Source organism: Actinokineospora inagensis DSM 44258 (assembly GCF_000482865.1).
GTDB classification, from domain to species: Bacteria; Actinomycetota; Actinomycetes; order Mycobacteriales; family Pseudonocardiaceae; genus Actinokineospora; species Actinokineospora inagensis.
In genome coordinates, this window is record NZ_AXWW01000030.1 from 57,049 (window position 1) to 103,721 (window position 46,673).

Consider the following 46,673-nt stretch of genomic DNA (forward strand, 5'->3'; position numbering starts at 1 on the left):
CGGCGCGCGGGAGCTGCTGGACCGGTTCACCGACGGCGCCCTGCTCGACCTGGAGTACCTGACCGACGCCACTGGCCGCAGGCTCGCCGCGTTCGGCTATTGGGCCGGTTACATTGGCGCCGCCTTGGCCGTCCTGCACCTGCGCGGCGCCCTCCAGACCCCGCTGGAACCCATGGGCCGCAACGACTTGGACGCCAGGCTGGCCGATCACGACGACACCCGCGCCCTGGTCATCGGCGCGCTCGGTCGATGCGGTCGCGGCGCGACGGACGCGCTCGAGGTCGCTGGGATCAAGCCGACCGGCTGGGACCTGGCCGAGACGCGCGACCTGGACAAGGCCGCCCTGCTCGACCACGACGTCCTGGTCAACGCCGTCCTGACCACGACGCCGGTGCCGCCGTTCGTCACCGACCACGACCTGGACGCCCCGAACCGGCGGCTGTCCGTCATCGCGGACGTGACCTGCGACGTCACCTCCGACTGCAACGTCCTCCCGGTGTACGACCAGGTCACCGACTGGGACCGGCCCGCCCGCAGGCTCCGCGCGGACCCGCCGGTCGACGTCATCGCCATCGACAACCTGCCCTCGCTGCTCCCGCTGGAGGCGAGCGTGGCGTTCTCGCACGACCTGCTGCCGCTGCTGCACACCCTCGACCGGGGTGACGAGTGGCAGCGGGCGCTGGCGCACTTCCACACCGCGAAGGAGGCCGTCGATGGCTGAGACCGTGCACTGGGTCGGCACCGGCCTGTCGACCGGCGGCGGTGTCCGCGTGCTCGCCGAGTCCCACCCCGTTGTCCTCTATGGACGGACGACGGACAAGGCCGCCGCGTGTGTTGAACGCCTTGGCCTCACCGGCAAGGTCACTCCGCGCGCGCTCGACTCCCTGCAGCCCGATCGAGGTGACGTCGTCGTCTCGATGTTGCCCGCGACCGAGCACGCCCGGCTGCTGAAACTGGCCCTGGCCAACGGTTCCCACTTCGCCAACACGAGTTACGTGTCCACTGAGGTCACCGAGATCGCGCGGGACGCGGGCGTCGTGGTGCTGACCGAGTCCGGCCTCGACCCGGGCATCGACCACCTGCTCGCGCACGACCTGATCGCCCGCTCGACCGTCCGGGGACCAGCGACCGCGTCGTTCACTTCCTACTGCGGCGGAGTTCCCGCCGTGCCCAACGAGTTCCGCTACCGGTTCAGTTGGGCGCCCCGCGGCGTGCTGACGGCACTGCTCTCCCCGGCCCGCTACATCGAGGGCGGCGCCGAGCAGGTCGCCGAACGTCCGTGGGAGGCCACGACCGGGCACATCCTGCGCGGTGAGCGGTTCGAGGCCTACCCGAACCGGGACAGCCTGCCGTTCGTCGAGCAGTACCAGGTGCCCGCCGACTGGCGGCTGACCGAGTTCGTGCGCGGCACCCTGCGGCTCGACGGTTGGCTGGACGCCTGGGCGCCGGTGTTCGCCGAGCTGCGCGACCCCGACCCGGACCGGATCACCGCCCTCGCCGCGGACCTGGCGGCGAAGTACCCGACCACCGAGCGAGACCGGGACCGGGTGGTGCTCGCCGTGGCGTTGACCGTGCGTGGCGACGACGGCACCGAGTGGTCCGGCGAATACCTGCTCGACGAGACCGGCGACGACTCCGACAGCGCGATGGCCCGGCTCGTGTCCACCCCGCTCGCGGCCGGGATCACCGACATCCTCTCTGGCGCGCTCGAACCGGGGCTGCACCGGGCGGCGGAAGGCGCCGAGGCGTCCCGGCGGTGGCTGGAGTTCCTCGACCGGAACGGGATCAGGGCCGGGTTCCGTTAAATCTCCACAGTGGATCGTGTTGGTCCGGTAGCGCGCCGCGGCAGCGGACCCCGGCGCCTACCGGACGCACGACCGCCCCACCCGGTTGCGTCGGCGAAACCGCCCTATTTCGACCGAAAACCCCCTACCCTGCCCGGGAACCGGAGAAGGTGCGCCGCGCGTCTATCCCGGCAACCGACCCAGCGAGGGGGCAGACATGGCGGACATCGAATACCGCTTCGGCACCGGCGACAGCGCGCCCAACGTGTACCACGGCGAGGCCAACGTCGACGTGGACGGCGACGGCCACAACGACGCGATCGCGGTCGACTTCGACGGCGACGGCCGCTACGACGACCGCATGTGGGACTCCGACGGCGACGGCGTCGCCGACACGGCCTTACTCGACCGCGACAACGACGGCGTCGCCGAGTCCGCCTACAACGACCCCACCAACCTCGGCACCTGGAACGCCAAGGGCATCGGCGGCAGCCACGAGGACACCGGCGCCGACCTGCCCCCGGCCCACCCCACCACCGACGACGGCCCCGACCACGACCTGATCGACGCCTTCAACGACAGCCTCGACCACGACGTCCACAGCCACCAGAGCGACCACGACACCCACGACACTGACGACCACACCGTCGACGACCACGACTCGACCACCGACCACGGCACCGACAGTGACGACTCGTGTTCCCCCGACACCGCCGACCATGCTTCGAGCTGGTAGCCGCACCGCCCGAAGCCGCGTAGTGGCCCAGGACACGGACTAACCTGGCCCAGTGGCTCCAACCGTTGCGACACCCCCGAAGGCGGACTCGCCCCCAGCGCTGGCGATCGGCCGGTACCGGGTCGACCCGGCGGTGGTGCTCGCCCCGATGGCCGGCATCACCAACGTCGCGTTCCGCACGCTGTGCCGGGAGTTCGGCAGCCCCACCTCGCTGTACGTCTGCGAGATGATCACCGCGCGGGCCGTGGTCGAACGGGACCCGAAAACCATGGAGATGATCACCTTCGGGCCGGACGAGCACCCCCGGTCGCTCCAGCTCTACAGCGTGGACCCGGTGAACATGCGGGCTGCGGTGGAGCTGATCGCGGGCGAGGGCCTGGCCGACCACATCGACATGAACTTCGGCTGCCCGAAGTCAACACACTGACAACACCTGCATCACCTGAGGCTGGAACTATATTTGATCTTTCCAATTGCGGATCGCCTGGTTCAGGTTTCCCCGGAGCCGTTCAGCCGCTGGACTCCCTGGAAGCAACTCGGGGTAGGCGTCACAGGTCTTACGGGCAATTAGTCCTGCGAGATTAGCTGAACTCCGTGCGGGAAACACGAGAAACCGATCTTTCGCGCCGAGTTCTTGCGTCAACCCCAAGAATGAACGACCGATGCCCAGGGAGGGCGACGCGCTGTAGTGTTTTGCTTCGACTGCGGCAATCAAACCACGCTTCCGTGGATGCACCCCCGCCAAGCGGCTCCGCTGAGCCTCCTGTTGGTCGAGAACTGCGACATCACACTCGTGGGCCACTCGGGAACTGCTTGCCGCCACATACACACCGAGGTGAATCTCGAGGTGTTTGGCCAGGCCATCGAAGGAGATCACGGCGTAGGTAAACGTGCCAAGCCATAGATTCCCGGGGCTTCGCCGGAAGCGAAACCCCGACGTGGGTGTTCGCCCATCGGTCGTGAGAAGTACCCGACCCCCTGCAGCGCGCGCCGCATCGACACACAATACGAACAACGATGCCTCGTAGAGATCCGATTCGTCGGCGTCACCTCGATAAGCAGACTGAAGCGCACCGATAGCCGACTCAATCGCAACGACCAGGTCCGCCCGACTCATTTGTCCCCCCGATCGTCGAAGTCTTCATCGAGGAGTGTGCGCACCTGGCGCACGACTTGAGATGTACGTCGCAACTCAACATCCAGACTCAATTCCTCACCGACAGACTCTTCGTCGCTGAAGATCACCACCGGTGTGATACCGAACTCACTGGCCAGCCGTGCGAGCTCACGCCGAGAGCCGTCCATCGACATTGCCAGGGTGATCAATGCGTCTCGAACCAACTCGAGTCGCTCCTCCACGCTATACGGGACCACAGCGACATCAGTCTTACCGAGCGGTGGCAGCTTTGTCTCGTACAACCGCTCGGCGCGATCGGCGCGATCGTCACGACGCAACTTGTCCTCAGTCACGACGCGCCCACCACGCGATTCCCGACCGACTTGGTCGGCGACGTCGGGCAGATCGTGCTCAAGTCGATGCATCACGCGGGAGTACTGCTCGTCTGCGAGAGCCACGACCACTGTCTATCATGACGCACCGTGGCAAGGCATGGCGGTTGAGTAATCAGATCGACGCTGCGGCCCAGGTCCTCAGCCGGTCAGCGTCTGAAGGTCACCAGCGTCGCGTTCCCTGCGACCGCCACCGGCGTATGCGGGTTGCAGGAACGGCGCGGATCTGGGTCGGCACAGTCCAGTCGACGCGAACCGCAGCCGCCCAGATCAGGTTCGTCGCGTTCGATGACGAGGCCTACGCCGAACTGCGGGCCGCATTCACCAGCTAACCTATTCGGGTGTCGACCTCGACCCCGCCCGTGAAAATCGGCCCGTACGACGTGAGCCCGCCCGTCGTACTCGCGCCGATGGCGGGGATCACCAACGTCGCGTTTCGCACGCTGTGCCGGGAGTTCGGCAGCCCGACCTCGCTCTATGTCTGCGAGATGATCACCGCTCGCGCGATCGTGGAGCGCGACCCCAAGACCATGGAGATGATCACGTTCGGGGCCGACGAGCACCCGCGGTCCCTCCAGCTCTACAGCGTTGACCCGAAGAACATGGCCGAGGCTGTCAAGATCATCGCGGGCGAAGGGCTTGCCGATCACATTGACTCCAACTTCGGCTGCCCCGTGCCGAAGGTGACCCGTAAGGGCGGCGGGGCGGCGCTGCCGTACAAGCGGCGGCTGTTCGGTCGGATCGTGCGGGCCGCGGTGGAAGCGGCGGCGCCCGCGGGAATCCCGGTGACGGTGAAATTCCGGGTCGGGATCGACGATGAGCACCTCACTTATCTGGACGCCGGGCGCATCGCCGAAGGCGAGGGCGCCGTGGCGGTCGCGCTGCACGCGCGGACGGCGGCCCAGCGGTACTCGGGGCAGGCGGACTGGTCGCGGATCGCGGAGCTCAAAGACACTGTCACGTCCATCCCGGTCCTGGGCAACGGCGACATCTTCAGCGCCGAGGACGCGCAGCGGATGATGCGCGAGACCGGCTGCGACGGCGTGGTGGTCGGCCGGGGTTGCCTGGGCAGGCCGTGGCTGTTCCGGGAGTTGCACGCCGCGTTGACCGGTCAGCCGATCCCGGCGGGTCCGTCCCTCGGTGAGGTCGGGACGATCCTGCGTCGGCACGGCGCCCTGCTCGCCGACCACCTCGGCGCGGACAAGGGCCTGCGTGACCTGCGCAAACACATGGCCTGGTACCTGCGCGGCTTCCCGATCGGCTCCGACCTGCGCCGGGCGTTCGCCCTGGTGTCCACCCTGGCCGAGCTCGACGACCTCATCGGCGAGCTCGACCACGACGCCCCCTACCCCGCCGACGCGGAGGGGCCGCGGGGCAGGCAGGGTTCCCCGGGGCGGGTTGTGCTGCCCGAGGGATGGCTGGAAGATCCCGAGGACGCCGCCGTGCCGGTCGGTGCCGAGCTGATGCACTCGGGGGGATGATGCGCCGGGTTTGGGGTACCGCGCTGGTCCTGCTGGCCACGACCACGGCGGCGGGCTGCGCGACCGCGGTAGCGGGGAAGCCGGTGGCGGCCGTGAGCGCGACCGGGCAGGACCGGTCGCTCATCACCAAGTACTTCGCCGACCTCGACGACGCCGGGACCCAGGGGGCGGGCGCGCAGCGCGACTTCCTGCGCCGCACCCAGCACCCGGACTTCGCCTCGGCGACCTGCGACCTCGGCGGCCTGACGCTGCGGATCGAGCCGACCATGTCGACGCTGCGCACGGACCCCAAGTGGAAGCCGGAGCGGGCGGGCAAGCCGCCGCGCGGGACGGTGTACGTGGTGGCCGTGTCGGTGTGGATCCGCCGGGACACCGCGACGCTGGCCGAGCAGATCGGGTCGCAGCGGGTCGTGGTGCTGGACGGGAAAGCGTACGGCTTCACGCCCTGCCCGACCAGGTGACGCCGAACGGGTGACCCTCGTCGAACACGTTTCGCCACCGATCCCCCACTCCGTCACCGGTATGGAGCAGTGTGCCGTCCACCAGTAGGGGGAATTCCGGCGTCCAAGCGTCCCGGTCGCTCAAGCGCGGCTTCATTCCGGACGACACACACGTACGTAGGGAGGTGACCGCGGTGGCCGTTCTGGGACGAGGTGTCGCCAAGCCCGAGCCCGACCAGCGGGACAGCCCGTGGCCGGACCACCGGGTCAGCGAGCCGACAGTACCGCTGCGCCACCCCGCGATCACCGAGCGCGCCGAGAACCCGGACGACCCGCCCGCGGACACGGCGAACCTGGTCAGCCTGCACGAGTCCATCGCGGCCCTGCTCGCCTCCCGTGGCCAGTACCGGCAGGCATACCAGCACCTCCGCTCCGCACTGGACCTGGTGTCCGAGCTGGGCGCGCCGCCGCAGATACCCGAGCAGTTCCGCCGCGAGGTCGACCGGCTGCGCCGCGAGCACGCCGAGGCGCACGAGCAGAGCATCCGGGACAGCCTCACCGCCAGCTACAACCGCCGCTACCTCGACCAGCGGCTGGTCGACCTGGTCGCCGAGCAGGGCAACGCGGCCGGGCTGGCCGTCGCGCTGGTCGACCTGGACTGGTTCAAGCAGGTCAACGACACCTTCGGGCACCTGGTCGGCGACCGGGTGCTGCAGCGGGTGGTCGAGCTGCTGCAGGACGGCCTGCCCGACGACGGCTTCTGCGCCCGCTACGGCGGCGAGGAGTTCGTGCTGGTGCTGCCCGGCGTCGACCAGAGCACCGCGGTCGACATCGCCGAGGCCGCCCGGGGCCGGGTCGAGCGGTACCCGTGGTCGAGCCTGGTGCTCGGGCTGAGGGTCACGGTGAGCGTCGGCCTGGCGCACGAACCCGCCATCCGAGTGGCGGACAACACACCGGCGGCCCCGGAGCGTCAGCTCCGCGAGGCCGACGCGTTGCTCTACACGGCGAAGCAGTCCGGCCGGAACGCCGTCGCTTACCTGCTCGACGGCACCGCCCACCTGGCTGGAGCCGCCGCGGGGCGGCGAGCGGTGGCCGCGCCGCGAGCCTCCGCCCGGTAAGTACCCAACCCGACCGGGGCTACCCTGATTGGGCTAGACCAGTGCGCGGATCTCCGCACCGTTAGTGAACGAATCTCGGTCTGCCATCGTCACGGGGGGCAGCCATCCGTACTATCGCACCTGCAGCGTGACACGATCGGGTAAGCAACCGAACGCGGCACAGCAACGTGTTGATAACCAACCGACAACGGTTCACGCGGCACCAGCAGTCAACGCACGCACGAGTACCGCGGAAGGAGCACGGGTGTCCGACGACCACGACCGCGCCCCGGGCTCCTCGTCCGGCGGGAAGCGCCGCGCCCCGGAACCGGCCGAGCAGCCCCGACGCAGGCGCCGGTCGATGGAGGGCTCGGGCGGGGTCAGCGTGTCCGACCTGGTCGAGCGGCACAACCCGAACGCCACCGGCTCTCGGTCGAACCTGATGCCCGTCCCCGAAGCGGACGAACCGGACGAGATACCGAGACACCACAGCCAGCCGCCCGCGAGCGGCCGACGCGCCGCCCCGGAGCCGCCCTCCCGGCACGCCGCCCCGGAGGACGTGCACCGCAACGTCATCAGCCGCGGTGGCAGGCGCAGCGCCCCCGAGGTGCCCGCGCCGGAACCGCCGCCGCCCCCGGAACCACCGCGGCGCACCGAACAACCCAGGGCCGAACAACCCAGGACTGAACAGCCCCGGCCCGAGCCGCGCCGCAACCGCACCGCGACGCACGCCGTGCCCGCCGACATCCTCGCCCAGTCGACCGGCCAACCCGTCGACCGCGCGCCCCGGCCCGCCGTCCCCGATGAGGAGGACCGGCCCCGCTCGGTGGTCGAACTGCTCGGCACGAGCACCGGTAGGCGCGCGAAGAAGGAGACCTTCGCCGAATCGGCCAGCCGAGGCCGCGCCGACGCCAAGCGCGCGCTGCCCGGCACCCCGCCGCCGCCCCAGACACGGCATGATGCCGAGGAGGCCTCCGGCCGCCGGGCGCTCCCCGAGCCCACCGGCCGCCGCGCCCGCCCGGACACCGAACCGGAACCGGTGCGCTACCCCCAGCAATACACTGAACCGGAGCCGACCGGCCGCCGCGCACTCTCCGACGCACGACGCCGCGCCCTGACCGAGCCCACCCGCTCGGAACCGGTCCGCCGCCGCGCCCTCGACGACGACTTCGCCGAGCCCACCCGGTCCGAACCGGTGCGGCCCGCGCTCGCCGACCCGACCCGCTCGGAACCACTGCGCCGCGGCCCGGCCCACCCGCCGGGCACCCCCGAGTTCCCACTGGACGGCCGCCGGGCACCGGAGCCGCCGTACGCGGAGAACCGCCCGCCGTCCCCGGTGCGCCGCGGCCCGCAGGACGGACCGGTCCGGCGCCAGCCAACCGGCCAGTACCCGACGCCGGAGACCACCGGGTCCCGGCCCGCCCCCGGCCGCAGGCCAGAACCGCCGTTCGCGACCGGCGCGCACCCGGTACCCCCGGTCGAGCCGCCGCGCACCGGCCAACACCCGTTGCCTGGGCGCCCCGGCAACCAGTCCGGACCGATGCCGGTCGCCGGACGCGGACCGAACGGGCAGCCACCGAACGGCCAGTTCCCCAACGGCCGCCCCGTCGAACCGCCGCGCGCGACCGGCCAGTACCCGGTCCCCGGCGGACAACCGGGCAACACCGGGCAGTACCCGACGCCGAACGGGCGGGAGCCCGGAAACACGGGGCAGTACCCGAATCCGCAGAACTCCGGTCAGTACCCCGTGCAGAACGGGCGCGGACCGGGCAACGGCACCGGCTCGTTCCCCGTCCCCAACGGCCGCGAACCGTCGAACACCGGGCAGTACCCGACGCCCAACGGGCGGGCCGAGCAATTCCCCGCCCCCGGTGGGCAACCGGGCAACACGGGCCAGTACCCGACCGGCCGTTCGCTCGACGGGCAGCAGGGCAGCGGGCAGCACCCCGTACCCGGTCGCACCGGCCAGCACCCGATACCGGGTGGGCCGCGACCGACCACCGGCCAACACCCGATCCCGGGCAACCGCGACGACGGACCGCAGGACCCCCCGGCCGCCGAGATCCAGGTCGACCCGCTCACCGGCAGGCCGAAGATCCCCAACCAGCAGCCGCCCGGCCAGTCGTCCATGCCGCCCAAGCCGGACGGCAAGCTCACCCCGCCGCCGGACGTCTCGCCGCAGGAACTCGTCGGCCTCACCACCGAGATGGAACCGATCGGCGAGGCCGTGCAGAAGCGGCGCCGGGTCGACCAGACCCTCGCCCGGTTCTCCAAGGTGCACGACGAGATGCGCGCCGAGGAGAAGGCCCGCCGGAACAAGCGGCTCAAACTCAACCCGTGGGGCGCCGACGCCGCCGAGTTGGAGGACAAGCTCGACGAACTCGCCGCGGCACCGGCCGAACCGACCGTCGTCGTCTCGGCGGTCAACCAGGACAGAGACCAGGACGGTGACAACGAGGGTGACGGCGCCGAGGAGAGCGCGGACGAGGAGAACAAGCCCAAGCGCGGCCGGTGGTCGCTGATCGCCAAGGTGTTCTCCGGCTCCGCCGCGCTGCTCGTGTTCGCCGCCACCGGCGTCGGCTGGGGCTTCAAGGAGTGGGCCGACAACAGCATCGGCCAGGTGCGCGCGCTCGACCCCGGGTCGTCGTCCATCCAGAACGCCGACGGGCAGCGCGGCGACGAGAACTTCCTGATGGTCGGCTCGGACACCCGCGCGGGCGCCGAGGCCGAGGACGGGGTCGGCGACGCGCAGCACGTCACCGGCGCCCGCTCGGACACCGTGATGGTCGCGCACATCCCGGCCGACCGCAGCCGCGTGGTGATCGTGTCCTTCCCGCGCGACCTGGAGATCAACCGGCCGAGCTGCGAGCGCTTCGACAGCACCGCGGCCAAGTACACCGGCCAGCAGGTCGGCGGCGAGAAGTACGCCAAGATGAACACGGCGTACGAGGTCGGCGGGCCGCTGTGCGTCACCAAGGTCATCCAGCAGTTGACCGGCCTGCAGATCACCCGGTTCATCAGCATCGACTTCAACGGCTTCAAGGGCATGGTCGACGCGGTCGACGGCGTGAACGTGTGCGTCGAGAAGCCCATGTTCGACACGACGCTGAACAAGTGGGTCGTCCAGCAGGCGGGCACCGACGTGCTGCTCAAGGGCGACCAGGCGCTGGACTTCGTGCGCGCCCGGCACGTGCGCGGCGACCCCACCTCCGACTACGGCCGCATCAAGCGGCAGCAGCGGTTCCTGTCCTCGCTGCTGCGCAAGGCCATGTCCGGGCAGGTGCTGCTCGACCCGAGCAAGCTCTCCGCGTTCGCCACCGAGTTCGCCAAGTCCACCTTCGGCGACAACATCAACGTCGACTCGCTGATGCAGCTCGGCCAGTCACTGCAGAACCTGGAAGCCGGGCGGGTGACCTTCATCACCGTGCCCACCGTCGGTCTGCCCAACGCGCGCGACAACGAGGTGCTGCGCAAGGGCGACTCGGACGCGCTGTTCAAGGCGATCATCGACAAGACGCCGCTGCCCGGCGAGGCCCCGGTGCCCGCGGGCACCGGCCAGCAGCAGGCAGCGCCGATACGCGACCAGCAGCCGGTCGACCCGAAGACGCTGAAGATCCAGGTCCTCAACGGCGGCAACACCACCGGCGGCGTCGCCCGGCGCACCGCGGACAAGCTCGCGGGCTTCGGTTTCACCGTCGTGCAGGTCAACCCCACCGCCACGGTGCCCAAGACCGTTGTGCACTACGGGAAGGGACACGAGGCCGCCGCGCAGACCCTGGCGTCCACCATCCCCGGCGGCGCGGTCCTGCAGGAAGACCCGTCGATGTCCGCCGCGCTGGTCCTGATCATCGGCCCCGAGTTCAACGGCCAGGTCGTCGCACCGAACGCGGGCGGCACCCCGGCGACGTCCACCCCGGCACCCGCGCCGCTGCCGAAGAACCTCTCCACCATCAACGCCGACGACGTGCACTGCGCCTGAGCGCGACGGGTCGTTCATCTTGGGTTCACCTGGCGATGGCGCATCTCCGCGACCTGGGCTTTAGGCTGTGCGCATGCGTGAGGCCTACCATTCCGAACTCGGTCAGCTCGCCGAGAAACTCGCGGGCATGTGTGCCATGGTCGCCGATGCGATGGAGCTAGCCACGCGCGCGCTCCTCGAGGCGAACCTCGGCCTCGCCGAGCAGGTGATCAGCGGCGACGAGGCGATCGACGACGCCCGGTCCGCCTGCGAGGAGCAGGCGTACGCCCTGCTCGCCCTGCAGGCCCCGGTCGCCACCGACCTGCGCACCGTGCTCGCCGCCATCCACGCCGCGGAAAGCCTGGAGCGGATGGGTGACCTCGCCCTGCACGTGGCCAAGGCCGCCCGCCGCCGCCACCCCGCGCCGGTGCTGCCCGAGCCGGTCAACGCCTACTTCGCCGAGATGGGCCGGGTCGCCGTCGCGCTCGCCCGCCGCGCCGAAGAGGTCATCCGCAGCCGCGACGTCGCCGCCGCCCGCGCCATCGAGGACGCGGACGACGAGATGGACGACCTGCACCGGCACCTGTTCACCCTGATCATGAACCGGGAGTGGGAGCACGGCGTCGCCGCCGCGGTCGACGTCACCCTGCTCGGCCGGTTCTACGAGCGCTACGCCGACCACGCCGTGTCGGTCGCCAAGCGCGTCGTGTTCGTGGTCACCGGCCGGATGCCCGGCACCGTCAGCGACGACGACCTGTGACAACCCGGCCTGTCCCCGGTTCCCGGGGGCAGGCCGCTCTCAGTTCCGCCGCGGGGTGGCGGCGGTGATCAGCTCCGCCAGTTGCCGGGTCAGCCGCGCGGTGTCCGCCGGTGAGTACGTGGCGCGCAGCGCGCCGTCCGGCTGCGGCCTGCTCACCGACAGGTAGCGGCCCACCTCGGTGTCGATCCAGCCGACCGTGCCGCCGTCAACCTCGCGACCGTGCCTGCCGCGGCCGCTCACCGCGTAGAACCCGTAACCGGTGCGCGGGCGCTCCAACATGGTCGCCGCCAACCGCAACTGTGTGTCCGAAGTGGACCGGGGCGCGCGCACCTGCCGCACGTAACCGGTCTGCCGCACGGGTGGCTGCTCGGTCACCATCACCGACTGGCCGGGACCCGCCGCCGAGGTCGGCAGCAACTCCACCAACGCCCGCGCGACCGAGGCGGGTGCGACGACGTCGAACCGGATCGTCTGTCCTTCTTGGACTGCCACAACCCCGTTTCCACCAACGATTCCCGCGCGCGCCCTGATCGGACGGTCCTTCAGGACAGTGCCCATCACGCCGACGCCGACATCGTGCTCACTGATCACCCGCAACGCCAGCTCCACGTCCGGGTCGACCTCCCGGTCGACCAAGCCGCGGCCGTGCAGATCCGCCAACACCGCCTTCGCGATGCGCTCCCGGTCCGCGGTGTACTCCCCGAAACTGGGCACCTCGAAGGGGAACAACCGCGGGTTGACCCCCAACACCTGCCCGAGCGTGTCCACCGCGGCCAGGGACAACGTGAACGACCTTGGCATCGAGCGCTAGCCGCCGATCACCGGTGGCGCGGTCATCTCGTCGGTGCCGAACACGTCGTCCGGATCCGCCTCCACCAGGTACGACGGCCGCTGGTGCTCCTCGTCCTCACCGCCCTGCCCGCGAGAACCACCACCACCCATACCGCCCATCCCCGAACTGCCCCGACCGCCCGCGCCCGCGGCACCGCCACGACCGAACGCCGCCTGCTCGGCCGCCAGCGCACCCGCGCCCGCACCCATCCCCGCGCCCAGACCACGACCGCTCAGGGCGCCGGTACCGCCACCCGTGCCACCACCGCCGCCAGTGCTGTTGCCACCGCCGAAACCACCGCCGGTACCGCTGCCGAAACCACCACGGCCACCGCCACCGCCACCACTGCCGCCGCGCAGGACGTCCTCGCCGCCGGTGATCGGTCCACCACCGGGCATCGGGGCCAGCCCGCCGGGCAGGTTCTGGTTCTGACCACCCGAGTTCGAACCACCGGGGCTCGGGAAACCGGAGCCAGGGCCCGGATAACCCGGGTCGCCCGGCAGGTAATTACCCGGATCAGTACCGCTGTCGCCACCCGGAATCGTCGGACCGGTCGGGGTGGTCGAACCCGGGTTCCCGTTGTTGCTCCCCGAACCCGGGTGGGAAGTCGAATTGCCGGTCGGTGCCGTTGTGCCCGTATGGCTGTTCGAGCTGTTCGGGCCGCCGAAACCGCTACTGGTATTGCTGTGGCTGCCGCCGGTGACGTTGACGCTCTTACCGCCGGGTTTGTCGACACCCTTGCTGTTGTCGCCAGGGTCTCCGGTCTCCTTCGCCGCATCACCCATCGCGGGCGGCGCCGCGAACGCGGGCATGGTCGACGCGCCACTCAAATGACCGTCATACCCCGACACCACCCGGGCCGCCTCGGCGTGCGCCGCCTGGCTCTCCCGGTAGTCATTCATGTACATCGCCGACTTCCGGACCAGGTCAACCGGATCCGTCGTCGACATCAAGTCCTTCGTCGCCGCCTTCGCGTCGAACGGCACCTCATCCGGCATCGAGTTCTTCGCGTCCGCCAACGCCGCCGACTGGATCCCCGCCTGGGTCCCGGCCAACTGGGCGCTCTGCCCCGCCGTCCCCACCCAGTTCCCCACATCCGCCATGAACCGCCGCGCCGAATCCCCCGCCGCGCCCCGCCACTCCGCCTGGCTGTCGTTGATCGCCGTCGCGACCTCCGACTGGAACTGCGTCATCGCGTTCCCCGCGTCCAGGTACTGCTGCCCGATCTGCCCCACCTGGTCCGGGTCGACATCCTCGGTCACCATCGGCTTCAACTTGCTGTGCGCGAAACTCTGGTAATTCGTACTCGCCAACCCCGGCGGCTGCCGCGTGTCCAACCCCGCCGCCAACTGCCGGGCCTGCGCCGACATCTCCTTGGCGTACCGGTCCTGCACATCACTGTTCCGCGTGAACCGCTTCCACACCCCCGGCCACCACGGCGCGTCCCGGATGTCCTGATCAACCTGCTGCTCCGCCTGGTCGTGCAGATCAGCACTGGAATCCGAAGTCCCCTTACGATCAATGTAAAGCCCCGAACTCCGGTCATACGTCGCGTCGTAATCCGCCGACCCCGGGTCATACCCCGGACTCGCCGGATCCGACACCGCCACCACCCGCCGATCCCCCTGATGCGGCGTATACACCGTCCTCGCCTGGCCAGGCATGTTCAACCTCCCGCGTTAGGGCAGTTCGGGTTCGACAACGTTCGCCGCGTCCAAGGCGGGCTTGCAGAGCTTCGTCGGATCCCCACCTACGGCCGCGACATCGATCCGCGACTTCGACGTGAGCTCCAACGAGATGACACAGGCGACACCATGCACACCGCCGATAGACTGGGCCGCGTTCCTTGAACCGACCTTGACGCGCTGGACCGGAACACTGGACACGATGTCGTCAAGACCCACCCCATCAAGAACCCCGATCCCTAACGTGTAGCTGTCAGCGATGCTGTCCTTGTCGACCCGCCACTCGCAGTACGGACTGTCGCCTGCCTTCTTCTGCTGAGGTCCGCTGGTGATTCCCAACGTCGAGGCAGCGGAAGAGCTGATCAGCTCACAAGGCTTAATCGCAGTCTCGGGTGCCGAACTAGACGTGGTTCTGGGCGGTCGCGTGGTGGACTTCGTGGTGGTGGTCTGCCCACCATCACCCGAGGCGATCGGACTGCCACCTTCGGTATTCGTGCAGGCGGTAGCGGTCAACGACAAAACCACGACCGGTCCCAGCCAGAACGATCGCCTCACTAGTCTCCCATGTTTCCTCGACACCATGGCTCAGGCGAACCCGACCGCGTTCGACTGGTCAGTCGCCTGGTAGTTGGCCATGGCCTGCTTGATGGCGGCCTCAGCTTTCACCAGCGACTCGCGGAGTTGGCGCAATTGGGTGAAGAACCCCTGATCGCCGGCAGCGACCTCAAGCATGAACGGCTTGACGACCTCAGCGTTGTTCGAACTGCCCAGCTTCGGCTTTTGCGCGATGGTCTGTTCGACCGACTGCTGGCTGTCGACCCACGCCGCCATGTTGCGGATGGCGGCGAGGAGGGCGTCGCCGCCGTGGGCGTTGATGGCGAAGTGGCCGGAGGCGGCGCTGAGGGCGAAGTCGTCCATGGCTTGGCCGATGGCGCTGAGTGGGGCGTTGGCACCCTCGTCGATGTACATGGCTGACCCCCGATCCGGTGCGGACTGGCGTTGGCACCGTACCAACTACCCGCAGGTCGCGTCCCCGGTGTGACGCATCTGGGGCGGCGGTTGGTTCCGGTCAGGGGACGGCGGGTTCGACCTGCTTGGCGGCTTCCAGGGCGGGGGCGCACAGGTCGTCGGGGTGGTCACCGGTGGCTTGGACGTCGACGCGGCTGGTGGGGGTGACGTCGATGGCGATGGCGCAGGCGCTGGTGCGGGTGAGGTAGCGGGCGCCGTCGTGGGTGCCGATCGGGAGGTACTCGATCTCGCGGTCGGTCTTGACGTCGTTGATGCCCGCGGTGTCGTAGATGACGACGGCGATGGTGTAGCCGGCTGCCTTCCACTCGCATTGGCGGGTTTTGGAGGTGGCGGAGGGGGTGGGTTGGCCGGTGACGCCGAGTGTCTTGATGGCGGCGGTGGGTAGCAAGGTGCAGGGTTGGACGGTGCGGAGGGCGTTGGGGTCGGCTTGGTGGCTGGTGGCGGTGGTGGGTGGGGCGCTTGTGGCGGGGATGGGGGTGCCGCCGGTTTGCGCTGAGCAGGCGGCGGTGAGGGCGACGAGCAGGAGGGTCTGGACATGCCGAGGACGGCTCACTGATCTCCCCAACGCTTGCGGACTGGTGAGCGGACCCCGGGGGGACGGTATCAATGTGGTGGGGGGCGTGGGGGTGGTGTGGGGAAGTTGGGTCACTGGGCCTCGGCTGCGCCTCGGGTTTCGGCCTGGTCGCCTGGCGGCGACGCCGGCCTCGGGCGCCAGATTAAAACGGGGGTGCCCGTTGTGGTGAAGTTGTTTTGTTTGGGGACCCCTGACAGCAGCCTCTGGTAAGGCTAAAAGGCGGGGCCACTGGAAAGCGTGGCCTTACCCGCCGTTCAGCTTAAGGCTACTGTCCCCCCCAAACAAAACAACTTCACCACAACGGGCGGTTGGTATCGGCGGGTCCCGAGGCGCGCGGTGCAAGAGTGGGACTTCGTCGATGGGGTGGGTTTTTGGCGCGCGGTGCGAGTGTGGCGCTTCGTCGATATGAGCGGGTGGCTGAAGAAATAAAAGAGCCGGGCGAACAGTGTCGCCCGGCTCTGGAAAACGGTGGTACTGGTCAGCCGAAGCGGCCGGAGATGTAGTCTTCGGTGGCTTTTTGGGTGGGGTTGGAGAAGATCTTCTCGGTGTCGTCGAGTTCGATGAGGCGGCCGGGTTGGCCGACGCCTGCGAGGTTGAAGAAGGCGGTTTGGTCGCTGACGCGGGCGGCCTGCTGCATGTTGTGGGTGACGATGACGATGGTGAAGTCCTTCTTCAACTCCTGGATGAGGTCCTCGATCGCCAGGGTGGAGATGGGGTCGAGGGCGGAGCAGGGCTCGTCCATCAGCAGGACGTCCGGCTGGACGGCGATGGCGCGGGCGATGCAGAGGCGCTGTTGCTGGCCGCCGGAGAGGCCGCCGCCGGGGCGGTTGAGGCGGTCCTTGACCTCGGCCCAGAGGTTGGCGCCGCGGAGGGCGCGTTCGGCGACCTCGTCGAGCTTTTTGCGGTCGCGCAGGCCTGCGAGTTTGAGGCCCGCCACGACGTTGTCGCGGATGGACATGGTGGGGAAGGGGTTGGGGCGCTGGAACACCATGCCGATGGTGCGGCGCACGGAGACCGGGTCGACGGTGGAGGCGTAGATGTCCTCGCCGTCGAGGAGGACCTTGCCCTCGGCGCGGGCGCCGGGGATGACCTCGTGCATGCGGTTGAGCGAGCGCAGCACGGTGGACTTGCCGCAACCGGACGGGCCGATGAAGGCGGTCACGTTGCGCGGCGGCACCGCCAGCGACACCTGGTCCACGGCGTGGAACTTGCCGTAGAAGAGGTTGAGGTCCTTGACATCGATGCGCTTGGCCATTGTGTCGCCTACTTCGTCTTCAGGGAGGTCAGCCGCGAGATCAGCGATCCCAGCAGGTTGAAAACGGTGATGATGAGGATCAGCGTGACCGCGGCGCCCCAGACCCTGGCCTCGCCGACGGCGTTGGTGGTGAGCCGCTCCGCGGTCATCAGCAGCGGCAGCGACGCCATGTTGCCGTCGAACGGGTCGTAGTTGATGTACGCGGTGTAGCCGACCAGGACGAGGACCGGCGCGGTCTCGCCCATGACGCGGGCCACGGCCAGCGAGATGCCGGTGATGATGCCGGACATCGCGGTCGGGATGACGATCTTGACGATGGTCTTCCACTTGGGCACGCCCAGGGCGTAGGCGGCCTCGCGCAGCTCATCGGGGACGATCTTGAGGAGTTCCTCGGTGGTGCGCACCACGACCGGGATCATCAGCAGCACCAGCGCCAACGACACGGCGAACGCGCTGCGCGGCAGGCCGAGGGTGGTGACCCAGAGCGCGTAGATGAACAGGGCGGCCACGATCGAGGGGACACCGGAGAGGATGTCCACGGTGAAGGTGACCGCGCGCGCCAGCCGGGACCGCTTGCCGTACTCGACGAGGTAGACCGCGACCAGAATGGCGATCGGGACGGCGATGACCGCGCAGATCAGGCCCTGCAGCAGGGTGCCGATGATGGCGTGGTAGACGCCGCCGCCGAACTGGCGGGAGGTGAGGCCCGCCAGCGACTTCTGCCACCAGTCGGCGTTGAAGACGTACCTGAGGCCCTTGGCGAGCACGGTGATGAGCAGCCAGACCAGCGGCGCGAGGGCGAACACGAACGCCCCGGCGACGAGGACGGTGGCCAGCCGGTTCTTGAACCGGCGACTGGCGTTGATCTCCTGGAAGGCGGGCGGCGTCGCGGGCCGGTCCAGGTCGGTCGCGGTGCTCATTCGTACTCCTTGTGCCCGGAGATGATGGAGCGGGCGAACGCGTTGACCACGAAGGTCAACACGAACAGCACCAGACCGGCGGCGATGTAGGCACCGGCGCCGCGCGGGTCGTTGAACTCCTGGGCGGCGCGGGCGATCTTCGAGGCGATCGTGTCGCCGCCGTCGAAGAGGCTGAAGCTGAAGTGCTTGGTGGTGGAGCTGAGGATGATCAGCACGGCGATGGTCTCACCGAGGGCGCGGCCGAGACCGAGCATCGACGCGCTGATGTACCCGGCGCGGCCGAACGGCAGGACGGTCGTGCGGATGACCTCCCACTTGGTGGCGCCGAGCGCGAGCGCGCCCTCCACCTGCATCGGCGGGGTCCGGTCGAACACCTCGCGGGTGATCGCGGTGATGATCGGCAGCAGCATGACCGCGAGCACGATGCCCGCGGTGAAGATGGTCTGGCCGATCACCAGGTTGGAGCTGCCGGACGCGAACAGCGGGATGAAGCCGAGGTACTCGTTGAGCCACTTGCTGATCGGCGAGAGCGCCGGGGCGAGCACGTAGGCGCCCCAGAGGCCGTAGATGATCGAGGGGACCGCGGCGAGCAGGTCGACCAGGTAGGCGAACGGCCGGGCCAGCCTGCGCGGGGCGTACTGGGTGAGGAACAGCGCGATGCCCAGCGAGACGGGCATGGCGATGATCAGCGCGAACACCGAGCTGAAGATGGTGACCAGCAGCAGGTCGAGCACGCCGAAGGCCAGGTTGGCCGGGTCGGCGTTCCAGTCCCGGCTGAACAGGAAGTTGGCGTTGTTGTCCGCCAGCGACGGGATCGCCTGGATGAGCAGGAAGATCCCGATCAGCGCGATCATGACGACGACGAAGACGCCGGAACCGACGGTCAACGTCTTGAAGATCTTGTCACCCGGGCGGGTGATGACCTTGGTGGGCTTGGCGGGGTCCCCGTCGGAGCCCTGCGGAGTGGGGGTAATCGGTGCCTCCGGTGCGGTGTCGGGCGCCGCGCCGCCCCGCGGGCCCCCGGCTAAGCCGGGGGCCCCGGGGCGTCCGACAGTGTCGGAATCGCTCATGTCGTCGTCTCGGCTCTGTGCCAGGTGGACAGTCTGCCAGGCCGACTAGGAGATGGCCTGGATCGCGTCGAGCAGCTTCTTCTGGAACTCGCTGGGCAGCGGCACGTAGCCCGCGTCCGGCAGGGCCGACTGGGCCTGGGTGGCGGCCACGGTCAGGAACGCCTTGACGGCCTTGGTCGTGTCGGCGTCGTAGCCCTTCGAGCAGACGATCTCGTAGGTGGCGAGCACCAGCGGGTACGCGTTGGCGGTGTTGCTGGCGTACAGCGCGTCCAGGTCGAGCACCAGGTCGTTGCCCTCGCCCTTGACCTTGACGTTCTTGATCGCGGTTGCCGCGCTGTCCGCGGTCAGGGCGACGGCGCCGGAGCCGCTGTCGATCTTGGCCGAGGTCAGGTTCTTGTCCTGGATGTAGGACCACTCGATGTAGCCGATGGTGCCGTCACCCGCGCCAAGCGCGTCCGCGACACCGGCCGAACCCTGGGCGCCCTGGCCGACGCCACCGTTGAACTTCTTGCCCGCGTCCTTGGTCCACGCGCCCTTGCCCGCGGCCTTCAGGTACTTCTGGAAGTTGTCGGTGGTGCCCGACTCGTCACCGCGGTAGATGACGGTGATGGCCTTGTCCGGCAGCGTGGCGCCGGAGTTGAGCTTGGCGATGGCCGCGTCGTTCCACTTGGTGATGGCGCCGCTGAAGATCTTGGCCGCCACCTCGCCGGTCAGCGTCAGGTCCTGCACGCCGTCGAGCTTGTAGGCGATGCCGACCGGGCCGAACACCAGCGGGAGGTCCCAGGCCGGGTTGGTCTTGCAGCGCTTGTTGGCCGCGTCGACCTCACCCTTGTCCTTGTTCAGGGCCGAGTCGGAGCCACCGATGTCGACGATGCCGCCGTTGAACTGCTTCACACCAGCGCCGGAACCGGACGGGGTGTAGGCGAGCTGCTGGCCGGAGCAGGCCTTGCCGTAGGCGGCGATGAAAGCGTCCATCGCGCCCTTCTGGGCGCTGGAGCCCTCGGCGGTCAGGCTCTTCTTGCCGCCGCAGTCGACGGGCGCGGAGCTGCTGGGCGCGGTAGCCACCGTGTTGGAGCTACCACCGGCCGGGGTGTTGCTGTCGCTGCCGCACGCGGTGAGGGCGAGGGCCCCCGCCGCGATGATGCCGAGCACTGACGCCGGCCGCTTGCTGATCACGTTGATTCCTCCAGGCAGGAGTCTTCTCAGGTCGCGACGTGACCCAACGTCCGTCGCCTCGCGGGCGACGCTAGGCAGCAGTGATGGACGGCTGCTCTTGTAGAGGTGAACGAAGCGTGAACAAGCCCGTTTTCGTGACCGTTGCGATATGCCCGTCGCCTGGTCGTGGCCTTGTCGTGACCTGTACGTATGCGCTGCGTCACCGGTCAGCCGCCTTTCGCGTCTGCACGTGCATACTGACTGTCGGCGACTGAACGGGTGAAACCCATTCGGCTGTACAGAGCAACAGCGGGTGCGTTGTCCGACTCGACGTACAGCATCACCTCGGGCAATCCGAGTGCCCGCAGATGGCGCAACCCGATCAGGGTCAGCGCCTTGCCGAGACCACTACCCTGCGCCGCCGGATCGACCCCGACGACGTACACCTCGCCGATCCGTCCCGGGTGGACCTTCGTCCAGTGGAAGCCGAGCACCCGGTCCGATGTGTCCACAGCCAGGAAGAACCCGGCGGGGTCGAACCAGCTCTCGCGTTCGGTGGCCTCGACGTCGGCGACGGTGAGCGCCCCCTGCTCGGGGTGCCAGGCGAAGGCGGCCCGGTTGACCGCGACGACGGCGGCCTCGTCCCGGCCGGGTTCGAACGCCCGCACCCGGACCCCGTCCGGCCACACGGGAGCGCCGGGACCGCCCGCATCCGCGGTGGACAGGTCCAGCCGCATGGTCAGTAGCTCGCGAACCCTTGACAGGCCGCGGAGTTCGGCGATCCGAACGGCGCCGGGGTGGTCACCGTGCGCCCAGAACCGAACACCGTCGTCGGCCCGCGCGAGTACGGCGTCGACGAGCGCCGAGCCGATACCGCGGCGGCGCGCGTCCGGCCGGACGACGACCTCGGCGACCTGGTGGCCGAACGAGTCGCCCTCGGTGTCCAGGTGCGCGTAGCCGACGAGTTCGGCACCACCGGCGGAGCCGGTGAGTTCGATACCGTCGGTGGCGAGCAGGTGCTCCCCGCCGCGGAACTCGCGGGCCAGCCCGGACTCGGGGACCTCGGGTCTGCCGTCCACGGCGGCGACGGCGAGCAGCAGGGGCCGGATCTCGGCGGCGACCCCGGGGGTGTCCGGGCGCCAGGTCAGGTCGGTCACCGGACCGAACCTACCTAGCGAACGTCGATCTGGTCGGCGAAGTCCATGTCGTGGTCCAGTCCGGCGCGGCCGCCGCCAGGCTTGGGCGGCTGGACGAACTTGTAGCCGACGTTGCGCACGGTGCCGATGAGCTGCTCGTGCTCGGCGCCGAGCTTGGCCCGCAGCCGCCGGACGTGCACGTCGACGGTGCGGGTGCCGCCGAAGAAGTCGTAGCCCCAGACCTCCTGCAGCAACTGCGCCCGGGTGAACACCCGACCGGCGTGCTGGGCGAGGTACTTGAGCAGCTCGAACTCCTTGTAGGTGAGGTCGAGCGGGCGGCCGCGCAGCCGGGCCATGTAGGTGGCCTCGTCGATCACCAGCTCGCCCAGGCGCAGCGCGCCGTCGGCGGCGGCACCGGCCGGGCCGCGGGAGGTGAGCAGCCGCAGCCGGGCGTCGACCTCGGCGGGACCGGCGGTGGGCAGCAGGATCTCGTCGACGCGCCAGTCGGCGGTGATGGCGACCAGGCCGCCCTCGGTGACCACGGCGAGCACCGGGCAGGTGTCGCCGCCGCTGGTCAGCAGCCTGCACAGGCTCTTGGCGCCCGCGAGGTCGATGCGCGCGTCCACGATGACCGCGTCCCGGGCACCCGCCTCAAGCAGGGCGGTGACCTCGGGCGCGTGCGCGCGCACGGTGTGCGGCAGCAAGCCCAGCGAGGGCACCACGGCCGCGGGCTCGGGGTCGGCGGTCAGCAGCAGCAGGTCGAGGCTCATGTCGAGGCCGCCTCTCTCGTGCGTGATTTCCGCGCCGCGGCGTTGGGGTGCGGCCCCGGGTCGGGGTGGCGATTTCGGCTGGCAGGAACAATAGCCCGGCCCGCTCGCGAATGTCGTCCGCATGACGTCCGGGTCACACGGGTGGCCGCCACCCGGCGCAGGTCAGGCCGTGGTGTCACGGGCGGGTTAACCGGCCGTCCAGCACCGACAATGCCGGCTTGTCCCGGTCTTCGAAATGCATTTGTGAATGGCGTGTTGCCGGGTGCGCCGTCTCACCATCCGGGCGGCGCGGGCAACGCCGGGACCGGCCGGAACGTCTTCCGGGGCGGTGTCCGGACCGGGGCCCGGGGCACTGCGGGATCATTGACCCGCGTGCCGGGCCGCTCCCGGGGGTAGTTGACGGGTAGTCGCGAGCGGCCGCGGCCGACGCGGACAGCGTGCGACACCGGAACAGATGACCGGAACAGACGGGTGACGGGATGACGACGATGACGGACTCTGGCACGAACCCGGGGCGGCCCGCCGCGGCCCCCCGACGCCGGTCGAAGGCGGTGCGCAGGCTCGTCATCACGGTGCTGGTGCTGGTCGCGCTGCTGGTGGCGGCCGACTTCGGCGCGGCGGCGGTGTTCGAGAACGAGGTGTCCAAGCGGGCGCAGGCCCAGTTCGGGCTGGCCGACGCCCCCGCGGTGAAGGTGGGCGGGTTCTCCTTCCTCGTGCAGGCCGTGTCCGGCGAGTACGACCTGGTGACCATCGACGCGCACGGCGTGCCGGTGCAGGACACCCTGCGCGACCTGGACGTGCACGCCGACCTGCGCGGGGTGCAGGCGCCGCTGTCCGACCTGGTGAACGGCTCGCTCAAGCAGGTGCCGATCCGCGAGGTCGAGGGCCAGGTGCGGGTGAAGGCGGCGGACGTGAACCGCGCGGTGCAGGCGAACTCGAACGAGGTCGTGTCCTCGATCACCAACCTGACCATCGACCCGGTCAGCGAGAAGGCGGTGAACACCGCGCCCGCCGACGGCGAGGAGACCCAGGAGGACGGCGCCGAGGTCGCCGACCAGGAGGGCACGACCGCGGGCGTGAAGCTGTGCGGGACGGTGGGCATCGCCGGTCAGGACACCGAGCTGTGCGTGTTCTCCATCGTGTCGCTGGTCGACGGCGGCATCGACATCGCGCCGAAGCGGCTGGAGCTGCGCAACGGCGGGTCGGACGTGAAGCTGCCGCAGGTGATCCAGTCGCGGGTGCTGAAGCTGTTCACCCGACGCCTGGACACCGGCGCGCTGCCGTTCAAGGTGACGCCGACCGCGGTGACCGTGCAGCCGGGTGTGCTGTCGGTGAAGGGCAAGGCCGAGAACGTGGTGTTGGGGCGATGACCGGGTTGTTCGTGGCCATCGGCACCGTGGTGGTCGCCGTGGCGTTGGGGTCCGTGGTCCGCGTGTTGAGCGGCCGGGTGCGCGGGTCGGCCGGGCAGGTGCCCGCCGCGGTGCGTGAGGTGCTGGACCCGGCCGCGGCGGTGACACTGGTGCAGTTGTCGACGGAGTACTGCGCCGGGTGCAAACAGGCGCGGGTGGTGCTGACCGGTCTGGCGCGGGACACGGCCGGTCTCGCGCACGCCGACCTCGACCTGACGCACCGGCCCGAGCTGGCGGGCGAGTTGAGGGTGTCGCGCACCCCGACGACCATCGCGGTGACCGCCTCCGGGACGGAGCTGCTGCGCGTCGGTGGAGTGCCCAAACGTGAGGAACTGCTCACCTCCCTGCGCCCGCACTTGGCCGGTTGAGGGCCGTTCACCTGCGCGTACGCCGCGCGCAAGGGGGCGGAGCGGTTTCCCATCCTCTGGACGGGCCTTCTCACGGCGGTTGCCACGGCGGGTACGCTCGCGCCCGTGTCCAGCTCCCTGACCAGGCGGCGCGCGGTGGATTTCTGCCGCGTGCGCTCCAGCCTGTGTCGGCGCGCCTGATCTGGCGGTCCGCTCGCGGCGCGTAGCGCCCCTGACCGCCCACCCCTTGTGCAAGGTCAGGAGGAGCCGTGCCCAACAGCGCGACGCGCGTGCAGCCCCAAGTCGACCCCCGAGGCCCACGCTTCGCCGCCTGGGTGACCAGTGTCGTGCTGGTCGTGGTCTTGGCCACCGGTTGGTGGCCGCTGCTGGCGGCGCAGGCGGTGGTGTTCGCCATCGGCGGTTTCATCGGGCTCCGCCCCGCCCCCTACGCCGCGCTGTTCCGCCTGCTGGTCGCGCCGAGGCTGGCGCCGACCACCGAGCGCGAGGACGCCGCCCCGGTGCGGTTCGCGCAGTCGGTCGGGTTCGGGTTCGCGCTGGTCGGCGTGCTCGGCTACGCCCTGGCGGTGCCCGCACTCGGCATGGTCGCCACGGCGTTCGCGCTGGCCGCCGCCTTCCTGAACGCCGCGTTCGGGTTCTGCCTCGGCTGCGAGGCCTATCTGCTGATCAACCGTCTGTCCAACACACTGAGGAAAGTGGGAACCGCCCGATGAGCCGCGAAGACGTGCTGGTTTCGGCCGCCTGGGCCGAGGAGAACCTGAACGCCGAGGGGGTGGTGTTCGTCGAGGTCGACGAGGACGCCAGCGCCTACGACACCGGGCACATCCCGGGCGCGGTCAAGGTCGACTGGAAGCAGGACCTGCAGGACCCGGTGCGCCGCGACTTCGTGGACCGCGCCGGCTTCGAGAAGCTGCTCTCGGCCCGCGGCATCGGCAACGACGACACCGTGATCCTCTACGGCGGCAACAACAACTGGTTCGCCGCGTACGCGTACTGGTACTTCAAGCTCTACGGCCACCAGTCGGTGAAGCTGCTCGACGGCGGCCGCAAGAAGTGGGAACTCGACGGCCGCCCGCTCGACGCCGACGCGGTGACCAGGGACGAGACGACGTACTCGGCCAAGGAGCAGGACCTGTCGCTGCGCGCGTTCCGCGACGAGGCCGTCGCCGCGATCAACACCAAGAACCTGGTCGACGTGCGCTCGCCGGACGAGTTCTCCGGCAAGCTGTCCGCCCCCGCGCACCTGCCGCAGGAGCAGGCGCAGGTCAAGGGGCACATCCCGACCGCGATCAACGTGCCGTGGAGCAAGGCGGCCAACGAGGACGGCACCTTCAAGTCCAACGACGAGCTGCGCGAGCTCTACCGGGAGGCCGGGCTCGACGAGGGCAAGGCCACGGTCGCGTATTGCCGCATCGGTGAGCGGTCCTCGCACACCTGGTTCGCCCTGCGCGAGCTGCTCGGCTACACCGACGTGAAGAACTACGACGGGTCGTGGACCGAGTACGGCTCCCTGGTCGGCGTGCCGGTCGAGGTCGGCGCGTAACTCCCCCCACCCCAGGCCCACGAGGCCGGGACGGAAAGGACATCCCATGAGCAGCTCTTGTGGAGCACCGGAGCAGGGCAGCGCCCTCCCCGCGAACGTGGACGCGGGCAAGGAGGTCGTCCTCAACGGCAAGGTGACCAACGGCGGCACCCCGGTCGGCGGCGCGTTCGTGCGCCTGCTGGACTCGACCGGCGAGTTCACCGCCGAGGTCGTGTCCTCGTCGGAGGGTGACTTCCGGTTCTTCGCCGCCCCGGGTGACTGGACGGTGCGCGCGCTGCATCGCGACGGCAACGGCGAGGCGACGGTGTCCGCCAGTGGTCCCGGTCTGCACGAGGTCACCGTCTCGGTCGGCTGACATCGGGTTCGGCGGAAGGGCCCGGGGGGTCCCCGGGCCCTTCCGCGCGTCCGGGGTGGGACCAGCACCACGCGTACGGCGGCGGCGCGGGCGGTATCCTGCTGCCGTGGAAATCTTCTTCACCTCGCTGCTGGTCGTGATCGGTCTGCTGACCACGTGGTTCGCGGGGTACGTCGTGTACCGCCTCTACGCCGACCAGCGCTGATGTCGGAGCCTGTGCCGAACCCGGGCCCCGGCGGGCCCGTTCCCGGCAGCGGCGACGCGGCGATCCAGGCGGCGGAGAAGCGGGCGGAGGCGACCCGGCACCGGAACCTGCCGCAGTTCACCGACCTGCCGATCCCGGCGGACACGGCCAACCTGCGCGAGGGCCCGGAGCTCAACGACGCCTGCCTGGCGCTGCTGCCGCTGGTCGGGGTGTGGCGCGGTGAGGGCGAGGTGGTCTACCCGACCATCGACGGGCCGTTCAAGTACGGCCAGCAGATCACCTTCGCGCACGACGGCCGCCCGTTCCTCTACTACGAGGCGCGCGCGTGGCTGCTCGACGACGAGGGCGCGGTGATCCGCCCGGCGGCCAGGGAGACCGGGTTCTGGCGGCCGCAGCCGGACGACACGATCGAGGTGCTGCTGGTGCACGCCACCGGCATCTCAGAGATCTACTACGGCACGCCGCGCACCCAGACGTCGTGGGAGTTGGACACCGATGTGGTCCTGCGCACCTCCACCGCCAAGGAGGTCAACGCGGCCAAGCGGCTCTACGGGCTGGTCAACAACGGTGACCTGGCCTACGTGGAGGAGCGGGCGATGATGGGGCAGGAGCTGCAGCCGCACACCTCGGCGTACCTGCGCCGGGTCGTCGGCTGACACCGAGCCCGGCGGATGAGACTGCGGCGGTGCGGTCCGGACGCGGTCCTGGTCGAGGTCGGGTCGTTGGCGGAGGTCGCGGCGGTGCGGGCGGTGTTGGCGGGGTTGCCGGGGCTGGTTGATCTGGTGCCCGCCGCGCGCACGGTCTTGGCGTCGTTCGAGCCCGGTTCTCCAGGTCTGCGGCAGGTGCGGGACGTCTTGGCGCGCGCCGATCTCTCCGCGCCACCCGCCGTGGTGGCCGCTGAGGTGACCTTGCCGGTGGTCTACGAGGGCCCCGACCTGGACTTGGTCGCCCAGACCGCGGGGTTGACCGTCGACGAGGTCGTCGCGTTGCACTCGGGTGCGGTCTACACGGTCGCCTTCTGCGGGTTCGCCCCCGGTTTCGCCTACCTGACCGGGTTGCCCGAGCCGCTTCAACAGTCCCGTTTGGACACTCCGCGGACCAGGGTGCCGACCGGGTCCGTCGGGGTGGCCGGGGAGTTCACCGGGATCTACCCGCGGTCGTCACCGGGGGGTTGGCGGTTGGTCGCCCGACTCGCCGACCACGCGGACGCGTTGTTCGACCCGGCCCGCGAGCCCGCCGCCCTGTTGTCGCCGGGAGACCGGGTGCGGTTCGAGGCGGCGACGTGACCCGCGCGTTGACCGTCCTGGCCACCGGTCCGCTCGCCCTCGTCGAAGACCTCGGCAGGCCCGGCCACGCGCACCTGGGTGTCCCGCCGTCGGGTGCCCTGGACGTGCCCTCGCTGCGGCTGGCGAACCGGTTGGTGGGCAACCCGGAGTACGCCGCGGGGATCGAGTGCGTGCTCGGCGGCCTCGTCCTGCGGGCGGGGGCCTCCTGCACGGTCGCGGTGACCGGTCCGAGCGTGGTCGTCCGGGTCGACGGGCACGGCGTCGACTCCCACACCCCCGTGCACCTGGCGGCGGACGCCGTGCTCGAACTGGGGGTGCCGTTGACCGGTCTGCGCAGCTACCTGGCGGTGTCCGGTGGCATCGCGGTCCCGCCACAGTTGGGTTCGCGGTCGACAGACGTCCTGTCCGGGATCGGCCCGGCGCCGTTGGCAGCGGGGGACGCGCTGCCCGTCGGCGATCCGGTCGGGCCGCCGGTCGGGGCGGACGCGGTGCCGCCGCCGAGCCCCGGTGACTTCCTGACCGTCCCGGTGGTCCTGGGTCCGCGCGACGACTGGTTCGCCGACGCGGGCGCCCGGCTGGCGGGCACGGTGTGGTCGGTGTCTCCGGAGAGCAACCGGGTGGGGCTGCGGCTGCTCGGCGACCCGCTGCGCCGCGCGGCCGGGTTCGACGGCCGGGAGCTGACCAGCGAGGGCGTGCTCACCGGGGCCGTCCAGGTGCCCGCGAGCGGCCGTCCGGTGATCTTCCTGGCCGACCACCCGACCACCGGCGGGTATCCCGTCGTCGGCGTGGTGCCGGGGCGGCACCTCGCCGAGCTCGGTCAGGCGCGGCCCGGCACGAGGGTCCGGTTGCGGGCTCAGTACTCGGACTCGTAGAGCCCGGTCAGCTCGGCGGCCAGGTCGGTCGAATCCGGCAGGTCGACGCCGTCTAGGACGCGCACCCGGGTGATCCGGCGCACGCTGGAGACGACGAACAGCCCGTCAGCCCTGGCGAGTTCCGACCGGTCGACCGGCTCGACCTTGGTGTTCCAGCCCGCGCTTTCGGCGGCCCGGAACAGCGCGCCCTGGGTGGTGCCCGCCAGCACGCCGCTCGACGGCGGCGGGGTGCGCAGGCTGCGCCCGGTGGCCAGCACCACGTTCGCGGTCGGTCCTTCGAGGACGGTGCCGTCGGTGCCGGTGAAGATCACCTCGTCGACGCCGATGGTCTTCGCGTGCCGCATGGCGGCCATGTTCACCGCGTACGACAGCGTCTTGGCCCCGAGCAACAGCCACGGCGCGCGGTCGACGACGGCCGGGTCGTAGCCCCGCTCCAGGACGGCGGCGGTCACCCCGGCGGCCCGCTTCCGCGCGGCTGCCCCGGGGATGGATAAGCCCAAGGCGTAGGCGGTCGTGCCGCCGTCACCGAACTCCGGCCCACGGGTGTACACGAGCTTGATCACCAGCTCACCCGGCTCCGGCCAGGCGTCGATGACGGCGCGGGTCACCCGTTCCCAGGCCGCCAAGTCCGGTCGGGGCAGCTCCAGCATCGCCGCGGAGCGGGCCAGCCGCTCCAGGTGCGCGGCCAGCTCGCGCGGCTGCCCGTCGACCACGAGCACCGACTCGAACACGCCGTCGCCCCGGCTCAGACCGAGGTCGTCGGCCCGCACCAGCGGGGTGTCGGGGTCGGCGATCGTTCCGTCGAGCAGGGCCAGCACGCGCATGCGCGGAACCCTACGCGCAGGCCCTACCATCGACGGGGTGGACACCGCCCACTCGCTGGAGGACCGACGCGCGCAGTTGCGGATCACCCTGCACGAGCGCGGCATGCGGATGACACCGCAACGGCAGTTGGTGCTCGACGCGCTGCTGGTGCTGGAGCACGCGACCCCCGAGCAGGTGTGCCAGCAGGTGCAACTGACCACCCCCACCGTCAACATCACCACCGTCTACCGCACGCTGGAGCTGCTGGAGGGCCTCGGCCTGGTCCGGCACACCCACCTCGGGCACGGCGCCCCGAGCTACTCGGTGTTCGAGCACCAGCACGTGCACCTGGTGTGCCACCGGTGCGGCCGGGTCGTGGAGACGCCGCGGGCGGTGATGGACGAGCTGTGCGGAACACTGCGGGCCGTCCACGGGTTCGAACTGGATGCGAGCCACCTCGCGCTGTCCGGTACGTGTCACCGCTGCGCCCAGGAGAGACCCCGTGACTGACCGCTCCCCGATCCTCGACCAGCCCGGCGCCGTGCCCGCCCCCGACTCCTCGACCGTGCCGTGGCACTTCGGTGACCCGTTCGCCGAGCAGCGGTCGGCCGCGCGCAAGGTGGCCGTGGTCGACCGGTCCGACCGCGAGGTCGTCGCGGTGCCCGGCGACGAGCGGTTGTCCTGGCTGCACCTGGTGATCTCCCAGCACGTGACCGGGCTGGCCGACGGCGCGGGCACCGAGGCGCTGGTGCTCGACAGCCAGGGCCGGGTGGACGCGCACATGCTGCTCGCCCACGTCGGCGACACCGTGTGGCTGGACACCGAGCCGGGTGCCGAGGCCACCGGGGCGCGCGGCGGGAAGGCGCCACTGCTGGAGTACTTCCGGCAGATGGTGTTCTGGTCCAAAGTGGAGCCTCGGGACGCCACCGCCGAGCGCGCGGTGCTGACCGTGGTCGGACCGGAGACGGCGGACCTCCTGTCCACAGTGGACCTACCGGTGCCCGCGTCCCCCTACGCGGTCGCCCTCGGGCGGGACGTGATCGTCCGCCGGATGCCGTGGCCCGGTCACGACGCCGCCGACCTGCTGGTGCCGCGCGCCGAGCTGGCCACCTGGTGGACCCGGCTCACCGAGGCGGGCGCCCGGCCGATGGGCAGCCTCGCGTTCGACGCGCTGCGGGTCGAGTCGCTGCACGCGCGGACCGGCGTGGACACCGACGAGAAGACGATCCCGCACGAGGTCAACTGGATCCACGTCGCCGCGCACGTCGCCAAGGGCTGCTACCGCGGCCAGGAGACCGTCGCCAAGGTGCACAACGTCGGCCGCCCCCCGCGCCGGATGCTGCTGCTGCACCTGGACGGCGCCACCGACGTCCTGCCGGACACGGGAGCACCGGTGTACGCGGGCGAGCGCCTGGTCGGCCGGGTCGGCTCGGTCGCCCAGCACCACGAACTCGGCCCGATCGCGCTCGCGTTGGTCAAACGCTCGATCGAGCCCGGCACCGCGCTGACCGTGGGTGAGGGCGAGAACACGACCCAGGCGTCGATCGATCCCGATTCCGTGCCCGAGGACACCCCCGCCCTCGGCCGCATCGCCGCCCAGGGCCTACGCGGATAAAGGCCTCGTTGCGGTGTTGGCAGGAAGCACCGGGTCCGCCGCCGACTGTGCCAGGATTCGCGGCATGTCTCCGTCCAGCACCGGAACCCTGATCACCGTCGCCCCCACCGGAGCCGAGCACGCCAAGGCCGAGGTGCCGAACCTGCCGGTCACCCTGGACGAGTTGGTGCAGACGGCGCGGGACTGCGAGCGGGTCGGCGCCTCGGTGATCCACATCCACGTCCGGGACGACGAGGCCAAACCGACGCTGGACCTGGGCAGGCTCAAGGAGACGGTCGCCGCCGTCCGCGCGCACACGAGGCTGGTCGTCCAACTCTCCACCGGCGGCGCGGTGACCGACCCCGAGTCCGACCGGCTCGCCGTGCTCGACGCCCTGCCCGACTCGGCGTCCTGCACGATGGGGACGGTCAACTTCGGCGACGACGTGTTCCTCAACCGGTGGGAGTTCATCGTCGCCCTGCACAAGGGGATGCAGGAGCGCGGCATCGTCCCCGAGTACGAGATCTTCGACTTGGGCCAGTTGACCACCCTGCGCAGGCTGCTCGACCAGCACGGCCTGCCCGCGGGCGGGCACGTGCACCTCGACCTGGTGATGGGTGTCCCCGGCGGGATGCCCGGCGACACCGAGACCCTCGCCGCCGCCCTGCGGCTGATCCCCGAGGGGGCGACGTTCTCCGCGACCGGTGTCGGCCGTTCCAGCCTGCCGGTGTTGTTCGCCAGCCTGTCCGCGGGCGGTCACGTCCGGGTGGGGATGGAGGACACGCTGTCCTACGCGAAGGGCGAGCGGGTCCGGGACAACGCCCAGTTGGTGGCGCGCGCGTCCGGCCTGGCCAGGATCGCGCAGCGGCCGCCGATTGGTCCGGAAGAGTCGAGGGTACTTCTGGGGGTGGCGAGCTGACCGCGGTAGTGGCCAAGATATGGCGATCGAGCAGCGAGTGGCGGAGGATGTGCCCGTGATCGAAGTCCGCCCGGGAGGGCGCAGGCGCATCGACAGGGTGTTGTCGCCGGAGTACGTCGAGGGCCTGGCCGGACTCGACCTCACCGAGGTCCGCGCGCGCCGCGACGACGCGGCGCAGGAGGAGACCGACCTGTCCTACCTGCGCAGGCTGCTGCACGGCCGGATCGACATCGTGCGCGCCGAGCAGCGCAGGCGGGCGACCGGCGGGTCCACCTCGGTGGTCGACCAGCTCGCGGTGATCCTCGCCGACAACGCCGTCGGCCCGGCCACCGGATCGGGCCGCCACCAGGCGATGGAACCGTCCCGGGCGGAGGCGCACCGCAGGCACGTCGAGGCCCTGGTGTCCGACGCGGACCTGTCCGACGTCGGCTCGCTGCCCGACGACCGGCTGGACCTGGCCCTGCGGACCTACCAACGGGAAGAGGCCTCCGTCTCGCAACGCAGGCGTGAGGTGCAGAAGGTGATGGACTTGCTCAACGACGAGATCGGGGGTCGGTACCGCGCGGGCAGCGCGTCGGTCGACGACCTGCTCGCCGCCGAGCGGGGGAAGCGGGAGCCACGCTGAACCCGGTCTTAGTCGAGGTCCTGCGGTCCGGTTTCGTGGAGTCCATCCACCGCGGTTCGGTGGTGGTGCTCGCGCCGGACGGCCGGGTGCGCCTCGCCCTCGGTGAGGTCAACGAGCCGGTGTTCACCCGCTCGTGCAACAAGCCGCTGCAGGGGTTGGGGCTGCTGCGGGCGGGTCTCGACCTGCCCGACGACGCCGATCTCGCGGTCGGCTGCGCGTCGCACAGCGGCGAGGCCGAGCACGTCGAGCAGGTGCTGGGCATCCTGGCCAAGAACGGGCTGGCCGAGGCCGACCTGGGCTGCCCGCCGGACTGGCCGATGAACCAGGCCGCCCGCAACCGGGTGATCGCCGGTGGCGGCGGCAAGCGCGCGGCGGCGATGAACTGCTCCGGCAAGCACGCGGCGATGGTGGCCACCGCCGCCCAGCAGGGCTGGGACGTGCGCGGCTACCTGGACCCGGAGCACCCGGCGCAGGTGGCGATCGCCGACGCGGTCGAGGACATGACCGGCGAGAAGATCACCAGCATCGGGGTGGACGGCTGCGGCGCGCCGCTGTTCGCGCTGACCCTGACCGGTCTGGCCACCGGCTACACCCGGCTGGTCACCGCCGAGCCGGGCACCCGGCGCCGCCGGGTCGCCGACGCCATGCGGTCGCACCCGCACCTGGTCGGCGGCACCGACCGCGACGACACCGAGCTGATGCAGGCCATCCCCGGGCTGCTGGTCAAGGGCGGCGCCGAGGGCGTGCACGCGATGGTCCTGGCCGACGGCACCGCGATGGCCCTGAAGATCGACGACGGCGCCCCGCGGCCGCGCACCCCGATCCTGGTCGGCGTCCTGCGCGCCCTGGGCTACGACGCGCCGGAGCTGGAGGAGAAGGCCGAGCGCGACATCCTCGGCGGCGGCGTCCCGGTCGGCGCGGCCCGCCTCACCGACGGCCTGCTCGACGAACTGAACTGACCCGGCCCCGGGCGGGCCAGGGGCGACGCCGGCCTGGGGCGCCAGATTTTTCGGGCTGTGCCCGCTGGGGTGAAGTTGTTTTGTTCGGGGCCCTAGCGGCAGCCTGGGTAAGGCTGAAAGGCGGGGCCACTGGAAAGCGTGGCCTTACCCGCCGGCCGGCTTAGGCCACCGCCTCCCCCAAACAAAACAACTCCACCCCGGCGGGCGGTTGGGCCGGTGGCCTAGTTCAGCTGTTCCTGCTGGGCCAGGTCGCCCCAGAAGTCGCGCAGCCGCTCGAAGTGCTCGCCGATGCGGCCGGGCTCGCCGGTCTCGATCGCGTCGAGGATGGCGTGCACGTCGGTGGCGGACGTGTCGGAGAGCAGTTCCTCGTCGGAGAGCAACTGGACCAGGCCGCCGTAGTCGAGCTCGACGGCGGAGCCCTGGTCGAAGTTCGCCAGCCAGCGGGCGGTGTCGGCGAGGACCTTGGTCGGCCCGGTCTCGCCGAAGGTGCTGACGGCCAGTCGGTGCGCCCGGTTGACCCGGCGCAGGGCGTCGCCGTGGGTGGCCCGCCAGTACACCTGCCGGTTGGGGTCGTCGCCGGGGGCGAGCGAGACGTGCCTGCGCGCCGGGTCGACGAGGGCGAACCACGGCAGCGGAACCGTCCACGTGGTGGACACCACGTGCACCGCCCCGCTGGGCAGTTCGGCCAGCACGCCGGCCGCCCGCTGCCTTACCCGTTCGGGTGAGGTCGGCAGGACCTCGTCCCGCAGCACCTGCTCCGCGGTGGCCAGGAAGCCGACCATCGCGGCCGCCGAGCGGGCCCGCAGGTCCAACGGGCACACCAGCGGCCCGGGTCCGCAGCCGGACTCCTCGACCGGCACCTCGGTCGGGTCGATCACCAGCAGGTCGCGCAGGGAACCGGGGGAGGGTCGGCCGTTCGCCAGCTCACCGGGCAGCAACGCCTGGTTCAGCTGTGACTTGAGCCACACCTCGCGTTCGCGGTCGGGCGCGGCCGCGCGTTCCAGCCGACCGCTGTCCAACACGCCGCGCAGCAGCTCAGCCAGCGGATCCTCGAACGTGGACAGCGGCTCGTACACCCGCAGGTAGGCGACGAACGGACGAGGCACCGGCTCATCGTTTCACGGACCGCCACCGCCGTTGCGGCCAGGAAGGTGAACGGGAGGTGATCCGCGGGCCGTTCTCGGTGATGTCAGGTTCTGCACACCGTGCCGCGTCGCATCGAACCCCTTCGGCACGGTACGGTAGTTAGCAGGAATCAACTGTCGACATCTACGGGGCCGCCGTTCCCCCGGCCGCCCCGTCACTGTGCGAGGGGGTCGAGCCATGGGGCGCGGCCGAGCTAAGGCCAAGCAGACGAAGGTGGCCCGGGAGCTCAAGTACAGCTCACACCACACGGACTTCGACGCCCTGCAGCGCGAGCTGTCGGGCAAGTCCGACGACGGTCACGACAACGGTGACCGCTTCGACGACTCGTCCGACGACGAGTACGACGACTACCGGCGATGAATCGCGGGTCCAGTGCCCCAGGGTGCTGGACCCGGACGCCACACCCCCTCACCTGCGCCGTGCGGCCGCCCCCTGGTTCCAGGACGGCCGCACGGTCACGACTCAGAACGCCCGCGCGTACTGGGTCGGCGGGGTGACCTCCGCTCCGAGCGCGGCTGCCGCGTGCAGCGGCCAGTACGGGTCGCGCAGCAGCTCACGTCCCAGGAGCACCAGGTCGGCCGACCCGTCGGCGAGGATCGCCTCGGCCTGCCGGGGATCGGTGATCAACCCGACCGTGCCGGTGGCCACGTCGGCCTTGCGCCGCACCGCGTCGGCGAACGGCACCTGGTAGCCCGGCCCGACCGGGATCTTCGCCGTGGCCACGTTGCCCCCGGTCGACACGTCGATCAGGTCGGCCCCCGCCGCCGCGAACGCCCGCGAGATCTCCACCGCGTCGTCCACGGTCAGCCCGCCGTCGACCCAGTCGGATGCCGAGATCCGGACGAACACCGCCACCCCGTCCGGCACCGCGGCCCGCACGGCCTCGACCACCGCGACCGGGAACCGCAGCCTGCCCGCCAGGTCACCGCCGTACTCGTCGTCGCGCAGGTTGCTCAGCGGCGAGAGGAACTGGTGCAGCAGGTACCCGTGTGCCGCGTGCACCTCGACGACCTCGAACCCGGCCTCGACGGCGTTGCGCGCCGCCTGCGCGAAGGTCGCCACCAGCTCGTCGATCTCCGCCTTGGCAAGCGCTTGCGGCAGCGGGTAGCTCTCGGCGAACCGGACCGCGGACGGCGCGACCGTCGTCCACCGCCCGTCCGCCTCGGCGAGTTCCCCGTCTTGGCCGACCAGCGGGCTGTACACCGAGGCCTTCCGCCCCGCGTGCGCCAACTGCACCCCCGCGACAGCCCCCTGCCCCTTGATGAACTCCACGACGGGCCGCCACGCCGCCACCTGCTCCGCGTTCCAGATCCCGGTGTCCCCCGGCGAGATCCGGCCCCGCGCCTCGACGGCGGTGGCCTCGGACAACACCAGCCCGGCCCCACCGACCGCCCGCGACCCCAGGTGCACCAGGTGCCACTCGTCCGGCACCCCGTCCACCGCCGAGTACTGGCACATCGGGCTCACCACAACCCGGTTCCGCACCGTCACCGACCGCACCGTCCACGGCGAGAAAAGCACACTCACGGATACCCCTCCGGCAAGTAATTCGCACCACAACGAACTTGCGGCACCGACCTTACTCAGCGCCGCGACCCGCCGATCCTGTTCCCATCCGGATTCGCGTCACACCCACTAGTCGTCGTGCGGCCGCCTGCGGGTGAGCTTGGTGTGGGAGCGGTGCTTCTTGGCGGTGAGGCGTCGCTCGCGGGAGCCGCGGGAGGGTTTGGTGTCGCGGCGGGTGGGCGGCGGGGGTTCGGCGGCGGCGCGCAGGAGGGCGGCGAGACGGGTGCGGGCCGCAGTCCGGTTGGCCAGTTGGGCGCGGAACTCGCTCGCGGCGATGGTCAGCACCCCGTCCACGAGGCGGTTCTGCAGGCGCGCCAGCATCCTCGGCCGCAATGTGTCCGAAATGGACGGTGAGCGGGCGAGGTCGAAGGAGAGCTCGACGCGGCTGTCGGCGGTGTTGACCCCCTGGCCGCCCGGACCGGAGGAGCGGGAGAACCTCTCGCGCAGCTCGGCGGCCGGGACGACCAGGGCGCGGGACACCACCAGGTCTTCGGTTGGCACGCCCACCAGCATGCAGCAGCGGGCAAGCGAGTTCGGCCGGACGGCGAAGCGCCCCCACCACCGGTGGGGGCGCTTCTGGAAACCGGCCTCAGGGGTAGAAACCGGACAGCGTGGCGATCCGGATCAGCGTCGCGTCGGACAGCACCTGGTCGGCGCGCTGCAGCACACCGTCGTCCGTCGATGTCTCACTCACCTCGACGGTGACCCCGTCCGGGCGGTCCGCGGTCACCAGCACGGCGACGGGGCCCTGCTCGTAGTCCTTGTCGGTGCGCACCAGCGAACCGCTCACCACCTGCTGGTAGCAGTGCGGCAGCGGGTCGCGGGTCTGCGGGTCGACGCACTTGATCTCGTGGTCGCGGGCCTTGGTGAAGTAGACCCGGACCCGCAGCACCCGGTCGCCGGACGAGGTGTGCACGATCGACTTGAGGGCACCGGCGTCGGCGAAGTCGTACCACTGGTAGCCGGGCTCGGCCGACCGCAGCTCCACACCCTCGGGCCAGTGCAGCCCCGCCGACAGCAGGACCTTGCCCTGGCCGGGCAGTTCCACCTCGTGCACGAGCGGCTTGGTCGTCGACGGCGACGCGGCCGCGCGGCTGGTCGACGACCGGGCGGACGGGCGTTGCGGGCCGCCGGACGCGGCCGTGCCCATGGTCGGTTCCCCGGCCGGGGCGACCGTGCCGGGCTGGCCGAGGCCGAACGCGCCGCTGGTCAGCGCCGCCGTGCCGAACACGGCCACCGCGACCATGGCCGCCACACCGCCGGTCGCGGCGAGCCTGCGCTTGCGCAGCCTGCGCCGCCCGTCGGCGACCACCGCGGCGCGGTCGATCGCCATCGGCGGTTCCTCGCCGAAGGCGCGACCGAGCAGGTCATGCACCTCGTCGGTCACAGCGGCTCCTCCACCAGCACCCGGCCGCCCGCCAGCAGCCTGCGCAGCGCGGCCAGCCCCTTGGCGGCCTGGCTCTTGATCGTCCCCTCGCTCTTGCCCAGCACCTGGGCGGTCTCGGCGACCGACAGGTCCTCCCAGTAGCGCAGCACGACGACCGCGCGCTGACCTGCGGGCAGCCGGGCCAGCGCCCGCCGCACGTCGAGCGCGTCGTCGACGCCGGGGCCGTCCACGCCGACCTCGGGCAGCCGCTCGACCACGCTCTCCCGGCGGCGGAAGGCCCGCCGGGACTCGTCGATGGCGGACCGGACCATCACCTTGCGGGCGTAGGCGTCGACGCCGTGTTCCCGGTTCAGCCGGGGCCAGGCCACGTAGATCTTGGCCAGCGTGGTCTGCACCAGGTCCTCGGCCCGGTGCCAGTCACCGCCGCTGAGCAGGAAGGCGGTGCGGCGCATCACGGAGGCCCGGCTGTCCAGGTACTCCCCGAACTCCGCGTCCCGGTCCGGCACTCGACACCTCCATCACTCCCCCGGTAGTACGGGCGGACCACAGTGGAGGTTGCCGGACAAACCTGAGATTTCCCCGGGGATCAGAACCTGGGGTGGTCCCCGTGCAGTTCGGCGCGCGGGGCGTCCGGGTTGTCGGCGGGGCGGACCTCGCCGAGGATCCACGACGGCACGTGCCGCGCGGTGAGTACGGCCAGCGCTCGGTCCACGTCCTCCGGGGCGACGACGGCGACCATGCCGACACCCATGTTGAACGTGCGCTCCATCTCCGCGCGGGCCACTCGGCCGCGCTGGGCGATGAGCGAGAACACCGGCTGCGGGCTCCAGGTGCCGCGGTCGAGCAGGGCGCGCAGGCCGTTCGGGATGACCCTGGCCAGGTTGGCGGCCAGACCACCGCCGGTGATGTGCGCGAACGTGCGCACCTCGGTCTCGGCGGCCAGCGCCAGGCAGTCCTTGGCGTAGATCCGGGTGGGCGCGAGCAGTTCCTCGCCCAGGGTGTGCCCGAACTCCTCGACGTGACCGGACAGCGGGATGCGGCCGATCTGCAGCAGCACGTGCCTGGCCAGCGAGTAGCCGTTGGAGTGCAGGCCGGTGGAGCCCATCCCGATGAGCACGTCGCCGGGGCGGACCCGGTCCGGGCCGAGGATCTGGTCGGCCTCGACCACGCCGACGCCGGTGGCGGACAGGTCGTAGGCGCCGTCGGACATCAGGCCGGGGTGCTCGGCGGTCTCGCCGCCGAGCAGCGCGCAGCCCGCCTGGACGCAGCCCTCGGCGATGCCCTTGACCAGCGCGGCGATCCGGTCCGGCAGGACCTTGCCGACGGCGATGTAGTCCTGCAGGAACAGCGGTTCCGCGCCGCACACGACCAGGTCGTCGACCACCATGGCGACCAGGTCGACGCCGACCGTGTCGTGGATGTCCAGCGCCTGCGCGATGGCGATCTTGGTGCCGACGCCGTCGGTCGACGACGCCAGCACCGGCTCCTTCCACCGGTCCAGCCTGAGCTTGAACAGACCGGCGAACCCGCCGATGCCGCCGAGCACTTCCGGTCGGCCCGCCTTCTCCGCCCACGGCTTGAGCTTCTCCACCGCCTCGTCGCCCGCCTCGATGCTGACGCCGGCGGCGGCGTAGGTGGCGTTGACGGGGGACTCGGGTGAACTCGTGTCAGTCATGGCTCGAATCGGGTCGGAGGGTCAGGTCAGGGGCGCCGGAGGGCGTCTTCGGCACCGTACCCGGCGGGCTGCAGCGGCGCGGCGGAGCCCGCCACGCCCTTCTCGATGCCCTCCAGCAGGTGCTTGCCGATCAGCGCGTCCTCGGGCAGCGCGATCGGGTAGTCGCCGGTGAAGCAGGCGGCGCACAGCCGCGACTTGGGCTGCTCGCTGGCCGCGATGAGCGACTCCAGCGACACGTAGCCGAGGGTGTCGGCGCCGATGGAGCGGCGGATGCCGTCCAGGTCGAGGCCGTTGGCGATCAGCTCGGCGCGGGAGGCGAAGTCGATGCCGTAGAAGCAGGGCCACTGCACCGGCGGCGAGGCGATCCGGACGTGCACCTCGAGCGCGCCCGCCTCGCGGAGCATCCGGACCAGGGCGCGCTGGGTGTTGCCGCGCACCACCGAGTCGTCCACCACGACCAGCCGCTTGCCGCGGATGACCTCGCGCAGCGGGTTGAGCTTGAGCCGGATGCCGAGTTGCCGGATGGTCTGCGACGGCTGGATGAAGGTGCGGCCGACGTAGGCGTTCTTCACCAGGGCGGTGCCGTACGGGATGCCGCTGGCCTGGGCGTAGCCGATGGCGGCCGGGGTGCCGGACTCCGGCACCGGGACGACCAGGTCGGCCTCGACCGGGTGCTCGACGGCCAGCCTGCGGCCGATGTCCACCCGGGTGGCGTGCACCGAGCGGCCCGCGATCGCGGTGTCCGGTCGGGCCAGGTAGACGTACTCGAACAGGCAGCCCTTGGGTTCCGGGGTGGCGAACCGGGTGGACCGCAGGCCCTCGGTGTCGATCGCGATGAGCTCGCCCGGCTCGACCTCGCGGACGAAGGAGGCGCCGACGATGTCCAGCGCGGCGGTCTCGCTGGCGACGACCCAGCCGCGCTCGAGGCGGCCGAGCACCAGCGGGCGGACACCGTGCGGGTCGCGGGCGGCGTAGAGGGTCGACTCGTCGGAGAAGACCAGGCAGTAGGCACCGCGGACGGTCGGCAGGACCTCGACGGCGGCCTGCTCCAGGCCCTTGTCCGCGGCGCTGCCCGCGAGCAGGGCGGTCATGATGTCGGAGTCGGTGGTCGCGCCGTTGCGCGTGGCCAGGCCGAGCTGGACGACCCGGTCGCGCAGTTCGGCGGTGTTCACCACGTTCCCGTTGTGCCCCAGGGACAGGCCGCTGCCGGTGGCCGTGGTGCGGAACGTGGGCTGGGCGTTCTCCCAGGTGGTGGAGCCGGTGGTGGAGTACCGGCAGTGCCCGACCGCGACGTGGCCGCGCAGCGAGGACAGCACCTGCTCGTCGAAGACCTGGCTGACCAGGCCGAGGTCCTTGAACACCACGATCTGCCTGCCGTCGGCGACGGAGATGCCCGCCGCCTCCTGCCCGCGGTGCTGGAGCGCGTACAGCCCGTAGTAGGTGAGCTTCGCCACTTCCTCACCGGGCGCCCAGACACCGAAGACCCCGCATTCCTCGCGCGGCTCGGCTTCGGGCTGGTCGTAGTCGTCTGCGCGGTCAGTGCGGTCAGTGAGGTCTGTGCGATCACTGCTAGGGCCAGTGCTGAACTGGTCGGCCACCGAACGCTCCTTGTTGCCGGAGTGAGGCTGCACCCCAGTGTAAGGGCTGATTGCCGCGCCTCCGACCGCTCGGCAGTGGCCCAGATCACCGACGACCGGTGGCGTCTACCGTGGTGGGGTGCCCGGTCGTCGCGCTCTGCTCGTGCTGCTCGCCGTCGTCGTCGCCGTTGTCGTGGCCGGGTACCTGGTGCCGATCCCTTCTCCGGTAAGCGTTCGCGCGTGGGCGCGGGACATGGGCTGGGCGGCGCCGGTGTTGTTCCTGGTGGCGTACTCGCTGCTGACGGTGGTGCCGATCCCACGGACCGTGTTCAACCTCTCCGCCGGGCTGCTGCTCGGCGGAGTCGCGGGTGTGACGGTGTCGATGGCGGCCACGGTGGTCGCGTCGGCGCTGGCGTTCTGGCTGGCCAGGGGCCTGGGCAGGCGTTGGGTGGAGCCGCACCTGGAGCGCGGGGTGGTGCGCGCGGTGAACACCCGGCTGGCTGGTGGCGGGGTGGGCGCGATCACGGCGTTGCGGCTGGTGCCGATGGTCCCGTTCGCGCCGATGAACTACTGCTGCGGCCTGTCGACCGTGCGGCTGCGGCCGTACCTGGTGGGCACGTTCCTCGGCAGCCTTCCGGGTACCGCGGCCGCTGTGTTCCTCGGCGACGCGCTGACCGGGCAGACACCACCGGCGTTGCTGGCCGTGTACGGGGTCCTGGCCGTCGTCGGGGCGATCGGGTTCGTGGTGATCATGCGGCGGACCGCGCCCGAGGCGGACCTGGTCGACGCGTAGTGGCTCACTGGAACCGCACCAGCGGGAGCAGACCGGACAGATCGGCGCGCGAGCCGGACGCGGAGACCAAGCCGTCGTCGAGCGCTTCGGCCCAGGTCAGGCGGCCGGTGGCGAGCAGCAGCCAGGTTCGCGGCGCCATCTCGACGACGTTGGGCGGCGTGCCCCGGGTGTGCCGCGGCCCCTCGACGCACTGGACGGCGGCGAACGGCGGCACCCGCACCTCGACGGTGTGACCCGGCGCGTCCTGTTCCAGCGTGCGCAGGCTCAACCGGACCGCGGCGGCCAGCACCGGCCGGGACGGCTGGTCACCGCCGTCGAGCCACGGCAGGGCGGCCTCGACGGCGGTGCGCAGCTCGGCGGGATCGACGCCCTTGCGCGGCAGGACTAATCCTTCGCTGCTCTGACCACCTCGCCGAGGACTTCCTCGACGTGGTGGATGAGCCTGCGGCTGTCCGCGGGCGAGATCGTGGTCCACAGCGCGCCGTCCGGGGCGGCCCGGCGGACCTGCACGTACCGGCCGCGGTCGGTGTCGAAGAAGGACACCACCCGGTCGGCGCGGACCCGGCGGCCCAGCCGGTCGCGGGCGGCGGCACCGAAGTTCCCGGTGCCGATCACGTCACCGATCATGTCGGCCAGCGCGTTCGCGTCCGGACCGCGCACCCCGTGGCTGACCAGGGCGTTCTCGAAACCCTTCTGGGTGCCGTCGGTGCCCTTCGCTGCGGCCTCGAAATCGGCCGTGCGCAGCGAGATCGACTGCCCCGGACCCGGCGGCAGCGCGGGCAGCACCCCGATCGCGGCGGCCGCCAGCCCCACCGGGGAGGTGCGGCTCAGCGTGATCCGGTCGTCGGAGAGCACCGCGAGCGCGGCCTCCTCCTGACCGTCGCCGCCGGTGGCGCAGGCAAGCAACCGCACCCCGCGACCGACCCAGGTGCGGCCGTCGACCTCACGGTCGGGGCGGGCCAGCAGCCCGAACAGGTGCTCGACCTCGGGGTGCACGTCGACCTTGCGGCCCAGTCCGCGCTGGTCGAGGTCGGCCCAGACCCGTTCCTCGATCTGGGCCCGCTCCTCGTACGTCTTGCCCGGTGAGGGCACCTTGACCACCAGGGGCATGGTCCCCGGGGCCAGGTGCTCCCACAGCACGTCGAACTCCAGCGCGGAGAGCGACACGGGCGTGCTCTGGACCTCTGCCACGATGCCGAACGTCGTCACTCGTCGACGCCGAGGACGGCCTGAGCGACACCGCGCTCGTCGCCGAACACGTCGTCGGTCTCGACCAGGTAGCTGGCGCTCTCGTACTCGGTCTCGTCCTCGTCGTCCTGGCCGCGGTTGCCGCCGCCAACCCCACCGAGGCCGCCCTTGCCGCCCGTGGCGGCACCCGCGCGGGTGCCGAGCACGTTCTCGCCGGGACCACCGAGGCCGCCCGCGCCGGACGCGCCGCCGCGACCGAGCTGGCCGCTCTGCCCGGCCGCCTCGCCGGCCGCACCGGGGCCGCCGAACGCCGAGCCAGAGCCGCCGCGGCCGCCGAGGCGACCGGCCGAGTCCAGGCCGTCGGCACCGCTGACACCGCCGGTGAGGCCGAGGTTGCCGTTGAAGGAGCCCTGGCCGTTGAAGGTGTTGTTCTGGTTGAACCGGCCGTTGCCACCACCCGTGAGGGTGTTGTCGAAGCGGTTGAGGTTCAGGTTCGGGTCCGCCACGCCGGACGGGGTGAACCCGGACGTCGAGGTCGACCCGGCGGGCGGGTGAAACTTCGTGGGCGCCTGCGCGCCGGGGAGGGCACCGGGGGCGGAGTAGTGGTTGCCGCCGTGGGCCTGACCGGGCGCGACGTAGCCGTTGCCGCCGATGTGGCCGACGGTGCCGGGGCTGCCGGTCGCGTAGTTGGCGTGCGTGCCGCCGTTGGCACCGGAGAAGTGCGCCGCGTAGTGCGTGACCGAGTAGTCGGTGGCACCCGAGGGCGCCGGGGTGGAGACCACCACGTCCGGCGGCGGCACGAACTCACCCAGCGTGTCCGTGTTGGCGGTGCTGCTGGACTGGTAGTTGTCCATGGTGTCCACGGCCTTCTCGGACGCGGCGTTCTGCGCCGCCTCCTGGTGCTCGTGGTCGTGCGACTGCGCGAGGACAGCGGATGCGGGGCCGGAGTTGCCGGTGAGCAGCGCGGCGCCCGCGGCGAACTTCGACCAACCGGACGGCGCTGGTGTGGTCACCTCGACCGGCTCGGGCATCTCCGAGCGCGCCTTGGCGATGTAGTCGGCCTGCATCTCGGTCGACATGCGCATGACACCGGCCCCGGTCTGCGCGTCCGACGCCCACGCCTGCAGCGGCGTCATGCCCGTGTTGGCCTGGTCGGCGGCGCCGCCCTCCCAGCCCGCCTTCAGCTTGCCCAGCTTCGAGCTCAGCTCGGAGTCGATCGCGCTGAGCTCGGTCTCCAACGCCCCCCAGTACACGGTCTGCGGCGTCGACGCGGCCGGACCGGGACCGCTGTTGATCATGTCGTACAGGTCCTGGTGGTCGTACCCGCGCCACCGGTGCATAACCATCTTCGATCACCCTCGGTCGGAGTTCGGGAGGCGGATCACGCCTTCGGGGACTTGCCCCACATCGCGGAGTTCGTGCCCTCGGTGAGCGTGTACGCCGCCTGGGCGGACTCGAGCGCGGAGATGACGGCCTGCAACTGCTGCTGGTAGCCGTGCAGGCACTTGCTGGCCGAGTCCGCGCCGCCGCCGTTGGTGCGCTCGACGAACAACATCGCCGCCTCGTCGCTGATCGGGTCGTCGGCCCAACTCGGCACCTCGAGCCCGTTGAGCGCGGTGACCTTCTCCGACACCTGGGCGAAGGCCGCGCGGAACGCGGCGAGTGCCTCGGGGATCGCGGACGGCTCGATCCGCAGGGTCTGGGTTCCGGCGTAGGCGGACTCCACCGGAGCGAAACCCCCGCCGCCATCGGCTGCAAACACCGTGTTGACTCCCTGGTCCTGTGCGAGTGCGCCTGACTCTATCTCTGATGGGGGATGTCGTGTATCGGTTCCCGCGGTATTGCTCCACCTGGTGGGGAATTCCTGGCCGCGGGCACCGATCGATCACAGCCCGAACGCGTTCGGGCCCGCTCCGGTTACCGGACGTGAGCACCGGCCCTAGGATGTCGGCACGCACACCGCGCCCAGGGAGGCGACGATGGACCGTCCGGAGATCACCCTCGAGATGCGGGCCAGCGCCCGGTCCAACCCGAACAGCTGGCTGTACGTGATCGACCCCGAGTTCGGCAGGCACGAGGAGGTGCCGCCGTGGGGGGTCGTCGGGGCCTACCCGGTGGACGGGCGCGGCGAGATCGGCGAGGGGTTCCGCGCCAATCGCGACTACCGCCCGTCACCGACGGCACTGCGGTTGCCGGTCCCGTCGAACCGGCTGGAGAAGGTGTTGCAGTTGATCCACACCAGATACCGCCCGCAGGCGGATTTGTTGCCGGAACTGAACGCCGCGACATTGTTGATCTTCGCGTGGTCGTCCCGGGACCGGACGATCACCGGATTCCCGAACCACGACGGAACCGTGATGGTGCCCGCGTGCAGTTCCCCCGCGCACGTGCCCGCGAGCTGGCCGGGGTGGCGGGAGGTGCGGGGGTACGAGGTGGCCGCGCAGTTGCGCGGCCACCCCCTGGTGATCAACCCGGTCGGCCCGATCACCGCCGTCGTCCCCGCCGCCCACCTCGCCGCTATCCGTCCCGCGGCGGCGGCCCAGCCGGTCCGGCCGCCGTTCCAGCCGGGCAGGCCGGATCAGCCAGGCCAGCCGGGCCTGCCAGTCCGGCCACGAAGGCTCGCGACTCATCGGGCGTGAGCGCGGTCTCGGCCAGCGCCGCGAGCACCGCCCGGTACGCGGCCACCGCGTCCGGCGCGTCGACGAACTGGCAGGCGGTCTCGCTCTCCACGCACACCACCGGCTTGTAGTCGGCGAACTCCAGCAGCCGGAACGACCCGGCGGTCGCCCCCTGCGCTGCTGTCACCACCCGGATGGTGATGTTCGGCCGGGTCGACATCCGCACCAGGTCGTCCCACTGCTCGGCCCGCACCCTGGCGTCACCCACCGGCAGCCGCAACGCCGCCTCGTGCACGTAGAAGACACACCGCGGCGGTGTCTCCCGCTTCACGAACTGCCGCCGGGTCAACTTCGCCACCACCCGGTTGTCCCGCTCGTTCGGCGGCACGGTGACATCACTGGACACCACCGCCCGCGCGTAGTCGTCGGTCTGCAACGGCGCCGGGATGACCAGCATGTCCAGCCCCCGCACCACCACCGCCTGCGCCTCGTGGTCGATGAGGGTGTTGAGGTGCCGGGGCAACAGGTTCCCCGGCTGCCGCGGCCACGCGGGCGCACGCAACTCGGCACACATCTCCAGCAACCGCCCCCGCTCATCCCCGGCGACGTCGCAGACCTCGAGGAAGGCGACCAGGTCCGCGTTCGACACGCCGCGGGTGCCCAACAACATCCGGGACAGCTTGCTCTTCGACCAACCCAGCCGCGCACACGCCCGAACCCCGTTCAGACCCGCCCGCACCATCGCCAGCCGCATGCTCTCGCCCAACTCCCTGGCTCGGATTGTGGGCTCACGTTTGTCCATACCCCTAGGTGTCCCACATGCCACCCCGGCAACAAAAGATTCGCCACCCGATGCGGGGAGTTGGCCCCATACTTGCCACCCCGGCAACCCCATTGTTGCCCCCCAACGCACCCCACCCACCTATAGTCCACATATGACAGACCCGATGCGCGGCCCCGACACCCACACCCGCCTCGACCCGGTCGGCACCTACGAACCCGGTCTCACCCAGGACGCGGGCTGGCAAATCGGCGTCTCCCGCACCCTCGCCCAACCCCTGGCCAAGGTCTGGGACTTCATCAGCGGCCCCACCGGCCTCACCATCTGGCTGGGCCCCGGCGCCACCCTCACCCCCACCCGAGGCTCCCGCTACACCACGACAACGGGAACAACCGGAGAAGTCCGCGGCTACCGCCCCCAAGACCGCATCCGCGTCACCTGCCGCCCCGCGGGCTGGGACCACGTCACCACCATCCAGGTCACCCTCACCGCCAACGGCCCCAAAACCACCCTCCGCTTCCACCAAGAATGGCTAACCAACGCCGCCGAACGAACCCGCCAACGCACCCACTGGCAATCCATCCTCACCCACATCGAAAGCGCCCTACAATCAACCCCCTAACACACCACCCCACACTCGCACCGCACCCTTCAAAAACCTGACCATCATCGACAAGCGCCACCCCCTCACACCCGCACACCCAAAAAAACCTCCCCCATATCGACGAAGCGCCACTCCTGCACCGCGCCCTCCCAAAAAAGACCGGCCCGCATCGACGAAGTCCCACACCTGCACCGCGCGCCCAAAAACCCAC

The 46,673-nt window shown here is 70.8% G+C and carries 49 protein-coding genes and 2 pseudogenes (1 of these 51 running past the window's edge); 26 read left to right on the forward strand and 25 right to left on the reverse strand.

Annotation, left to right across the window (positions count from 1 at the left end):
- The 4 genes and pseudogenes from H504_RS34815 to H504_RS0113310 all read left to right on the forward strand — a co-directional run.
- Nucleotides 1–721: the 3' portion of a saccharopine dehydrogenase gene (locus H504_RS34815; protein WP_035304228.1), read on the forward strand. 296 nt of this gene lie to the left of the window's left edge; only the last 721 of its 1,017 coding nucleotides appear in the window; the start codon falls outside the window, past its left edge; its stop codon occupies nucleotides 719–721.
- A complete protein-coding gene (locus H504_RS0113300) occupies nucleotides 714–1,805 on the forward strand; it encodes a saccharopine dehydrogenase C-terminal domain-containing protein (RefSeq protein WP_026423179.1) in 1,092 nt (363 codons plus the stop codon). The genes H504_RS34815 and H504_RS0113300 overlap by 8 nt, the downstream gene beginning before the upstream one ends.
- A gap of 196 nt (nucleotides 1,806–2,001) precedes the next feature.
- The gene (locus H504_RS38630; protein WP_051385795.1) at nucleotides 2,002–2,520 is read left to right on the forward strand and encodes a hypothetical protein; all 519 of its coding nucleotides are present in this window, start codon (nucleotides 2,002–2,004) and stop codon (nucleotides 2,518–2,520) included.
- A gap of 148 nt (nucleotides 2,521–2,668) precedes the next feature.
- A pseudogene (locus tag H504_RS0113310) lies at nucleotides 2,669–2,932 on the forward strand (tRNA-dihydrouridine synthase); the annotation flags it as partial.
- 701 nt (nucleotides 2,933–3,633) lie between these two features.
- Here H504_RS0113310 and H504_RS0113315 read toward each other — a convergent pair.
- Nucleotides 3,634–4,095 carry a hypothetical protein gene (locus tag H504_RS0113315; RefSeq protein WP_157440385.1) on the reverse strand — a complete coding sequence of 154 codons (462 nt, stop codon included), beginning with the start codon at nucleotides 4,093–4,095 and terminating at the stop codon, nucleotides 3,634–3,636.
- Nucleotides 4,096–4,370: 275 nt separating this feature from the next.
- Here H504_RS0113315 and dusB point away from each other — a divergent pair, with 275 nt between their 5' ends.
- From dusB to phoU, 5 genes are all read left to right on the forward strand, one after another.
- Nucleotides 4,371–5,510 (forward strand): tRNA dihydrouridine synthase DusB, encoded by a 1,140-nt coding sequence (gene dusB, locus H504_RS0113325; protein WP_026423182.1) that lies wholly within the window; start codon nucleotides 4,371–4,373, stop codon nucleotides 5,508–5,510.
- Complete coding sequence (locus tag H504_RS0113330; RefSeq protein WP_245614230.1) at nucleotides 5,507–5,971, forward strand: hypothetical protein; 465 nt, start codon at nucleotides 5,507–5,509, stop codon at nucleotides 5,969–5,971. Before dusB ends, H504_RS0113330 begins: the two co-directional genes overlap by 4 nt.
- Before the next feature lie 281 nt (nucleotides 5,972–6,252).
- Nucleotides 6,253–7,068: a GGDEF domain-containing protein gene (locus H504_RS0113335; protein WP_035304258.1), complete on the forward strand. Its 816-nt coding sequence runs from the start codon at nucleotides 6,253–6,255 to the stop codon at nucleotides 7,066–7,068.
- 244 nt (nucleotides 7,069–7,312) lie between these two features.
- A complete protein-coding gene (locus tag H504_RS43050) occupies nucleotides 7,313–11,026 on the forward strand; it encodes an LCP family protein (protein WP_051385796.1) in 3,714 nt (1,237 codons plus the stop codon).
- Between the two features lie 73 nt (nucleotides 11,027–11,099).
- Nucleotides 11,100–11,765: a phosphate signaling complex protein PhoU gene (phoU, locus tag H504_RS0113345; RefSeq protein WP_026423185.1), complete on the forward strand. Its 666-nt coding sequence runs from the start codon at nucleotides 11,100–11,102 to the stop codon at nucleotides 11,763–11,765.
- 39 nt (nucleotides 11,766–11,804) lie between these two features.
- Here phoU and H504_RS34830 read toward each other — a convergent pair whose 3' ends face one another.
- The 11 genes from H504_RS34830 to H504_RS0113400 form a co-directional block, all read right to left on the reverse strand.
- Nucleotides 11,805–12,566, reverse strand: coding sequence for an ESX secretion-associated protein EspG (locus H504_RS34830; RefSeq protein WP_051385797.1), 762 nt, complete (start codon nucleotides 12,564–12,566; stop codon nucleotides 11,805–11,807).
- 6 nt (nucleotides 12,567–12,572) lie between these two features.
- Nucleotides 12,573–14,201, reverse strand: a complete 1,629-nt coding sequence (locus tag H504_RS41140; protein ID WP_157440386.1) for a dermokine domain-containing protein — start codon at nucleotides 14,199–14,201, stop codon at nucleotides 12,573–12,575.
- Nucleotides 14,202–14,276: 75 nt separating this feature from the next.
- Complete coding sequence (locus tag H504_RS39805) at nucleotides 14,277–14,795, reverse strand: DUF3558 family protein (RefSeq protein ID WP_169735381.1); 519 nt, start codon at nucleotides 14,793–14,795, stop codon at nucleotides 14,277–14,279.
- 72 nt (nucleotides 14,796–14,867) lie between these two features.
- A complete protein-coding gene (locus tag H504_RS0113365; RefSeq protein ID WP_026423187.1) occupies nucleotides 14,868–15,251 on the reverse strand; it encodes a hypothetical protein in 384 nt (127 codons plus the stop codon).
- 100 nt (nucleotides 15,252–15,351) lie between these two features.
- Nucleotides 15,352–15,864, reverse strand: coding sequence for a DUF3558 domain-containing protein (locus tag H504_RS0113370; protein WP_026423188.1), 513 nt, complete (start codon nucleotides 15,862–15,864; stop codon nucleotides 15,352–15,354).
- A gap of 499 nt (nucleotides 15,865–16,363) precedes the next feature.
- Nucleotides 16,364–17,140 carry a phosphate ABC transporter ATP-binding protein PstB gene (pstB, locus tag H504_RS0113375; protein WP_026423189.1) on the reverse strand — a complete coding sequence of 259 codons (777 nt, stop codon included), beginning with the start codon at nucleotides 17,138–17,140 and terminating at the stop codon, nucleotides 16,364–16,366.
- A gap of 8 nt (nucleotides 17,141–17,148) precedes the next feature.
- Nucleotides 17,149–18,060 carry a phosphate ABC transporter permease PstA gene (pstA, locus tag H504_RS0113380; RefSeq protein ID WP_026423190.1) on the reverse strand — a complete coding sequence of 304 codons (912 nt, stop codon included), beginning with the start codon at nucleotides 18,058–18,060 and terminating at the stop codon, nucleotides 17,149–17,151.
- Nucleotides 18,057–19,130 (reverse strand): phosphate ABC transporter permease subunit PstC, encoded by a 1,074-nt coding sequence (gene pstC, locus H504_RS0113385; RefSeq protein ID WP_026423191.1) that lies wholly within the window; start codon nucleotides 19,128–19,130, stop codon nucleotides 18,057–18,059. Before pstC ends, pstA begins: the two co-directional genes overlap by 4 nt.
- 45 nt (nucleotides 19,131–19,175) lie before the next feature.
- Nucleotides 19,176–20,306: a phosphate ABC transporter substrate-binding protein PstS gene (pstS, locus tag H504_RS0113390; RefSeq protein ID WP_026423192.1), complete on the reverse strand. Its 1,131-nt coding sequence runs from the start codon at nucleotides 20,304–20,306 to the stop codon at nucleotides 19,176–19,178.
- Between the two features lie 206 nt (nucleotides 20,307–20,512).
- Complete coding sequence (gene mshD / locus H504_RS0113395; protein ID WP_026423193.1) at nucleotides 20,513–21,442, reverse strand: mycothiol synthase; 930 nt, start codon at nucleotides 21,440–21,442, stop codon at nucleotides 20,513–20,515.
- Between the two features lie 14 nt (nucleotides 21,443–21,456).
- A complete protein-coding gene (locus H504_RS0113400) occupies nucleotides 21,457–22,191 on the reverse strand; it encodes a winged helix-turn-helix transcriptional regulator (RefSeq protein ID WP_026423194.1) in 735 nt (244 codons plus the stop codon).
- Between the two features lie 488 nt (nucleotides 22,192–22,679).
- On the opposite strand from H504_RS0113400, the gene H504_RS0113405 reads away from it, so the two are divergent.
- From H504_RS0113405 to H504_RS0113445, 8 genes are all read left to right on the forward strand, one after another.
- Nucleotides 22,680–23,561 carry an LmeA family phospholipid-binding protein gene (locus H504_RS0113405; RefSeq protein ID WP_169735382.1) on the forward strand — a complete coding sequence of 294 codons (882 nt, stop codon included), beginning with the start codon at nucleotides 22,680–22,682 and terminating at the stop codon, nucleotides 23,559–23,561.
- Nucleotides 23,558–23,968 (forward strand): TlpA family protein disulfide reductase, encoded by a 411-nt coding sequence (locus H504_RS0113410; protein ID WP_026423196.1) that lies wholly within the window; start codon nucleotides 23,558–23,560, stop codon nucleotides 23,966–23,968. The genes H504_RS0113405 and H504_RS0113410 overlap by 4 nt, the downstream gene beginning before the upstream one ends.
- A gap of 269 nt (nucleotides 23,969–24,237) precedes the next feature.
- On the forward strand, nucleotides 24,238–24,678 hold the full coding sequence (locus tag H504_RS0113415; RefSeq protein ID WP_035304267.1) for a DUF4395 domain-containing protein: 441 nt from the start codon (nucleotides 24,238–24,240) through the stop codon (nucleotides 24,676–24,678).
- Nucleotides 24,675–25,508, forward strand: a complete 834-nt coding sequence (locus tag H504_RS0113420) for a sulfurtransferase (protein WP_026423198.1) — start codon at nucleotides 24,675–24,677, stop codon at nucleotides 25,506–25,508. Before H504_RS0113415 ends, H504_RS0113420 begins: the two co-directional genes overlap by 4 nt.
- A gap of 46 nt (nucleotides 25,509–25,554) precedes the next feature.
- Entirely contained in the window at nucleotides 25,555–25,863 is a 309-nt protein-coding gene (locus H504_RS0113425) for a DUF1416 domain-containing protein (protein ID WP_026423199.1), read from the forward strand.
- Nucleotides 25,864–26,067: 204 nt separating this feature from the next.
- Nucleotides 26,068–26,724, forward strand: coding sequence for a heme-binding beta-barrel domain-containing protein (locus H504_RS0113435; protein ID WP_051385800.1), 657 nt, complete (start codon nucleotides 26,068–26,070; stop codon nucleotides 26,722–26,724).
- Between the two features lie 15 nt (nucleotides 26,725–26,739).
- Nucleotides 26,740–27,354 carry a 5-oxoprolinase subunit B family protein gene (locus H504_RS0113440; protein WP_026423201.1) on the forward strand — a complete coding sequence of 205 codons (615 nt, stop codon included), beginning with the start codon at nucleotides 26,740–26,742 and terminating at the stop codon, nucleotides 27,352–27,354.
- On the forward strand, nucleotides 27,351–28,226 hold the full coding sequence (locus H504_RS0113445) for a 5-oxoprolinase subunit C family protein (RefSeq protein WP_026423202.1): 876 nt from the start codon (nucleotides 27,351–27,353) through the stop codon (nucleotides 28,224–28,226). The genes H504_RS0113440 and H504_RS0113445 overlap by 4 nt, the downstream gene beginning before the upstream one ends.
- Here the strand turns inward: H504_RS0113445 and H504_RS0113450 are convergent.
- Nucleotides 28,208–29,050: an aminodeoxychorismate lyase gene (locus H504_RS0113450; protein WP_026423203.1), complete on the reverse strand. Its 843-nt coding sequence runs from the start codon at nucleotides 29,048–29,050 to the stop codon at nucleotides 28,208–28,210. The two genes, H504_RS0113445 and H504_RS0113450, sit on opposite strands and share 19 nt — an antisense overlap.
- Before the next feature lie 103 nt (nucleotides 29,051–29,153).
- Between H504_RS0113450 and H504_RS0113455 the strand changes: the two genes are divergently transcribed.
- The 5 genes from H504_RS0113455 to H504_RS0113475 all read left to right on the forward strand — a co-directional run bounded on the left by H504_RS0113455 (nucleotide 29,154) and on the right by H504_RS0113475 (nucleotide 33,127).
- Nucleotides 29,154–29,540 carry a transcriptional repressor gene (locus H504_RS0113455; protein ID WP_051385807.1) on the forward strand — a complete coding sequence of 129 codons (387 nt, stop codon included), beginning with the start codon at nucleotides 29,154–29,156 and terminating at the stop codon, nucleotides 29,538–29,540.
- Nucleotides 29,533–30,645: a CAF17-like 4Fe-4S cluster assembly/insertion protein YgfZ gene (gene ygfZ / locus H504_RS0113460; RefSeq protein WP_026423205.1), complete on the forward strand. Its 1,113-nt coding sequence runs from the start codon at nucleotides 29,533–29,535 to the stop codon at nucleotides 30,643–30,645. Before H504_RS0113455 ends, ygfZ begins: the two co-directional genes overlap by 8 nt.
- A 64-nt stretch (nucleotides 30,646–30,709) precedes the next feature.
- Nucleotides 30,710–31,543: a beta-keto acid cleavage family enzyme gene (locus H504_RS0113465; RefSeq protein WP_026423206.1), complete on the forward strand. Its 834-nt coding sequence runs from the start codon at nucleotides 30,710–30,712 to the stop codon at nucleotides 31,541–31,543.
- A gap of 55 nt (nucleotides 31,544–31,598) precedes the next feature.
- The gene (locus tag H504_RS0113470; protein WP_026423207.1) at nucleotides 31,599–32,168 is read left to right on the forward strand and encodes an RsiG family protein; all 570 of its coding nucleotides are present in this window, start codon (nucleotides 31,599–31,601) and stop codon (nucleotides 32,166–32,168) included.
- 20 nt (nucleotides 32,169–32,188) lie between these two features.
- On the forward strand, nucleotides 32,189–33,127 hold the full coding sequence (locus H504_RS0113475; RefSeq protein WP_211239313.1) for an asparaginase: 939 nt from the start codon (nucleotides 32,189–32,191) through the stop codon (nucleotides 33,125–33,127).
- Between the two features lie 221 nt (nucleotides 33,128–33,348).
- Here H504_RS0113475 and H504_RS0113480 read toward each other — a convergent pair whose 3' ends face one another.
- Complete coding sequence (locus H504_RS0113480; protein WP_026423209.1) at nucleotides 33,349–34,233, reverse strand: DUF8083 family protein; 885 nt, start codon at nucleotides 34,231–34,233, stop codon at nucleotides 33,349–33,351.
- A 217-nt stretch (nucleotides 34,234–34,450) separates the two neighbouring features.
- Between H504_RS0113480 and H504_RS0113485 the strand changes: the two genes are divergently transcribed.
- Nucleotides 34,451–34,633, forward strand: a complete 183-nt coding sequence (locus H504_RS0113485; RefSeq protein ID WP_026423210.1) for a DUF3073 domain-containing protein — start codon at nucleotides 34,451–34,453, stop codon at nucleotides 34,631–34,633.
- 102 nt (nucleotides 34,634–34,735) lie between these two features.
- Here H504_RS0113485 and H504_RS0113490 read toward each other — a convergent pair whose 3' ends face one another.
- The 6 genes from H504_RS0113490 to purF all read right to left on the reverse strand — a co-directional run bounded on the left by H504_RS0113490 (nucleotide 34,736) and on the right by purF (nucleotide 40,499).
- Nucleotides 34,736–35,800, reverse strand: a complete 1,065-nt coding sequence (locus tag H504_RS0113490) for an NADH:flavin oxidoreductase/NADH oxidase (protein WP_026423211.1) — start codon at nucleotides 35,798–35,800, stop codon at nucleotides 34,736–34,738.
- Nucleotides 35,801–35,908: 108 nt separating this feature from the next.
- Complete coding sequence (gene arfB, locus H504_RS0113495) at nucleotides 35,909–36,352, reverse strand: alternative ribosome rescue aminoacyl-tRNA hydrolase ArfB (protein WP_035304235.1); 444 nt, start codon at nucleotides 36,350–36,352, stop codon at nucleotides 35,909–35,911.
- Nucleotides 36,353–36,428: 76 nt separating this feature from the next.
- Nucleotides 36,429–37,226 (reverse strand): hypothetical protein, encoded by a 798-nt coding sequence (locus H504_RS34840; protein WP_026423213.1) that lies wholly within the window; start codon nucleotides 37,224–37,226, stop codon nucleotides 36,429–36,431.
- Complete coding sequence (locus H504_RS0113505) at nucleotides 37,223–37,732, reverse strand: SigE family RNA polymerase sigma factor (protein WP_026423214.1); 510 nt, start codon at nucleotides 37,730–37,732, stop codon at nucleotides 37,223–37,225. Before H504_RS0113505 ends, H504_RS34840 begins: the two co-directional genes overlap by 4 nt.
- An 80-nt stretch (nucleotides 37,733–37,812) precedes the next feature.
- The gene (purM, locus tag H504_RS0113510) at nucleotides 37,813–38,901 is read right to left on the reverse strand and encodes a phosphoribosylformylglycinamidine cyclo-ligase (RefSeq protein ID WP_026423215.1); all 1,089 of its coding nucleotides are present in this window, start codon (nucleotides 38,899–38,901) and stop codon (nucleotides 37,813–37,815) included.
- Nucleotides 38,902–38,927: 26 nt separating this feature from the next.
- Entirely contained in the window at nucleotides 38,928–40,499 is a 1,572-nt protein-coding gene (gene purF, locus H504_RS0113515) for an amidophosphoribosyltransferase (protein WP_169735383.1), read from the reverse strand.
- 118 nt (nucleotides 40,500–40,617) lie between these two features.
- On the opposite strand from purF, the gene H504_RS0113520 reads away from it, so the two are divergent.
- On the forward strand, nucleotides 40,618–41,271 hold the full coding sequence (locus H504_RS0113520; RefSeq protein ID WP_026423217.1) for a TVP38/TMEM64 family protein: 654 nt from the start codon (nucleotides 40,618–40,620) through the stop codon (nucleotides 41,269–41,271).
- Nucleotides 41,272–41,275: 4 nt separating this feature from the next.
- Here the strand turns inward: H504_RS0113520 and H504_RS0113525 are convergent, their stop codons facing one another.
- From H504_RS0113525 to H504_RS34855, 4 genes are read right to left on the reverse strand one after another with little or no spacing between them, the layout of a single operon-like run.
- Nucleotides 41,276–41,653 carry a sterol carrier family protein gene (locus H504_RS0113525; protein WP_084467657.1) on the reverse strand — a complete coding sequence of 126 codons (378 nt, stop codon included), beginning with the start codon at nucleotides 41,651–41,653 and terminating at the stop codon, nucleotides 41,276–41,278.
- Nucleotides 41,654–41,655: 2 nt separating this feature from the next.
- Nucleotides 41,656–42,462, reverse strand: a complete 807-nt coding sequence (locus H504_RS0113530) for an ESX secretion-associated protein EspG (protein WP_245614233.1) — start codon at nucleotides 42,460–42,462, stop codon at nucleotides 41,656–41,658.
- Between the two features lie 14 nt (nucleotides 42,463–42,476).
- Nucleotides 42,477–43,805 (reverse strand): PPE domain-containing protein, encoded by a 1,329-nt coding sequence (locus H504_RS38640; RefSeq protein WP_084467646.1) that lies wholly within the window; start codon nucleotides 43,803–43,805, stop codon nucleotides 42,477–42,479.
- 35 nt (nucleotides 43,806–43,840) lie between these two features.
- Nucleotides 43,841–44,185, reverse strand: a complete 345-nt coding sequence (locus H504_RS34855) for a hypothetical protein (RefSeq protein ID WP_051385801.1) — start codon at nucleotides 44,183–44,185, stop codon at nucleotides 43,841–43,843.
- A gap of 253 nt (nucleotides 44,186–44,438) precedes the next feature.
- Here H504_RS34855 and H504_RS39810 point away from each other — a divergent pair, with 253 nt between their 5' ends.
- Complete coding sequence (locus tag H504_RS39810; protein ID WP_026423221.1) at nucleotides 44,439–45,098, forward strand: type VII secretion system-associated protein; 660 nt, start codon at nucleotides 44,439–44,441, stop codon at nucleotides 45,096–45,098.
- Between the two features lie 31 nt (nucleotides 45,099–45,129).
- Here the strand turns inward: H504_RS39810 and H504_RS43055 are convergent.
- A pseudogene (locus H504_RS43055) lies at nucleotides 45,130–45,972 on the reverse strand (helix-turn-helix domain-containing protein); the annotation flags it as partial.
- A gap of 40 nt (nucleotides 45,973–46,012) precedes the next feature.
- Between H504_RS43055 and H504_RS0113555 the strand changes: the two are divergent.
- Nucleotides 46,013–46,480: an SRPBCC family protein gene (locus H504_RS0113555; protein WP_342668775.1), complete on the forward strand. Its 468-nt coding sequence runs from the start codon at nucleotides 46,013–46,015 to the stop codon at nucleotides 46,478–46,480.
- Nucleotides 46,481–46,673: the final 193 nt, after the last annotated feature.

Excerpts from the sequence above, each read along its gene's own strand:
- H504_RS0113425 (WP_026423199.1), top strand. The coding sequence starts at position 25,555 with ATGAGCAGCTCTTGTGGAGCACCGGAGCAGGGCAGCGCCCTCCCCGCG.
- pstA (WP_026423190.1), bottom strand. The coding sequence starts at position 18,060 with ATGAGCACCGCGACCGACCTGGACCGGCCCGCGACGCCGCCCGCCTTC.
- H504_RS0113465 (WP_026423206.1), top strand. The coding sequence starts at position 30,710 with ATGTCTCCGTCCAGCACCGGAACCCTGATCACCGTCGCCCCCACCGGA.
- H504_RS0113410 (WP_026423196.1), top strand. The coding sequence starts at position 23,558 with ATGACCGGGTTGTTCGTGGCCATCGGCACCGTGGTGGTCGCCGTGGCG.
- H504_RS39810 (WP_026423221.1), top strand. The coding sequence starts at position 44,439 with ATGGACCGTCCGGAGATCACCCTCGAGATGCGGGCCAGCGCCCGGTCC.
- purM (WP_026423215.1), bottom strand. The coding sequence starts at position 38,901 with ATGACTGACACGAGTTCACCCGAGTCCCCCGTCAACGCCACCTACGCC.
- H504_RS0113435 (WP_051385800.1), top strand. The coding sequence starts at position 26,068 with ATGTCGGAGCCTGTGCCGAACCCGGGCCCCGGCGGGCCCGTTCCCGGC.
- H504_RS0113400 (WP_026423194.1), bottom strand. The coding sequence starts at position 22,191 with ATGAGCCTCGACCTGCTGCTGCTGACCGCCGACCCCGAGCCCGCGGCC.
- H504_RS34830 (WP_051385797.1), bottom strand. The coding sequence starts at position 12,566 with ATGCCAAGGTCGTTCACGTTGTCCCTGGCCGCGGTGGACACGCTCGGG.
- H504_RS0113450 (WP_026423203.1), bottom strand. The coding sequence starts at position 29,050 with ATGCGCGTGCTGGCCCTGCTCGACGGAACGATCGCCGACCCCGACACC.
- phoU (WP_026423185.1), top strand. The coding sequence starts at position 11,100 with ATGCGTGAGGCCTACCATTCCGAACTCGGTCAGCTCGCCGAGAAACTC.
- H504_RS0113440 (WP_026423201.1), top strand. The coding sequence starts at position 26,740 with ATGAGACTGCGGCGGTGCGGTCCGGACGCGGTCCTGGTCGAGGTCGGG.
- pstC (WP_026423191.1), bottom strand. The coding sequence starts at position 19,130 with ATGAGCGATTCCGACACTGTCGGACGCCCCGGGGCCCCCGGCTTAGCC.
- H504_RS0113455 (WP_051385807.1), top strand. The coding sequence starts at position 29,154 with ATGCGGATGACACCGCAACGGCAGTTGGTGCTCGACGCGCTGCTGGTG.
- H504_RS0113300 (WP_026423179.1), top strand. The coding sequence starts at position 714 with ATGGCTGAGACCGTGCACTGGGTCGGCACCGGCCTGTCGACCGGCGGC.
- H504_RS0113365 (WP_026423187.1), bottom strand. The coding sequence starts at position 15,251 with ATGTACATCGACGAGGGTGCCAACGCCCCACTCAGCGCCATCGGCCAA.
- arfB (WP_035304235.1), bottom strand. The coding sequence starts at position 36,352 with ATGCTGGTGGGCGTGCCAACCGAAGACCTGGTGGTGTCCCGCGCCCTG.
- H504_RS0113405 (WP_169735382.1), top strand. The coding sequence starts at position 22,680 with ATGACGGACTCTGGCACGAACCCGGGGCGGCCCGCCGCGGCCCCCCGA.
- H504_RS0113420 (WP_026423198.1), top strand. The coding sequence starts at position 24,675 with ATGAGCCGCGAAGACGTGCTGGTTTCGGCCGCCTGGGCCGAGGAGAAC.
- pstB (WP_026423189.1), bottom strand. The coding sequence starts at position 17,140 with ATGGCCAAGCGCATCGATGTCAAGGACCTCAACCTCTTCTACGGCAAG.
- H504_RS38630 (WP_051385795.1), top strand. The coding sequence starts at position 2,002 with ATGGCGGACATCGAATACCGCTTCGGCACCGGCGACAGCGCGCCCAAC.
- H504_RS0113555 (WP_342668775.1), top strand. The coding sequence starts at position 46,013 with ATGACAGACCCGATGCGCGGCCCCGACACCCACACCCGCCTCGACCCG.
- H504_RS0113330 (WP_245614230.1), top strand. The coding sequence starts at position 5,507 with ATGATGCGCCGGGTTTGGGGTACCGCGCTGGTCCTGCTGGCCACGACC.
- H504_RS0113485 (WP_026423210.1), top strand. The coding sequence starts at position 34,451 with ATGGGGCGCGGCCGAGCTAAGGCCAAGCAGACGAAGGTGGCCCGGGAG.
- H504_RS38640 (WP_084467646.1), bottom strand. The coding sequence starts at position 43,805 with ATGGTTATGCACCGGTGGCGCGGGTACGACCACCAGGACCTGTACGAC.